This window comes from Schauerella aestuarii (assembly GCF_009866805.1).
GTDB classification, from domain to species: Bacteria; Pseudomonadota; Gammaproteobacteria; order Burkholderiales; family Burkholderiaceae_B; genus Schauerella; species Schauerella aestuarii.
Window position 1 is genome coordinate 1 of the sequence record NZ_SIZW01000041.1, and the last position, 54,522, is coordinate 54,522.

Genomic DNA, 54,522 nt, shown 5'->3' on the forward strand with positions numbered 1-54,522 from the left:
TCCCCAGTTCTACTTCCGCACGACGGACGTGACGGGCACGATCGAACTGCCGAAGGACAAGGAAATGGTTCTGCCGGGCGACAACGTGTCGATCACGGTCAAGCTGTTGGCTCCGATCGCCATGGAAGACGGTCTGCGCTTCGCCATTCGTGAAGGCGGTCGTACCGTCGGCGCCGGCGTCGTGGCGACCATCATCGCCTAAATCTGCATCATCCCGGAGAGCCGCGGCGCGTGCGGCGGCTTCTCCTTCGTTCTTTAGGAAACGTCATGAAAAACCAGAAGATCCGCATCCGCTTGAAGGCTTTTGACTACAAGCTGATCGATCAGTCGGCAGCTGAAATCGTCGATACCGCCAAGCGCACCGGCGCCGTGGTTCGTGGTCCCGTACCGCTGCCCACGCGCATCCGTCGCTACGACGTTCTGCGTTCGCCGCACGTCAACAAGACGTCGCGCGACCAGTTCGAAATCCGTACGCACCAGCGCTTGATGGACATCGTCGATCCTACGGACAAGACCGTTGACGCGTTGATGCGTCTGGACTTGCCCGCCGGCGTTGACGTCGAAATCGCCCTGCAGTAATCCAGGCGGCTTCGAACCCATAAAAACGCCCACGAGCAATCGTGGGCGTTTTTGTTTGGGGTGCCTGCGTACGGGGCTCAAGCCCGACCGCCTGAATGCCGGCCGGCATCCAGGCGGCCGGTTCGCGCTACCAGCGATAGCGTACGGTGGCCATCATGGTGCGCTCGCTCCCCCAGTAGCAGCCGATCGCGCTCAGGCAACTCGCCACGTAGCGGCGATCGAACAGGTTCGACACGTTGAACGCCGCGCTTGCGCCGCGCAGGCTATCCGAGAGGCGGCCCAGATCGTAATCGAGTGCCGCGTCCACCAGCGTCACCGGCTTCATGGCAAAGCGATTGTTCAGGTCGCCGTAGTTGCTGCCGCGATAGGTCGCGCCAACCCCTGCGCCCAAGCCGGCCAACGGGCCGCTTTGCAAGGCGTAGTGCGTCCAGAGCGCGGCCTGGTGGCGTGGCACGAACGCAAGTTGATTGCCCACTTGTCCTGCGCTGTCCGTGGCGTTCGTCTTGGTGATCTCGCTGTCGGTGAACGCGTACGAGGCGATCACACTCCATGCTTTCGAGAGCTGCGCCTTGCCTTCAAGCTCGAGGCCGCGCACCCGCACGCGTCCGGTCTGCACCGTGAAGTTCGTGCTCACCGGATCGGGCGCGCTCACGTTGTTCTGAACGATCTCGAAGCCTGAGAAACTGACGAAGCTTGCCTGTCCTTCAGGCTGATACTTGATGCCGGCTTCGATCTGTTCCCCGGTGGTGGGCTTGAGTGCCGCGCCGGTGCGGGTGGTGCCCGCCGTCGGTTGGAACGACGTCGAATAACTGACATAGGGCGCCAAGCCATTGTCATAGAGATAAGTGGCGCCCACCCGGCCAGTCAATCGGTTGTCGCGTATCTTGTTGTCGTCGTTCGCGCCGGCCGCTCGCCACGTATTCGTGTCGGTATCGGCCCAATCCTGGCGGGCGCCCAGCGTCAGACGCAGCCGGCCCAGGTCGATCTGGTCCTGAAGATAAACACCCAGCTGGTCGCGCGACTGGTTGATGCGCAAACCGTCGGGTGGCACCTGAATGTTCAGGTTGCCGTATACCGGGCGATACACGTCGAACAATGCGAAGCCCGTACCAGCCGGATTGCGCAGGATGTTCAACTGGCTCTCCGTGAATCGCGACGTCTCGTGCAGATAGTCGGTGCCCACGAGCACGGTGTGCTTCGAGCCGCCCAGGTCGAAGCGCGCGGTGGCCTGGTTGTCGATCTGAAAGGTGCGCGCATCTTCGGGGAAGGCCCACGCGTAACGTACGGCCTGTGTGGGTGTGGCCATCTGACCGATCTGCACGCGGCGCGAATCGGTATCCACATGCGTGTAACGCGCGGTCTGCTTTACGCTCCAGGTATCGTTGAAGCGATGGTCGACGGTATAGCCGAACATCGTCGTTTCGTTCTTGAAGCGATCGTAATCCGGGTCGCCCACGAAGCGATCGCGCGGGATGTAGCCTGCGGCTGTGGGGATCATGGTGCCCGCGTAGGGCAGCACAGGCCCGCCGCCGCCGCCTTTTGAATCGATCTTCTGATACTGCGCTGAGATATTGATGCTGGTGTTGGCCGATGGCTGCCACGTGAAGCTCGGCGCGATGAAGGCGCGGTCGTCGTCCACATGTTGGAATTGCGTGTTGCCCGTCCGTCCGACGCCCGTGAGCCGATAGAGAAACTTGCCTTCTTCGTCGGCCGGGCCCGAGAAATCGAAGCCCGTCTGCACCTGATCGAACGACCCATAGCTCGCGAAGACCTCATTGGTGCGATCCGCTGTGGGCCGCTTGCTGGTCATGTTGACCAACCCGCCCGGTGTGGTCTGCCCAAAAAGGCCCGACGAAGGACCTTTCAGGATCTCGACCCGTTCCAGACCATACGTCTCGATGCGAGGTTGGGAATAGCCGCGTGCGCCAAAGGGCAGCAGCAGGCCATCGAGGTAACGTGCCGGACGAAAGCCTCGCACGGTAAGCCAGTCATAGCGCACGTCGTTGTCGCCGTACTGCGCGATCACGCCCGGCGTATAGCGCACCGCTTGCACGAGCGACGTCGCGCCTCGCTGATCCATTTCATTGCGGGTGATCACGTTGATCGTTTGGGGCGTCTCGATCAGTGCGCTATCGGTTTTGGAACCTGAACGCGAGCGTGTGGCGGCAAACATATCGCCGGCTGTGTCGCCGCCGGCCGTGATGTCGCCGCGCACCACAATCGGCGCCAACTGCATGGTGCTGCCGGCTGCGGCTTGGGCGGCGGCATCGAGCGGAAATAAAACGGGCAGGGCGCACGCCAGGGCGAGCGCTGCGGCGAGTGGGGCGGGAGCAAACGGCGCCACGGTAAACCTCGTCTAGGGTGGGGTAAATGAACGATAATCATTATCGTGGCCGATCATCCCAGACACATCCTGTCGCGGCTTGCGGAATTCCGCCCGAAATTGTCGAATTACCGGTTTTGCAACGCCCGATGCTTCGGGGAAGGAAGTGCCCAGATGCCGCAGCCGATCATGCACGACGCTTCCTCGCGCTATGGGTCGCCGAGACGCGCCCACGAATGGTGGCGCGACACGCTGCCCACCGTGCCTGTCACCCGCGACTGGAATGCGGTGATCGCCTGCCTGGAGCAGGTCGATCGCGGCGTGAGTCTCGCGGTGCTCGACGGCACGCCGCGCAACGCCGTGCACTTGCCTGCGCCGGGCGCAGCCGTGTTCGGGATCCAGGTTTGGCTGACGGCCGGCGCCGAGGTACAGGTCGACCGGGCAAGCGTCTGCTTGCCGGTCGCCGGCGACGTGTTGCTCTTCAATTACGCCGCAGGCACCGCCAGCCGCACGCGCATTCCGGGTGGCCGTCCGGTAAGCCTGGTCGATATTCGTTTCAGTGAATCGGCGCTTGCCAGGCACGGCGCGCAGGCCCTGTGTGAGATGCTGCGCGATCGATGCGCTGCCTCACTTAGCCGCCCGGACAACGGCGCATTCGTGGCGTGCATGCCGGCGCCGCCAGCGTTGATGGCCCTGGCGCGAACGATGGCGGCCTGTCCTCAGAACAGCCAACTGGCGCGCCGCCTGTGGTGGCAAGCGCGCGCACTCGAAACGCTGTCGGTGACGGCTGAGCTGCTCAACGGCGCTGCACCGCAGGCGGTCATGGGCGACGCCCATCAGGCGGCCCTGCGGGCAGAGCGCGTGCTGTTGCAGCGCTTCAGCGAGGACTGGACCGCCGAACGATTGGCCCGCATGTTGCATATGAGCGAGAAGCGTCTTCAGCATGCCTTTCGCGAGATCGTGGGCATGACCGTGAGTGCGCGCCTGCGCGCCATCCGGCTCGATGCGGCAGCCACGATGCTGGCCGACGGGCGCCGCGTCACGGACGTGGCAGCCGATGTGGGTTATGCAAGCTTGAGCCACTTCAGCCAGAGCTTCCGTGCGCAGTTCGGCCGCTCACCGCAGCAATGGCGCGGCACCGATTCGGGTGTGCCTGCAGCCTAGCTGTGTCGCCGCCGCAACACACTTGGGTGCGCTAAGTGTTTGTATTGCCAAGATATTGCTGCTATAGTTTTAGGCTTGCCATTTTTGGCAGGGTTGCGCATAGCTATCGGGCACCATGCACCATTTGGAGCAGGCTGATTCGGAAGCGCGTTATGCGTCGTTCTGCAGGCATTTAACCCAAGACGAAAACCATTACTTTCGTCTGAAATTAGCCCCGACCAATCGCAGTCGGGAATGGAGAAAACGATGTCGAATCCGACACCCACGCCTGCCGCCCATCGGCTGGGTCTGGTGGGTCGCAAGGTCGGCATGACCCGCATTTTTACCGAGGATGGTGAATCCATTCCGGTTACCGTGCTGGACGTGTCCAACAACCGTGTGACTCAAGTCAAGTCCCCTGAAACCGACGGCTATGCTGCGGTTCAAGTGGCCTACGGCACCCGTCGCGCCTCGCGTGTAGTGAAGCCGCAAACCGGCCACTATGCCAAGGCTGGCGTTGAAGCCGGTAGCATCCTCAAAGAATTCCGCCTCGATCCCACCCGCGCCGCCGAATTTTCGGCTGGTAGCGTGATTGCCGTGGAAAGCGTGTTCGAAGCCGGCCAACAGGTCGACGTCACGGGCACCACCATCGGTAAGGGCTTCGCCGGTACCATCAAACGCCACCACTTCGGTTCGCAACGCGCGTCGCACGGTAACAGCCGTTCGCACCGTGTGCCGGGCTCGATCGGTCAAGCGCAAGATCCCGGTCGCGTGTTCCCCGGTAAGCGCATGTCCGGTCACCTCGGTGACGCGACCCGCACCGTGCAAAACCTCGACGTGGTTCGCGTCGATGTCGAGCGCGGTCTGCTGATGGTCAAAGGCGCGGTCCCGGGTCATGCCGGCGCCGATATCATTGTGCGTCCGGCCGTCAAAATGACGGCCAAGAAGGGAGCATAAGCCATGGATCTGAAGCTCCTGAATGCTCAAGGTCAATCCGACGCTACGTTCAGCGCGCCCGACACCGTGTTCGGCCGTGACTACAACGAAGCCCTGATTCACCAAATCGTCGTGGCCTACCAGGCCAACGCGCGCAGCGGCAACCGTGCACAGAAAGACCGTGCGGAAGTCAAGCACTCCACGAAGAAGCCGTGGCGTCAAAAGGGTACGGGCCGCGCTCGTGCCGGTATGACGTCCTCGCCGATCTGGCGTGGGGGTGGTCGCACGTTCCCGAACTCGCCCGACGAGAATTTCAGCCAGAAGGTCAACAAGAAGATGTACCGCGCCGGGATCCGTTCGATCTTGTCGCAGCTGGCCCGTGAAGGCCGCATCTCCGTCGTTGAAACGTTCTCGCTCGATACGCCCAAGACCAAAGACGCCGCCGTCAAGCTGCGTGACATGGGTCTGGAATCGGTGTTGATCATCACCGATGCGGTCGACGAAAACGTCTACCTGGCTACCCGCAACCTGCCGCACGTCGCTGTGGTTGAAACGCGTTACGCCGATCCGCTGTCGCTGATCCACTACAAGAAAGTGGTTATCACCAAGTCGGCCATCGCTCAATTCGAGGAGATGCTGGGATGAATGCAGAACGTTTGTTGCAAGTCATTCTGGCTCCGATCGTGACCGAAAAGGCCACGTTCGTCGCCGAAAAGTACCAGCAAGTCGCTTTCCGCGTCGTGGACACCGCGACCAAGCCGGAAATCAAGGCTGCCGTCGAACTGCTGTTCAAAGTGCAGGTCGAGTCCGTGCAGGTCCTCAACCGCAAAGGCAAAGTCAAGCGCTTTGGCCGATTCATGGGTAAGCGCCGCAGTGAGCGCAAGGCCTATGTGTCGCTCAAGGAAGGCCAGGAAATCGACTTTGCGGAGGTGATGTAAATGGCCCTCGTAAAAGTTAAACCGACCTCGGCCGGCCGCCGCAGCATGGTTAAGGTGGTAAGCCCTAACCTGCACAAGGGTGAGCCGTTCGCTCCGTTGCTCGAAAAGCAAATTCGTGGTTCTGGCCGTAACAACAACGGTCACATCACGGTTCGCCACCGTGGCGGCGGTCACAAGCAGCACTACCGCGTCATCGATTTCCGTCGCAACAAGGACGGTATCCCGGCGAAGGTAGAGCGTCTTGAATACGACCCCAACCGCACCGCGCACATTGCACTCCTGTGCTACGCGGACGGCGAACGTCGCTACATCATCGCTCCTCGTGGTCTGGAAGTCGGCGTTACGCTGCTTTCGGGCGTCGAAGCCCCGATCCGCGCCGGCAACACGTTGCCGATCCGCAATATCCCGGTTGGCTCGACGATCCATTGCATCGAAATGCTCCCGGGCAAGGGTGCTCAGATGGCCCGTTCGGCTGGTGCTTCCGCTGTGCTGCTGGCGCGTGAGGGCGTTTACGCTCAAGTGCGTCTGCGCTCCGGCGAAGTCCGTCGCGTGCACATCGAATGCCGTGCCACGATCGGTGAAGTCGGCAATGAAGAACACAGCCTGCGCCAAATCGGCAAGGCCGGTGCAATGCGTTGGCGCGGTGTCCGCCCGACGGTTCGTGGCGTTGCCATGAACCCGGTCGATCACCCGCACGGTGGTGGCGAAGGCCGCACCGGTGAAGCACGCGAGCCGGTCAGCCCTTGGGGTACTCCGTCGAAGGGTTTCAAGACTCGACGCAACAAGCGGACGAACAATATGATCGTCCAACGGCGCAAGCGCAAGTAAGGGGCGAACATCATGTCACGTTCGATCAAGAAAGGCCCGTTTGTCGACGCGCATCTGATCAAGAAGGTCGATGCAGCCGTCGTGGGCAAAGACAAGAAGCCGATCAAGACCTGGTCGCGCCGGTCCACCATCCTGCCCGATTTCATCGGGCTGACTATCGCTGTGCACAACGGCCGTCAGCACGTTCCCGTTTATATCAACGAGAACATGGTCGGTCACAAGCTCGGCGAATTCGCGCTGACCCGTACGTTCAAGGGTCACGCCGCGGACAAGAAGTCGAAGAGGTAAGCGATGGAAACTCAAGCCATTATCCGTGGGGTGCACATCTCTGCGCAAAAGACCCGACTCGTTGCGGATTTGATCCGTGGTAAGTCGGTTGCGCAAGCACTGAACATCCTCACCTTTTCCCCCAAGAAGGCGGCCGTCATCCTGAAGAAGGCTGTCGAATCCGCTATCGCCAACGCCGAGCACAACGACGGCGCCGATATCGATGAGCTGAAGGTCACCACGATCTATGTGGACAAGGCTCAATCGATGAAGCGCTTCTCGGCGCGCGCCAAGGGCCGCGGTAACCGTATCGAGAAGCAGACTTGCCACATTGTGGTCAAAGTCGGCGCGTAAGGAGCAACGATGGGTCAGAAAATTCACCCGATTGGGTTCCGTCTCGCGGTATCCCGTAACTGGTCGTCCAAGTGGTTTGCGGACGACAAGGCCTTCCCCGGCATGTTGGCGCAAGACATCCGTGTTCGCGAGTATCTGAAGAAGAAGCTCAAGAGCGCGTCGGTCGGCCGCGTGATCATCGAGCGTCCCGCCAAGAACGCCCGCATCACCATTTACTCGGCTCGTCCGGGCGTGGTGATCGGCAAGCGTGGCGAAGACATCGAGAACCTGAAGAGCGATCTGCAGCGTTTGATGGGCGTGCCCGTGCACGTCAACATCGAGGAAATCCGCAAGCCGGAAACCGACGCTCAACTGATTGCCGATTCGATCTCGCAACAGCTCGAAAAGCGCATCATGTTCCGTCGTGCGATGAAACGCGCGATGCAAAACGCGATGCGTCTGGGTGCCCAAGGCATCAAGATCATGAGCGCCGGTCGTCTGAACGGTATCGAAATCGCTCGCACCGAGTGGTATCGCGAAGGCCGTGTGCCGTTGCACACCCTGCGCGCCAATATCGACTACGGTACGTCCGAAGCCCACACCACGTATGGTGTGATCGGTATCAAGGTCTGGGTCTACAAGGGCGACATGCTCCCGAACGGCGAAATGCCGCCGGAAGTGGTTACTCCCCGTGAAGATGACCGCCGTCCCCGCCGCGCTCCGCGCGGTGACCGTCCGGAAGGCGCTCGCGCCGGCCGTCCGGGTGCGGGTCCTGGTGGTCGTGGACGCGGTCCGCGCAAGGCTGATGGCGCTGCGACGCCGACGCCCGAAGGAGAATAAAGATGCTGCAACCGTCACGCAGAAAATATCGTAAAGAGCAAAAAGGCCGTAACACCGGTCTGGCTACTCGCGGAACGGACGTTTCGTTCGGCGATTTCGGCTTGAAGTCGACCGATCGCGGTCGTCTGACGGCGCGCCAGATCGAAGCCGCTCGTCGTGCCATTAACCGTCACATGAAGCGTCAAGGTAAAACCTGGATTCGTATTTTCCCGGATAAGCCTATTTCGCAAAAACCTGCCGAAGTCCGGATGGGTAACGGTAAGGGCAACCCCGAGTATTGGGTCGCTGAAATTCAACCGGGCAAAGTGCTGTATGAGCTGGGTGGTGTAAGCGAAGAAATCGCGCGTGAAGCCTTCCGCTTGGCCGCTGCAAAGCTGCCGCTCCGGACCACGTTCGTCGCGCGTCATATCGGTGCTTAAGGAGTACTAAATGAAAGCCAGCGAACTCCGTTCGAAAGACGCCGCCGAGCTCGGCAAAGAGCTCGAAAGTCTGTTGCGTGCGCAATTTGGTCTGCGTATGCAGCGGGCCACTCAACAGCTTGCCAACCACAGCCAGCTTGGCAAAGTGCGCCGCGACATCGCGCGCGTACGCACCTTGCTGACCGAGAAGGCAGGGAAATAATCATGAGTGAAACTCAAGAAGTCGCAGTCCCCAAGAAGAACCAGCGTACGCTGGTCGGCAAAATCGTCAGCAACAAGATGGATAAAACCGTCGTGGTGCAGGTCGAAAGCCGAGTGAAGCATCCGATCTACGGTAAGGTCATCACGCGCCGCAATAAGTACAAGGCGCATGACGAAACGAACCAGTACAACGAAGGCGACACTGTCGAAATCGCTGAAGGCCGTCCTATCTCCCGTTCGAAGTCGTGGAGTGTGGTGCGCTTGATCGAGGCTGTACGCGTCATCTAAGTCGGGCTTGCCGGTAGCGCTGAAGCGCTATTGGCAACACGAAAAAAAAGGGCTGGGAGAATCGCTTCTCCCGGCCCTTTTTCTATGCGGCGCGATAGCCGCTATTCAGATCAGATGTGCGTGATGAACTTGGTCACCAGGTAGCCGTCGAAGGTCTCGGTGCCGCCTTCGCTGCCGATGCCGCTATCCTTGATGCCGCCGAACGGCGTTTCTGCCAGTGCGCTGCCGAAGTGGTTGATGTTGACCATGCCCGCTTCCAGGCCGTTGGACACTTTCGTGGCGGTCTGCAGCGAGTTGGTGAACACGTACGACGACAACCCGAACGGCAGGCTGTTGGCACGCTTCAATACTTCTTCGGTGTCCTTGAATCGTACGATCGGCGCGATCGGGCCGAACGGCTCTTCCGTCATCAACATCGAATCTTCCGGCAGATCGGTCACGATCGTCGGGGCAAAGAAGTAACCCGGTCCGGCGATGGGCTCGCCGCCCGTCACGATCTTGCCGCCGCGCTTCTTGGCGTCTTCCACGAATTTGCTCATCGCGGGCACCCGGCGTTGGTGCGCGAGCGGTCCCATCTCGATGCCGTCTTCCAGGCCGTTGCCCACCTTCACGCCCTTCGTGACTTCAGTGAACTTGGCGAGGAACTCTTCATACGCCTTCTCTTGCACATAGAAGCGCGTGGGCGACACGCACACCTGGCCGGCATTGCGCAGTTTGAACTTGGCGAGCATCTTGGCCGCGCGATCGATATCGGCGTCGTCGAATACCAGCACAGGCGAGTGACCGCCCAATTCCATCGTGGCGCGTTTCATGTGCTGGCCGGCGAGCGCTGCCAATTGCTTGCCGACGGGTACCGAGCCGGTAAACGAGATCTTGCGCACGATCGGCGAGCGGATCAGGTAATCCGAGATGACCGGGGGATCGCCCCACACCACGTTCAGCACGCCTTTCGGCAGGCCGGCCTCGTGAAACATGCGCGCGATGGCCATCACGGCGCTGGGCGAATCTTCGGGGCCTTTCAGGATCACGGTGCAACCGGCGCCGATGGCGGCGGCCACCTTCCGAATCGCCTGGTTGTACGGAAAGTTCCAGGGCGTGAACGCGGCGCAGACACCGATCGGTTCGCGCACGACGATCTGACGCACGTCCGGATTGCGGGGCGTGATCACGCGGCCGTAGATGCGACGGCACTCTTCGGCATGCCAATCGGCGTGCTCGGAGCACGACACCACCTCACCAACGGCCTCGGCCAAGGGCTTGCCCTGGTCGAGCGTCATGTTGCGGCCGATGTCCTTGGCCTGGTCGCGCGAGAGCTGTCCCACCTTGCGCAACACGGCGGCGCGATCCATCGGCGACGACACTTTCCAGGATTGAAACGCACGTTCGGCAGCGGCCAATGCACGATCCAGATCCTTCTGCGTTGCGTGTGGCAACTGGCCGAGCACATCACCCGTTGCCGGGTTCACAACGTCTTGCGTCTTGCGGCCTTCGCCGGAAACGAATTCTCCATCGATATAAAGCGCCAATGTTTCGTACATGCGACAACCTTTAGAAAGCGGTGAAAGGGAAATAGCGGGTGATGCGTATCGGGGCAGAGCCTGAGGGCAGGGACCAGCGCGTCATGCCGGCGCCGTCGGGATGCAGCCGTACAGTCTAACGAAAAAACAACGCACTAGTGAGCCCGCCGACATAAGTGCTTGCGTCAGTTTCGGTACCGCGTTATGATCAACGGCTTTCCCGCATTCCCAATTGCGCGGTCGTAGATCACAAGCGAGAGGCACCGAGTGCTTCGCGCCAGGTCCAAGCCAGCAAGAAGAGTGTGGGAGGAAACACCCGCAGGATTTCAACCCAGGGTCGGCTTCACTAGCTAGCCTTACGGGACCAAAACTGGCGGGAGAGGCGTGATTCCGGGTTCGGGATGCGTTTCTCCGGTTAAGTTGGAATAGGAAAAATCATGATCCAAATGCAGACCACGCTGGACGTGGCCGACAACACTGGTGCGCGTCATGTGATGTGCATCAAGGTGCTCGGCGGTTCCAAGCGCCGTTATGCCGGTATCGGCGACATCATCAAGGTGACGGTCAAAGACGCCGCGCCCCGCGGACGCGTCAAGAAAGGCGAAATTTATAACGCTGTGGTGGTTCGTACCGCCAAGGGCGTGCGCCGGAAAGACGGTTCGCTTATCAAGTTCGGTGGCAACGCCGCTGTTTTGCTCAATGCCAAGCTGGAGCCCATCGGCACCCGCATCTTCGGACCCGTTACGCGCGAATTGCGTACCGAAAAGTTCATGAAGATCGTGTCGTTGGCCCCGGAAGTGCTGTAAGGAGCCTTCGATGAACAATATCCGTAAAGGCGACGAAGTCATCGTCCTGACCGGCCGCGATAAAACGCGCCGTGGCGTCGTCTTGGCTTGCCTGGACGCCGACCATGTACTGGTCGAAGGCATCAATACCGTCAAGAAGCACACGAAGCCTAACCCGATGGCCAACAATCCTGGTGGCATCATCGAGAAGACCATGCCGATCCACATCTCGAATGTGGCGCTCTTCAACCCCGCGACCGGCAAAGCCGACCGCGTTGGCGTGAAAGAAGTCGATGGCCGCAAGGTGCGTGTGTTTCGTTCCAACGGTGCCGAAGTCGGCGCCAAGGCGTAAGGGGCGAACAACATGGCTCGTTTGCAAGAAATCTACCGCGACAAAATCTCCGGCGAACTTACGACCCAGTTTGGTTATAAGAGCGCCATGGAAGTGCCGCGCATCCTGAAGATCACCCTCAACATGGGTGTCTCGGAAGCGGTCTCCGACAAGAAAGTCATCGAACACGCTGTGTCGGATCTGACGAAGATCGCCGGCCAACGTCCCGTGATCACGAAGACGCGTAAAGCTATCGCCGGCTTCAAGATCCGTGAAGACTATCCGATCGGTTGCATGGTCACGTTGCGTGGTCGCCGCATGTACGAATTCCTGGACCGTCTGGTCGCTGTCGCGCTGCCGCGCGTTCGCGACTTCCGCGGTATCTCGGGTCGTGCGTTCGACGGCCGTGGCAACTACAACATCGGGGTGAAAGAGCAGATCATTTTCCCCGAGATCGAATACGACAAAATCGACGTGATTCGTGGGATGAACATCAGCATCACCACTACCGCGAAGACTGACGAAGAAGCCAAGGCGCTGTTGACGGCCTTCAGCTTCCCGTTCCGCAACTAAGGGGCGATGACGTGGCAAAACTTTCACTGATCAATCGCGACATCAAGCGTACCAAGCTGGTCGAGAAATACGCACCGAAGCGCGCAGCGCTGAAGGCGATCGTCGACGACCAATCCAAGACCGACGAAGAGCGTTACCAGGCTCGGCTGAAGATTCAGCAATTGCCCCGCAACGCGAACCCGACTCGCCAACGTAACCGTTGCGCGGTGACCGGTCGTCCCCGCGGCGTGTACAGCAAGTTCGGTCTGACGCGTCACAAACTGCGTGAAATGGCGATGCGCGGAGAAATCCCGGGTATCACCAAGGCCAGCTGGTAGGAGAACGAATATGAGCATGAGCGATCCGATCGCCGATATGCTGACGCGCATCCGCAATGCGCAGCAGGTTGACAAAGTCACGGTTAGCATGCCCTCCTCGAAGCTGAAGGCAGCCATCGCTGCCGTGCTGAAAGACGAGGGTTATATCGACAGTTTCGAAGTGAAGGGTTCGCAAGCGAAGCCTGAGCTCGAAATTACCCTGAAGTATTACGCCGGCCGTCCGGTTATCGAGCGCATCGACCGCGTCTCGCGCCCCGGCTTGCGTGTGTACAAGGGCCGTAGCAACATTCCTCAAGTCATGAACGGCTTGGGCGTGGCTATCGTCTCGACCTCGCGCGGCGTCATGACCGACCGCAAAGCACGCGCCGACGGCGTGGGCGGCGAAGTTTTGTGCTACGTGGCCTAAGGAGAGATTCTAATGTCACGTATCGCTAAATATCCGGTCGAACTGCCGAAGGGTGTCGAAGCCCAAATCGCGCAGGACCAAATCACAGTCAAGGGCCCGTTGGGCACCTTGAACCAGTCGCTGAACGGTTTCGTCGACATCAAGCAGGACGGCACGTCGTTGTCGTTCAAAGCTGCCGACGATTCGCGCGAAGCCAAAGCCATGTCGGGTACCGTGCGCGCGCTTGTCGCCAACATGGTCACCGGCGTAAGCAAGGGTTTCGAGCGCAAGCTGAACCTGGTCGGCGTGGGTTACCGCGCTCAGATCCAAGGCGACGCGGTTAAATTGCAACTGGGTTTCTCCCACGACGTGCTTCATAAGTTGCCCGCTGGTGTCAAGGCCGAGTGCCCGACCCAGACCGAGATCGTTATCAAGGGCTCGAACAAGCAAGTCGTCGGTCAAGTGGCTGCCGAGATCCGTGCATATCGCGAACCTGAACCCTACAAGGGCAAAGGCGTGCGGTATTCGGATGAGCGCGTGGTCATCAAAGAGACCAAGAAGAAATAACCGCTCAGGCAAGGACGAATCATGGACAAGAAAATTTCCCGTTTGCGTCGTGCGGTACCGACTCGCCGGAAGATCACCGAGCTGCGCGTACATCGCCTCTCGATCTTCCGCTCGAACCAGCACATCTACGCAAACATCATTGCGCCGGAAGGCGATCGCGTGCTCGTCAGCGCTTCGACGTTGGAAGCGGAAGTGCGTCAGCAGTTGGCCGACAAGACGGGTCGTGGCGGCAATGCCGCTGCCGCCAGCTTGGTGGGCAAGCGCGTCGCCGAGAAGGCCAAGGCTGCCGGTATCGAACTGGTTGCCTTCGACCGCTCGGGCTTTCGTTACCATGGCCGCGTGAAAGCGCTGGCCGATGCCGCGCGTGAAGCCGGCCTGAAGTTCTAAGCGAGGAGTTGTCAAATGGCTAAGATGCAAGGCAGGAATGCCCCGGAGCAACCCGATGACGGCCTTCGCGAAAAAATGATCGCGGTCAACCGCGTGAGCAAAGTCGTCAAGGGTGGTCGCACCATGAGCTTTGCCGCGCTGACCGTGGTAGGCGATGGCGATGGCCGTATCGGCATGGGTAAGGGCAAGGCCCGCGAAGTACCCGTGGCAGTACAGAAGGCAATGGAACAGGCCCGCAACGGTCTGTTCAAGGTTGCCCTCAAGAACGGCACGCTGCATCACACGGTGGTGGGTAAGCACGGTGCATCCACCGTTCTGATCTCGCCCGCAGCTGAAGGTACTGGCGTTATCGCCGGCGGCCCGATGCGCGCGATTTTCGAAGTGATGGGTGTGCGTAACGTGGTTGCCAAGAGCCTGGGCTCGAGCAACCCCTACAACATGGTGCGTGCGACGCTTAACGGCCTGCGCGCGTCCCTGACTCCGGCTGATGTGGCTGCCAAGCGCGGCAAATCGGTCGAAGAAATCCTGGGGTAAATCATGGCTCAGAAGCAGATTAAGGTTACGCTCGTGCGTTCGACCATCGGCACCAAGCAAGCTCACCGCGACACCGTTCGTGGTCTGGGTCTGCGTCGTGTCAATAGCTCGAAAGTGCTGATCGATACGCCCGAAGTGCGTGGAATGATCAACAAGGTTGATTATCTCGTCGCCGTTTCGGACGCCTAAGGAATTACGATGTCGGAAATTCAACTTAACAAGATCGCGCCGGCTGTTGGTGCGAAGCATGCTAAGCGCCGTGTCGGCCGTGGTATCGGTTCGGGTCTGGGTAAAACCGCCGGCCGTGGTCACAAGGGTCAGAAATCGCGTTCGGGCGGCTTCCACAAAGTTGGCTTCGAAGGCGGTCAAATGCCGCTGCAGCGTCGTTTGCCCAAGCGTGGTTTCACCCCGCTGGGTCAACACCTGTACGCCGAAGTCCGCTTGTCGGACCTGCAATCCCTGCCCATCGACGAGATCGACGTGCAAGCGCTCAAGCAAGCCAACATCGTTGGTCAGCAAGTTCGCTACGCCAAAGTGATCAAGTCGGGTGAACTGTCGCGCAAGGTCGTGCTCAAAGGCATTACCGCAACCGCGGGCGCCAAGGCAGCGATCGAAGCCGCTGGCGGCTCGCTCGACTGATCAGTGAGGTGATAGGTGGCTAACGCACAGGCACTGGGTAAGACAGGTCCGCGTTACGGCGATTTGAAACGCCGTTTCGTGTTCTTGATCCTCGCCTTGGTCGTGTACCGTCTGGGTACGCATATCCCCGTTCCGGGCATCAATCCGGACGCGCTGGCGGAGCTTTTCCGTCAGAACGAGGGCGGTATTCTGGGCCTGTTCAACATGTTCTCGGGTGGCGCACTGTCGCGCTTTTCGATTTTCGCCCTCGGGATCATGCCGTATATCTCGGCCTCCATCATCATGCAGTTGATGTCGGTGGTGGTGCCGTCTCTGGAAGCACTCAAGAAAGAGGGTGAGGCCGGCAGACGCAAGATCACGCAATACACGCGCTACGGCACGGTATTGCTGGCCTTGGTGCAGGCCGTCGGGATTTCGGTAGCGTTGGAATCGCAGCCTGGCCTGGTCATCGACCCGGGCCTGCTGTTCCGATTCACCACGATCGTGACCTTGGTCACCGGCACCATGTTCGTCATGTGGCTGGGTGAACAGATCACTGAGCGGGGTCTCGGCAACGGTATTTCGATTCTGATTTTCGCCGGTATCGTGGCGGGCTTGCCCTCTGCCCTGGCGGGACTTCTGGATCTGGTGCGCACCAATGCGATGTCGCCGGTATCGGCCTTGTTCATCGTCGCCCTCGTCGTGCTCGTGACCGCTTTCGTCGTCTTCGTCGAACGTGGCCAGCGCAAGATTACGGTGAACTATGCCAAGCGTCAGGTCGGCAACAAGATCTACGGTGGTCAAAGCTCGCATTTGCCGCTCAAACTGAACATGGCTGGGGTGATTCCGCCGATCTTTGCATCGTCGATCATTCTGTTCCCTGCCACGATCACGAGCTGGTTCTCGAGCAGCGAAAACATGCGTTGGTTGGGTGATCTGGCGGCCGCTTTGGCGCCCCGTCAGCCGCTCTACATCACGCTGTATTCCGCAGCCATCATTTTCTTCTGCTTTTTCTATACCGCGCTGGTGTTCAACAGCCGGGAAACTGCAGATAACCTGAAGAAAAGCGGTGCCTTCATCCCCGGCATTCGTCCTGGTGAGCAAACGTCGCGCTATATCGACAAGATATTGATGCGTCTGACGCTGGCCGGTGCGTTGTACATCACGCTGGTGTGTTTGATGCCCGAGTTTCTGGTGATGCGCTGGAACGTGCCGTTCTATTTTGGCGGAACGTCCCTGCTGATCATTGTGGTGGTAACGATGGACTTCATGGCGCAGGTTCAGGCCTACATGATGTCCCACCAGTACGATTCGTTGCTCAAGAAGGCGAACTTCAAGGGCTCGAACATGCCGATGCGTTAAAGCGAAAAGATGGCAAAGGACGACGTCATTCAGATGCAGGGCGAGGTGGTAGAAAACCTCCCCAACGCGACATTCCGCGTCAAACTGGAAAATGGTCATATAGTGTTGGGCCATATTTCCGGCAAGATGCGCATGCACTACATCCGGATTCTGCCGGGTGACAAGGTCACAGTGGAACTCACCCCCTATGACCTGTCTCGCGCCAGAATCGTGTTCCGCTCGAAATAGCGGACCGATAACGGAATACTAGGAGTTCAACCATGAAAGTAATGGCTTCAGTCAAGCGGATCTGCCGCAACTGCAAAGTTATCAAGCGTCACGGCGTTGTGCGTGTTATCTGCACCGACCCGCGTCACAAGCAGCGTCAGGGCTAATTCGGATTTCCTCCGTTTGCCGACCACGCATAGAAGAATCATTTAAGGAACACAGTCATGGCCCGTATTGCCGGCATTAACATTCCGCCGCAACAACACGCCGAGATCGGTTTGACCGCTATTTTTGGTATCGGTCGAACGCGCGCCCGCAAGATTTGCGAAGCCGCTGGTGTACCTCTGACCAAGAAAGTCAAGGACCTCAACGACGCCGAGCTCGAGCGCATCCGTGAACACGTTGGCGTGTTTACCGTCGAAGGCGACCTCCGCCGCGAAGTGCAACTGTCGATCAAGCGTTTGATCGATCTGGGCACCTACCGCGGCATGCGTCACAAGCGTGGTCTGCCGCTTCGCGGCCAGCGCACGCGCACCAACGCGCGCACCCGTAAGGGTCCGCGTCGCGCTGCTGCGTCCCTGAAGAAATAATCGAGGAAATAGATTATGGCGAAAGCTTCGCAAAGCGGCGCATCGCGCGTACGCAAAAAGGTCAAGAAGAGCGTTTCGGACGGTATTGCTCACGTCCACGCCTCCTTCAACAACACCATCATCACCATCACGGATCGCCAAGGCAATGCTTTGTCGTGGGCGACTTCGGGTGGCGCGGGCTTTAAGGGTTCGCGTAAATCGACGCCGTTCGCGGCACAGGTCGCTGCCGAAACGGCTGGCCGTGTGGCTCTCGAGTACGGCATCAAGACGCTGGAAGTGCGCATCAAGGGCCCCGGTCCTGGTCGCGAATCTTCGGTGCGCGCGCTCAACGCGCTGGGCATCAAGATTTCTAGCATTGCAGACATCACGCCGGTTCCGCATAACGGCTGCCGTCCGCCTAAGCGTCGTCGTATCTAAGGGGAAGCCTCGTGGCACGTTATACTGGACCCAAATGCAAACTCTCGCGTCGCGAGGGTACCGATCTTTTCCTGAAGAGCGCCCGCCGTTCGCTGGATTCCAAGTGCAAGCTTGATTCCAAGCCCGGTCAGCACGGGCGCACTTCCGGTGCACGTACGTCAGACTACGGTCTGCAATTGCGCGAAAAGCAAAAGCTCAAGCGCATGTACGGTGTGTTGGAAAAGCAATTCCGCAAGTACTTCGCGGAAGCCGAACGCCGCCGTGGCAACACGGGCGAAACGTTGATTCAGCTGCTCGAATCGCGTCTCGACAACGTGGTGTATCGCATGGGCTTCGGCTCGACCCGCGCTGAAGCGCGTCAGCTCGTCAGCCACCGCGCTATCGAACTGAATGGTCACACCGCCGACATCCCGTCGATGCTGATCAAGGCTGGCGATCAAATCTCGATCCGCGACAAGTCGAAGGCGCAAGCGCGTATTCGTGAAGCGCTGGATCTGGCTTCGGGCATCGGTATCCCCCAGTGGGTGGATGTCGACACCAGCAAGATGGCCGGTACGTTCAAGCAAGTCCCCGACCGCGCTGACGTCGCTCGCGACATCAACGAGTCGATGGTTGTCGAACTGTACTCGCGCAACTAATAGACGCATCAACCAGGGCTTCGGCCTTGGTTGTCGCTTCTGCAGTACTGCCGCAACCAGCCCGTTTGCCGCGTTCAGCGTCAAGCGGGCTTTGCGGTATATATCGGGCAGTTCATTTCCACTGCCTTTTGTTTATCCCATCAGCCTTATCGGTGTAACGAGCCGAGGGTATTGAAAGAGGAAGTTCCTACATGTCCACCCAAGGTTTTCTGAAGCCGCGCTCCATTGAAGTCGAGCCGGTCGGCACGCATCACGCCAAGATCATCATGGAACCCTTCGAACGTGGCTATGGCCACACGCTGGGTAACGCTTTGCGCCGCATTCTGCTGTCGTCGATGACGGGCTATGCCCCGACGGAAGTGCAAATGACGGGCGTTGTACACGAATACTCGACCATCCCGGGCGTTCGCGAAGATGTCGTCGACGTCTTGCTGAACCTGAAGGGCGTGGTTTTCAAACTGCATAACCGCGACGATGTGACGCTGGTCCTGCGCAAGAACGGCGAAGGCGCCGTCCGCGCCAGTGATATCGAACTGCCGCACGACGTGGAAATCGTCAACCCGGATCACGTGCTGTGCAACCTGACGGAAGCCGGCAAGGTCGAAATCCAGATCAAGGTCGAGAAGGGCCGCGGCTACGTGCCGGGTAACGTTCGCGCGCTGACGGAAGACCGTACGCACACGATCGGCCGTATCGTGCTGGACGCGTCGTTCAGCCCCGTGCGCCGCGTGAGCTACTCGGTCGAAAGCGCTCGCGTCGAGCAACGTACCGATCTGGACAAGCTGGTGTTGGACATCGAAACCAACGGCGTGATTTCGCCCGAGGAAGCGGTGCGTCAATCGGCTCGTATCCTGATGGATCAGATTTCGGTGTTCGCTGCGCTTGAAGGCGCCGGCGATTCGTACGAAGCACCGGTTCGCGGCACGCCGCAGATCGATCCCGTGCTGCTGCGTCCGGTTGACGATCTGGAATTGACGGTGCGTTCGGCCAACTGCCTGAAGGCCGAAAACATCTACTACATCGGCGATCTGATTCAGCGCACCGAAAACGAACTGCTCAAGACCCCGAACCTGGGCCGCAAGTCGCTCAACGAAATCAAGGAAGTCCTGGCTGCACGTGGCCTGACCCTCGGTATGAAGTTGGAAAACTGGCCTCCCCTCGGTCTCGAGCGCCCGTAAGGCTTCACGCGGGCAGTTTTTGCAGTACCATCCCGATCCCGGAAGTGCAGTTAACCCCAACTGCGCTTTCGTTTTACCCACCGGACCGCGGCTGATTCACCTCAGTCGATAGAAGAACCGGAAACCTCGAGCGGCAACGCTCTCTTAGATTCAAAGGCACTATCATGCGTCACCGTAATGGTTTGCGTAAGCTCAACCGCACCAGCAGTCACCGTCTTGCCATGTTCCGCAACATGGCTGTTTCGCTCATCATGCACGAAGCAATCAAGACCACGCTGCCCAAGGCCAAGTCGCTGCGCAGCGTCGTAGAACCCCTCATCACGCTGGGTAAAGAGCCCACGCTCGCGAACAAGCGACTGGCTTTTGCCCGTCTGCGCGATCGCGATGCCGTGGTCAAGCTGTTTGCCGAGATCGGCCCGCGTTACGCTGCCCGCAACGGCGGCTACACCCGTGTGCTGAAGATGGGTTTCCGTCAAGGCGATAACGCTCCCATGGCATTCATGGAGTTGGTCGACCGTCCGGAAGTCGACGATGCAGAAGCTGACGGCGCCGCCGAGTAAATCGGCAGTGCGATAAGCGGCAAAAGCGAGTCTTCGGACTCGCTTTTGCTTTTTGGGCGTACCGTAAGTAACCTCATGGCCTACCTGGTTGAAGCAGGGAACGCGCGCCCGATCGAAACGTCATGACCCAAGCCGACGCGCCCGCTCGGTGCAGGCAGCGGAAGATGTGTCGTGCCTTTTAAGGATGGATGATGAGCACTGCCGCGATGTTGAATGACGACGATGTGTTGGTCGTTTTATCCAATGCGCCGGATATCATGCTGGCCAAACGCATGGCGCATATTCTGGTTGAAGACGGTTTGGCCGCGTGCGTGAACCTCGGGGCCCCATCGCTGTCAATCTATAGCTGGCAAGGTGAGATCGAAGGTGCGGAAGAGATTCCGTTGACGATCAAGACCACCGCAGGCCGCCAGCAGGCGGTTATCGAGGCGCTGTCGCATTTGCACCCCTATGAGGTGCCCGAGATCGTCGTGGTGCCTGCGATCGGCGGCAGTGCGGCGTATATCGATTGGGTGCGCCGGCAAACGACGCACCCCGGGCCGCAAGTGCCCGGGCAACATTGAGAGGATGCATGTCGAGTCGGGTTCAACGTTTGTCCGTGCCGCCGGTTTTGTCGCGCCTCGGCGCGGGCAGGGTGCGCCTTTCGGTGACGTCGCTCATGGCGATGCTGGTGCTGACAGTGCTGGCTTTGTTCGCCGCGATGTCTGGCGCGCGGGCGGAAGACGGTTATCTGGATCCTGAGCAGGCGTTTGTCTTCAGTGCCGACATGGTCGATCCCAATACGGTCGAGGTGCGCTTTGCGATTGCGCCTGGCTATTACATGTATCGCGACCGCTTGCACGTGAGCGTGGTGCCGCCCGGCGATGCCGAGCTCGGCGCGCCGCAGTTTCCCGAGGGCATCGTCAAGTACGACCCGACCTTCGAACAGAACATGACGGTGTATCACGACCGTCTGCCCGTGCGCATTCCGATTGAACGCGGGACTGGACCGATCACGCTCAACGTCAATAGTCAGGGCTGTGCCGATGCAGGGCTTTGTTATCCGCCGATGGATAACCGCGTGGCCGTGACGCCTGTGGCCGGTGGGTACGAGATCGACGCGGCATCGCGTGCGCAGTTTGAGAAGAACCTGCGCGCGGCGCCTTCGCAAGCGTCCGGCGGCGCAGGCCTGGGCAGCTTGTTGAGCGCCGGCGATATCGGCTTGGCCGATGCAATCGGTGGACTGGGCATTTGGCAGACAGCGGGCGTGTTCTTCCTGCTTGGCCTCTTGCTCGCGCTTACCCCTTGTGTGCTGCCGATGATTCCCATTGTTTCGGCGATCGTGGTTGGCGCGAGCGGGCGCGCAGCAGACGCCGGCGTGGCAGCGCCAAGCCGCGTGCGCGGGTTCGGTTTGGCGGCGGCGTATGTCGTGGGCATGTCGGTGGTGTACACCGCCTTGGGTGTCGCGGCGGGATTGAGCGGTGTCGGGCTGGCGGCGTGGTTGCAGACGCCCTGGGTGCTGACGCTGTTTGCTGTCTTGCTGGCCTTGCTGGCATTGGCGATGTTCGGCGCCTTTACCTTTCAGATGCCGGGCGGCGCTCAGGCGCGCCTGTCCGCCTTGGCTGCGAAGGTGCCGGGTGGCCGTGTGACCAGTGCGGTCGTGATGGGCGCGATTTCGGCCTTGATCGTGGGCCCCTGCGTGGCGGCACCCTTGGCGGGTGCATTGCTGTACATCTCGCAGACCGGCGATGTGATGTTGGGTGGCGCAGCACTTTTCGCCATGGCGTGGGGCATGGGCGTGCCGCTGCTCGTGGTGGGTGCGGCGTCGCAGGCCTGGCTGCCGCGCGTGGGGCAATGGATGAACGACGTAAGTCGTCTGTTCGGCCTGCTGCTGCTGGCGACGGCCTGGTGGATGGTGCAGCCCATCGTGCCCACCTGGATCATGATGCTGGGTTGGGCGTTGCTGGCATTGGTGAGCGCAGTCATGTTGCGGGCATTTGACGCGCTGCCGCCGCAAGCGGGCACGGCGCGGATGTTCGGGAAAGGACTGGGGTTGTTGTTTGCGTTGGCCGGCATGGCACTGGTCGTCGGCGTGGCGAGCGGTGGTCGGGACGTGCTGCGGCCCCTGGCGCAGTTTGCGCAAGGGAGCGCATGGGACGGGGCGAGCGACGTCGCTTACGCGCCTGTGAACGCAGGGACGAGCGTCAACGCCGGCACAGGCACGAGCACTGGCACCGGCACTGGCACTGGCACTGGCACTGGCACCGGCGCTGGCGCCGGTACTGCTTCAGGCACTGGTGGACTGCAGGCGCTCGGTCTTCCCGGAAAAACGGCCGGCGCGCTGCCGCCGGGCGCATCGCTCGCGGCGTCGGGGCTGCCCAAACAGGGACCTGTCGCTCAACCGGGTAAAACCGCCTTTACGCGGGTGAAGACCTCGGCGGATCTCGATGCGGTTCTCGCACGGGCCGATCGGCCCGTCATGCTCGATTTCTATGCCGACTGGTGCGTGTCTTGCCACGAGATGGAACGGTTTACGTTTGGCGATCCTGCCGTCGCCGCACGCTTGCGCGGGTTTCATCTGGTGCAGGCCGATGTGACGGCCAATGACCCCGACGATCGCGCCTTGCTCAAGCGGTTCAAGCTTTTTGGGCCGCCCGGCATCATGTTTTTCGATCCCAAAGGCGAGTATCTGGTGGACGCCCGCGTGATCGGCTTCCAGGACGCCAAGCGCTTTGCAGCCGTGCTCGACCGGGTCGCCAATCGCTGAACGTCGATCTTTGCTCGGACGGCGTTGAGCACAAATCACTGACCGCCACCCGCCGACGGATGAACAGCGATCCTCCACCATCCCCCATCGATCACCCGCCACCGCCGAGACCTACCGCCAGCCGGCAATAACCGATCGTCGGTCAATGACCGCTCGCCGCCGGTCCAATTCGATCCCGCTCAACATGTCACGCGCGCACCGTCTCCTCGAACTTATTCAGTTGCTGCGCAATCATCGCTATGCCGTGCCTGGAGCCACGTTGGCCGATCAGCTTGGCATCAGCGTGCGTACGCTCTATCGAGATATCGCCACCTTGCAGGCGCAGGGTGCCGATATCGAAGGCGAACCGGGTCTGGGCTATGTGCTCAGACCGGGATTCATGTTGCCGCCGCTCATGTTTTCGGCTGAGGAAATCGAGGCAATCGTTTTGGGATCGCGCTGGGTTGCCGAGCGTGGCGATCCGCGCATTGCCGAGGCCGCGCGGCAAGCGCTGAGCAAAATCGCAGCAGTGTTGCCTTCGGAGGTGCGCGAGGATCTGGAGACGTCGGCCCTGCTCGTGGGGCCGTCCAGCGAGAATGCCTTCGACGCTGTGGACGTCGCCGCCATCCGGCGAGCCATTCGTACCGAGCGCAAGATCACGATCGGTTATCGCGACTCGAAGGGCGTGGTGTCCGCACGTACGATCTGGCCGTTCGCGATGGGCTATTTCGATCATGTGCGCATCGTCATGGCATGGTGCGAGAGCCGTGATGACTTCAGGCATTTTCGTGCGGATCGAATCCATACGATGGCAGTCGAGGAAAGCCGCTATCCACGCCGCAGGCAAGCGTTGTTGAAGGCTTGGCGTGCCGTGCAGCAGGTCCAGCGCTAGCGCGGCTATCTTGGCAACCTGCCTGCCAGGTCGCTGTGCGTATCGCGCACTGTGCACTGCACGCCGCCTGAACACTACTGACAGAATCTGGTCGTCCACGTCCCTAGGATGAGAAGTGTTGAAGCTGCATGTGCCGCTTCGTTTTCAACCTCTCGGAGACGCTCCATGACCGATCCCACACTCATCATTCTTTACGTCGATCAGCCCGAAGATAGCGGCCGCTTTTATGCCAACCTGCTCGGGCGGGCGCCTGTCGAAAGCTCTGCTACCTTCGTGCTTTTCAAGCTCGATTCGGGCGTGAAGCTGGGGCTGTGGTCGCGGCACACGGTTGAGCCTGCAGCAAGTGCCGCCGGCGGTGGCGGGGAACTGGCCATTCTGCTCGATCGGCACGACGCCGTTGATGCGACGTATGCAGACTGGACGCAGCGCGGCCTGAAGATGCTTCAGCAACCTGCCGATCTCGATTTCGGACGCACGTTCGTCGCGCTCGATCCCGATGGCCATCGATTGCGCGTGTATGCCATGAGCGACGCGTAACCGCCCTGGGCTTGGCCGCCGGCGCTCACCCCTGATTGAGCCCCATATTGGTCTTGAGCAATTCGTAGATGTAGCGCGTGACAGGATTGATGATGTCGGGCCGCATCCACAGGAAGTAGGGCACGTCGGGTAGATCCGGCAGCCCATCGGCCTCGCCGAGCACCCGCATGTCGGGCCCAAGCAGCTCGATGCTGCGCGCCGTGACGCCCAGGCCGGCGCGCACGGCGGCTTTGATGCCGATCAGATTGGGTGCCAGATAGTTGATGTGCCACGGCGTGCGCGATTGCTCCAGGGCCGTCAGCGCCAGGCGCCGGAAGATGCTGGGCTCGTCAGCGAGGATCAATGGCACCGGAACCGTGGGGTCATGAACGTAGGACGCAGAGCAGAGCCACACGGTGGGCGAGGTGCGCAATACGACGCCTTCGAAGGCCTGTTCGAACCGCGTGGATATCGTGAGATCCAGTTCGCCCGCGCGTAGCGCATCCATCAGGAACGGGCTGCGCTCGGCGCGGATCTCGAGTTTGACGCGCGGTGTCGAGCGCGCAATGTGCGTGAGCAGCGTGGGAAGAATGGTGTCGGCCACATCCAGCGGGGCGCCGACTCGCAACACACCTTCCAACTGAATATCCTGCAGCGCGCGCAGCGCTTCGTCATTGATGGCCAGCATGTGCTGTGCATAGTCCACGAGGCGCGTGCCGTGACTCGAAAGCCGCTTGTTTCGCCCGTGTTTCTCAAAGAGCGGCCGGTCGAAAACGGCCTCCAGACGCTGCATCTGTTGGGTGATGGCCGACTGGGTTTTGTGCAGCTTCACTGCAGCCTCCGAGAACGTGCCGGTGCGAGCGACCACGACGAATGTACGCAGCAAATCGAGGTCCAGATTGCGCATCGGGTTAACCCTTTCTATTAGCGATGCTTATGTTTAGTTCGGGCAATTTAAATTGTCATGCCAGTTTCATCTGTCTAAAGTAGCCGAAATTACTGGCATCCAACTCGGAGATTGACGATGAGCACGGCGCATCCCCACCAGGAAGAAATCTCGACCGCGATCGAAAGCATTAGGGAAACGATACAAACGGATGGTCTGAATCGCGAAAGCCTCGATCACGTGCTGAAGCATCTGATCGGCTTGGCGGGGCATAAGGAATGGTGGGGTGCCGATCGGTATCCAGGGCCCGACGGCGACGATCGCCAAGCCCGTTACATGATCAGCGAAGATGCCGACAACGGCTATGCGCTTTACCTGAACGTCATGCGTCGTGGCAACAAGATCGTGCCGCACAATCACACGACCTGGGCCTGTATCGCCGCTGTGGAAGGCGTCGAGAAAAACTACGTTTACGACCGCATCGACGATGGCGCTATCGAAGGACGTGGCGAGTTGAAGCAGGCAGACATCGTCGTGGTCGAACCCGGTACCGGTATAGCCTTGATGCCGGAAGATATTCACGCGGTGCAGATTGAGGACGAAGAAATCCGCCATCTGCACATGTATGGCCGTGCCCTTGAAACGCTCGATCGCCGCATCGGATTCGATCTGGACGCGGGCACCTGCCGCATCATGCCGATCGGCGTGAAAACGCGGCGTTGAACGACATGGCTGACACGCTCAAACCCGCCACGCGCCTGCTGCGCGCCGGCCGTCCCCATCGTGGATGGGTGAATACGCCCGTCAGCCGCGCCAGTACGTACGTGTTCGACAGCGTGCAGCATTGGCGCGATACGCGGTCGCGGCGCGAACAGGAGCGATTGCTGTCCTATGGCGCCCGCGGCACCGACAGCACGCACGCACTCGAAGATGCACTGGTGGAACTGGAAGGCGGATACCGCGCCAAGCTTTATCCCACCGGACAGGCTGCGATTGCAGTGCTGTTGCTGGCATATCTCAAGACGGGCGATCATGTGTTGATCACGGATGCGGTATACGAACCGGTGCGCCGATTTTGCGCCCAGCATCTGACGCGGCTCGGTATCGAATACACCTTTTATCTGCCGGATGGCAGCGATATCGAAGCCAAGGTGCAGCCGAACACGCGACTGCTTTACGCTGAAAGTCCGGGCTCGCTTGTGTATGAGATGCTGGACCTGCCTAAATGGGCCGACTGGGCGCATGCCCGCGATTGTCTGGTGGCCGTGGACAACACGTGGGGGGCGGGCTTGCTGTATCGCCCGTTGGCGTTAGGTGCCGATATTTCGGTGCAGGCCGCGACGAAGTATCTTGGCGGACATGCAGACGTGGTGATGGGTGCAATCGTCACCACACAACGGTCCTGGGAGCCGCTGGAGCGCGCAAGCGTGGACTTTGGCCAGACCGTCGGCGCCGACGACGCTTTTCTCGTGTTGCGCGGCATCCGGTCGTTGCCCTTGCGTATGGCGGGTCATGAACGCAATGCACTGCATGTGGCGACCTGGCTTCAGCAGCGGCCGGAGGTGGCGCGTGTGCTTTGTCCCGCACTGACGGGAGATCCCAGCCACAGCTTGTGGCAGCGCGACTGCACTGGCACGAATGGTTTGTTGTCGATCGAGTTCGCCTCCGGTATCACCACTGCCGATGTGGAGGCGATGATCGACGCTTTCGCCCTCTTCGGTCTGGGGGCCTCTTGGGGCGGCTTCGAAAGCCTTGTCGTTCCGATCAATATGAATAACGCGCGCTCGGTCTCCGACTGGTCCGGTCGCGGCGCGTTGTTGCGTCTTCATATCGGACTGGAAGACCCGTCCGACCTCACCGCCGATCTGGAGCAAGCCATGATGCATCTCAAGCACCGCGCGGCAGCATAGCCGCCTGATGCGCCGGACGTCTCGCTGCGCCTAGGACCTCCTGCGCATCCGGCGTCCCGCACTCCCCGTTCACGCGTACGAAAGGCCTGCGTCGGCAGGCGGCCTCGTCACGCCCGTCCATTTCCTTTTCGATGACTCAAGCATGAATCCTCCCCCCCGTTCCATCTCGTCCACATCGTCGCCAGCGGCCAAAACGGTGTCGTCTGATCGGCTCAAGCAGTGGTTGCACGATGGCGATGAAATCGCCTTGCTCGATGTGCGCGAGCATGGCCTCTATGGCGAATCGCATCTGTTCTACGGTGTGAATGCGCCGTATAGCCGGTTGGAGATCGAGGTGCCGCGTCTGGTGCCCAATCGTGCAACGCGTGTCGTGGCCTACGACCAGGGCGACGGGGATGACGTGGCCATGCGCTCGGCGCAGCAACTGATGGCCCTGGGCTATCGGAATGTGAGCGTGCTGGCGGGCGGCATTCAAGCTTGGCGGGATGCCGGGATGGCGTGTTTTGCAGGGGTGAATGTGCCAAGCAAAACCTTTGGCGAACTGGCCGAAGAGGTCTATCACACGCCGCGCATCAGCGCGACTGATCTGGCGGCCAAGCTGGCACGCAAAGAGAACATGGTGATTCTCGATGGCCGGCCTTTCGCCGAGTTCAGGAAGATGAACATTCCGCAGGCGGTGTGCTGCCCCAACGGTGAGTTGCCGTTGCGCATCAATGCCCTTGCCGCCGATCCGAATACAACGATCGTGGTCAATTGTGCGGGACGCACGCGCAGCATCATCGGTGCGCAGACATTGATCAATCTGGGTATTCCCAATCCGGTGTTCGCATTGGAGAACGGTACGCAGGGGTGGTACCTCGCCGATCTCGAGCTGGAACACGGTGCGGACCGCCGCTATCCCGACGCGCTGGATCCCGATCTCATCCGCGTTCAGCGTGAGCGTGCCGAACGGATGGCAGAGCGCTTCGGGGTGCCCACCATTACGTCCGGGCAGATCGAGACCTGGCTCGGGGATACCACCCGCACCACCATGCTGTGCGACGTGCGTACACCCGAAGAGTTTCGCGCCGGCAGTCTGCCTGGCGCCCAGCATACGCCCGGGGGGCAATTGATTCAGGCGACCGACCAGTATGTAGGCGTGCGGGGTGCGCGGCTGGTGCTTTTCGATAGCGACGATGCACGCGCGCTTGCCGTAGCGAGTTGGTTGCGGCAAATGGGCTGGGATGCTTGCGTGTTGGCAGGTGGCCTGCAAGCAAACCTTCGCACGCCGTCGTTCGCGGAGCCGCCCGCTGCACGGTCGCCGCTCAGCGATGCCGCGTTGCCCGTCCTCACGCCCGAAGCGTTGGCCCGGGCGCGCGCCACCGGCGCAGTGGTCGTGGATGTGCGACCCAGCATGACCTTTCGCACCGCCCACATCGACGGCGCCGTCTGGTCGATCCGGCCGCGACTGGCGCAACTCGCGCTCGCTGAAAGCGATGACATCGTGCTGGTCGGTGACGAGGCCGCCGTTCTGCGTCTGGCTGCGCACGAATTGATCGGAAGCGGTCTGAGCAACGTCAGCATCAGCATCGGCTCGCCGGAGATGTGGCAGAACGCCGGACTGCCGATCGTTGCCGATGCGAACACGCCGCCGGATGCGGCGTGCATCGATTTTCTCTTTTTCGTTCACGACCGCCACAACGGCAACAAGGCGGCGGCACGTCAGTACCTCGCATGGGAAACGGATCTCGTCCATCAGATCGACGAGCAGGAGCGTGCCGTGTTCCGTTTTCCGCAGTAAGCCATACGGCGTGCAGGGCCACGCCGTGGCATCTGAATCGTTGCGTTCACCCCGAAGATCTCCAACAATCAAGAGGAAAGAAGATGATCTCTGTTCAACGGAAAGTGTTGCTCGTCAGCGTGTTTGCGCTGAGCGGCCTGGCGGCATCGCCCGCCGCCATGGCCGATCGGCTGGCCGATATCAAGGCGCGCGGTACGCTCATCTGCGGGACGCAGAACGCCAGCGCGCCGTATGCGTTTCAGGATTCCGCCACACGCAGTTTCGTGGGCTATGACGTCGACATGTGCGCGGCTCTGGCCCGTGGCCTTGGCGTGAAGCTGGAGCACAAGCCGCTCTCCACTGAGGCGCGCATTCCGGAGCTGAAGATGGATCGCGTCGATGTGGTGGCGGGGGCGATGGCTTATCTGCCCGAGCGCGCCGAACAGGTCGACTTCAGTGCGCAGTATCTGCAAGGTGCCATCAAAGTGCTGGTGAAGAAAAGCGCGGGCATCAAGACACTGGCCGATCTTGGCGGCCGCAAGGTGTGCGCCTCCAAAGGCTCGAGTTCGGCGGCGATCGCAAGCCGGGTGCTCGCGAAGTCGCAGGTACTCACTTTCCAGGATGTGTCGTCCTGCTATCTGGGCCTGCAGAACGACAAGGTCGAAGGCTTTACCGCGGGTGAACTCGTGCTCAAGCGTTTCGAGATCGATTCGGCCAAGTCCGGCGAGGCGACGGTATTGCTCGATGAGCCCACCTACGTCGAACACATCGGCCTCGTCGTCAACAAAGGCAATCCAGCGCTGCTGGCTGCGTTGAACAAAGTGCTGGTCGACATCGATCGATCGGGCGAACTCGACCGCACATACAACAAATGGTTGGGTGCCGATTCGATTTACAAGCTCACCCGCACGTTCAAGGTCGAGCCCGTCACCGCGCAATAACACTGCAAGGAGGGGCGTGCGTGCACGCCCGCCAAACATGGCATTTGATTTTGCGTTTCTCGCGTCGGGCAATTACGGCGCCCTCATTCTGGGCGGCGTACTCACGACGCTGCGGTTGTTCGCATCGAGCTGGGTATTGGGATTCATCGTGGCGCTCGTGCTGGTCGGGTTGCGCGGCGTCCCGTTGCGGCCGTTTCAGTGGGTGATTTCGCTCTTCATCGAATACCACCGCAACGTGCCCACGGTGGTGCAGATCATGGTCTGGTACTTCGGCATGCCGCAGATTCTGCCGCGCGAGGTGCGTCTCTGGCTCAACCATGGCGATACCGAGTTTCTGTTTGCGTTGATCGCCCTGTCGTTGAACGTCAGCGCATTCATGGCTCAGGACATTCTGTCGGGCGTGCGCGCGATACCCGCCACGCAAGTTGAAGCGGCACGATCGGTGGGGCTGGGCGCCTTTGCGGCTTTGCGCTACGTGATTTTGCCGCAGGCGATTCGCGTGGCCGTGCCGCCCCTGGTGAACCGGTCGTTGATCCTGTTCAAGGACACCAGCCTGGCGATGGTAATCGGCGTGGGCGAACTGACCTATCAGGTGCGGGCGATCGAGAACCTCACCTTCCGTTCGTTTGAAGTGTTTGCCGTGGCGACCGGTATCTATCTCGCTGCCGCATTGATGCTGATGGCTGCTGGCGCCACCTTCGCCAAGCGCTTTCCAGCCGACTTCAGGAGTTGATGATGCTCGATATTCTGCATCAGTATGGCGTGATGTTCTTGATCGGCTCCTGGCCCAACGGCCCGATCGGCGGCTTTGCGGCGACGTTGATTCTGGCAGGGTTGGGCTTGGCGTTGTCGTTTCCGATCGCAGTGATCCTGGGGCTGGCTCGCCTGAGCCCGATCAAACCGCTGAGATGGGCAGCAAGCGCCTGGGTGATCGCTTTTCGCGGCGTGCCGTTGGTGATGATCATCTTCTGGGCGTATTTCGTGGTGCCGTTATTGACGGGCACCACGGTGCCGGCGTTTCTGACGGCGTTGTGCGCCATCGTGGCGTACGAGTCGGCTTTCCTGGCCGAGATCGTGCGTGCCGGCATCCAAGGCCTGCCTGGTGGGCAGACCGAAGCGGCGCGGGCCTCCGGATTGTCGTATGCGCAAACGATGCGGCATGTGGTGCTGCCGCAGGCTTTGACCAATATGTTGCCGTCGCTCGTCAATCAGTTCGTGTCCACGATCAAGGCGACGTCGATCGTGTATGTGATCGGCGTCAACGAAGTGACGTTTGCGGCGCAGCAGGTCAACAGCATTGAACTCACGCATGCGCTGCAAACCTATCTGATTCTTGCGGGCTTTTATTTCGCGGCCTGCTATGCCCTATCGCAGTTGGCGCAGGGACTTGAACGACGTTTGGCAAAGCGGCGTCTCGGCTTGGCATGAACGGGCGCGGCGCCATGCGGCCGCTCGACACGAGGAGAATACGACATGCTTGAATTTTCGAATGTAGACAAGTGGTACGGCGAATATCGCGCACTCGATGGCATCAACGCGAAGGTGGCGGCAGGGGAAGTCGTGGTGGTATGCGGACCATCGGGCTCGGGCAAGTCGACCATGATTCGCACCGTCAACCGACTTGAACCCATCCAGGGAGGCGTGATCCGCGTGGCGGGCCGGGACGTGCATGATCGAGGATGCGACATCAATGCGCTACGGGCACGCATCGGCTTCGTCTTTCAGCAGTTCAACCTCTTTCCGCATTTGTCCGTGCGCGAAAACGTGATGCTCTCGCCGGTGAAAGTGGGCGGCATGCGTCCTGATGAGGCCGAAGCGTTGACGCGCGAACTGTTGGAGAAAGTGGGCCTTGCACACAAGATCGATGCGATGCCGGCCAATCTGTCGGGCGGCCAGCAGCAGCGGGTGGCCATTGCACGTGCGTTGGCGCAGCGCCCGCCCATCCTGCTGTTCGACGAGCCGACCAGCGCACTGGATCCTGAGATGGTCGGCGAAGTGCTGACGGTGATGAAAGAACTTGCCCGCGATGGCATGACGATGTTGGTCGTGACGCACGAAATGGGCTTCGCCCGCGACGTGGCGGACCGCATCTGGTTCATGGATCAGGGCCGCATTCTGGAAGATACGACGCCGCAGGCCTTCTTCACCGCACCGGCCCATCCCAGGGCGCAACGGTTTTTGAGCGATGTGTTGCGTACTGAGGATGTGCCGGAATCGATGGTGCCTGGAGCGCAGATCGCCCAGGCGGATCATGCGGCGACATGTGCCGCTTGATCGTGTGTACTGCACAGCATTAAGGGCGCTGGCCACCGCCCGCGCAGCGGCAGGCAGGATCAAGCGCCGTACGGGGCGTGCGGCCGCGCCTGTGCCTTAACGCTGCGCCTTCAGCAACCGCGCCGCGTCCATGGCGAAGTACGTGAGGATGCCGTCGGCACCGGCGCGTTTGAACGCCAGCAAGGCTTCCATCATGACCTTGTCGTGATCGAGCCAGCCGTTGGCGGCAGCGGCCTTGAGCATGGCGTATTCGCCGCTCACCTGGTACACGAAGGTGGGTGCGCGGAAGGTATCCTTTACGCGGCGCACCACGTCCAGATACGGCATGCCGGGCTTGACCATGACCATGTCGGCGCCTTCCCGCAGATCGCCGGCCACTTCGCGCAGCGCCTCGTCCAGATTGGACGGGTCCATCTGGTAGGCCATCTTGTTCGACTTGCCCAGATTGGTGGCCGAGCCCACCGCGTCGCGGAAGGGGCCGTAAAAAGCGCTCGCATACTTGGCCGAGTAGGCCATGATGCGGGTGTGGATCAGATCTGCACCTTCGAGCGCCTGACGGATGGCGCCGATGCGGCCGTCCATCATGTCGCTGGGGGCGACGATGTCGACCCCGGCCTGCGCCTGCACGATGGCTTGCTGCACGAGCAGCTCGACCGTGGGTTCGTTGATCACGTAGCCCTGATCGTCGATCACGCCGTCCTGGCCGTGGCTGGTGTACGGGTCGAGCGCCACATCGGTCAGCACGCCCAGTTCGGGAAAGCGCTTTTTCAGTTCGGCCACCACGCGCGGGATCAAGCCGTCGGGGCGGGTCGCGGCGATGCCGTCGGGCGTTTTGATGGCCGGATCGATCACCGGAAACAAGGCCATCACGGGGATGCCGAGCGCCACGCACTCTTCAGCCACCGGCAGCAGCGTATCGAGCGAATAGCGCACGACGCCGGGCAGCGATCCCACGGCTTGCTGGATGCCCTTGCCCTCGGTGACGAAGACGGGATAGATGAAATCGTCCGTACAGACCTGGTTTTCGCGCACCAGACGGCGCGTGAAGTCGTCACGGCGCAGCCGGCGGGGGCGCGCGTTGGGGAAATCGGCGGAAATGAGATGCGGATTCATGGTACGACCTGTGGAGAAATCCAGTTTTCGATGCCGACGGCGGCCTCTTCCAGTCCAATGCGATTGGTGGCGGAGAAGGGGACGACGTGCATGGCGCCGATGTCGGCCAGTTCTTTCTTGACCTTGAAGACGGCGAGCTGACGCTGGCCGTAAGGCAGTTTGTCGGCCTTGGTCAGCAGCGTGAGCACCGGCCGCTTGGTGGGGGCGATCCAGTCGGCCAGGCGGCGATCGAGGTCGGTCACGCCACGGCGGATGTCCACCAGCAGCACGATGCCGGCCAGCGATGTGCGGTCGCGCAGATAGCCGCCGAGAATATCACCCCATTTGTCGCGTTCGCGCTTGGCAATCGATGCATAGCCGTACCCGGGCAGGTCGACCAGATAGCCGAGATGCGCTTCGGGATCGAGCGGATCGGGCAGGCCGAACATATTGATCAGGCGCGTGCGGCCGGGCGTTTTACTGGAAAAGGCCAGGCGGCGCTGATTGGTCAGCACGTTGATGGCGCTGGATTTGCCGCAGTTCGATCGGCCAACGAAGCACACCTCCGGCGCGCCGGGAGGGGGAAGCTGGTCGAGTTGGGCTGCCGATATGGCAAAGGATGCGCGAAATAGAAGGGACACTAGGGGGCCAATACAAAGGGAGTGCAGTCCCTATTGTATAATCGAGCGTTTGTTAATGGGTCTTCCCGTATTGTGAAATCAATGCGCAAGGCTCAACCAAGGTACCGGTTACAGGTATTTGTTGTGCGCACGGCGATTTTTCGGCGCCGCTAGAAAGGGTTCCCGGCGCGCGGCACACCGATCGGCACGTGCAACCAGTGCGCGCCAATGTGGAGTGGGCTGCCAACGGGTGGAGACAACAGGCGCGCAAAGCGCCGAACGGCGCGAAGCTGCATGCTTCGCAAAGTCATCGATCCGAAGGTCGAGGTTTTTCATGATGCGTGTGCTGTCCCGGATGGTGGTGGTGAGCGGTTTGATGCTCTGTGCGTCCTTCTCCCCAACAAGTTTCGCGGCCGACGTGGCCCCGCCTGCCAAACCCGACGCGACCAAGGGGGGCCAGCTCTACGATCAAGGCGACGCGGCACGCGGCATCATCGCCTGTGCCTCCTGTCATGGGGCCGGCGGCAACAGCACGATCCCGGCCAATCCCAGCCTTGCAGGCATGCCGCACGAATATCTCGCCAAGCAGTTGCGCGACTTCAAGCTGCCCGAAGGCGCGAAGGTGCCGCCCCGCAGCGGCCCGGACGGCAATCCCACCATCATGACGGCCAATGTGGCGGCGCTCACGCCCGAGGATATGAACAATATCGCGCTGCATCTGGCGCAGCAGCCCATCAAGGAAAAGGCCACCGCCGGCTACAAGGATCTCGTCGACCAAGGTCGCAAGATCTGGCGCGGCGGGTTGCCCGACCGTGGCGTGCCCGCATGTGCGTCCTGTCACGGCGCTTCCGGCGAAGGTATCCCGGGACAGTATCCGCGTCTGTCCGGCCAGTTCCCCACCTATATCGAAGAGCAACTCAAGCTGTTCAGCGCGGGCTACCGCAACAACAGCGTTCCCATGCACGAGATCGCCAATCGCATGTCCGCAACCGATATCAAGGCGGTTTCCGATTACGCGGCTGGCCTGCGTTAATTCACACGACGGCCGAAACCTTTTTAGGCACCGGCGGTCAATGCGAGGGGGGAGCCCATTGCGCGCGTCCCCCCTTTTTTCATGACGGTAAACCCCATCTCTTCTCCAGCCCCTAAGCGGCATGTCGCGTCCGACTTTTTCGAGCTGCTCGGCTCGATGCGGTTCGCAGTCAGTCTGTTGATGTTTATCGCCGTGGCCAGCATTCTGGGCACGGTGCTGATGCAAAACCGGCCATCGAACAATTACATCGATCAATTCGGTCCGTTCTGGTTCGAAGTGTTCGACAAGTTTTCGATCTGGCATGTGTACAACAGCTGGTGGTTCCTGCTGATCATGGGCTTTCTGGTCGTGTCGACATCGATCTGTCTCACGCGCAACGGCCCCAAGATGATTCGCGACATGCGGTCGTTTCGCGAGCATGTGCGGGCGTCGAGCCTGCGGGCGTTTCCCCACCGCGTTGCCATCGAAGCTGCGGGTTCGGTGGAAGACACCGCCACGCAGATGCAGACGTTGCTCAAACGCCAGGGCTATGCGGTACGCGAGAAGCGCGACGGCGACACACTGCTGCTGTCGGCCAAAAAAGGCAGCGGCAACCGGCTGGGCTACATTTTCGCGCACGCAGCGATGGTCATCATCTGCGTGGGCGGTCTGCTCGACAGCGAGTTGCCGGTACGGCTGCAGGTGTGGCTGGGCGGCAAGCAGCCGATCGTGGAGAACATGCTGATCTCGGAGGTGCCGGCCAGCGGTCGCCTGGCGATGGGCAATCCCAGTTTCCGCTCCAGCGTGCTGGTGTCCGAGGGCAGCCAGGCGAGCAGTGCCGTGGTGATGGTGGACGATGGGGCCCTGGTGCAACCGCTGCCGTTCACGCTGCGCCTGAAAAAATTCATCATCGACTACTACTCGACCGGCATGCCCAGCCGCTTCGCCAGCGAAGTGCAGGTCACCGATCCCGATACCGGCAAGACGTTCGATCAAACCATCGAGGTCAACGAGCCCCTGCGCTTCAAGGGCGTGACGGTGTATCAATCGAGCTTCGACGATGGCGGCAGCACGGTGAAGCTCACCGGCTATCCCTTGGTCGGTACCGGTAATACGCCCTTTACCGTAGACAGTGCCGTGGGCAAGTCGGCCGCCGTGGATGCGGTCACCACCGCAGGTAAGCGCTCGCTCAACGTTGATGTGACGGCGCTGCGCCCGATCAATGTCGAGGATATGTCGGGGGGCGTCCCAGCGACCGCGCCGCCAACCTTCGGCGAGCACGTGGCCGCCGTCACGGGTAGTGCGGCCGGCAAGAAAAACGAGAATCTGCGCAATGTGGGGCCAAGCATCCAGTACCGGTTGATCGACGATGCGGGCCAGGCGCACGAGTTCCAGAACTACATGCTGCCGGTGATGCTCGACGGCACGGCTGTGTTTCTGGCCGGGGTGCGCAACACGCCCAACGAGAATTTCCGCTATCTGCGCATTCCCGCCGACGACGACAATTCGGTGGCCGAATTCATGCGGCTGCGCAGTGCGCTGGCCGATCCGGCCATGCGCCGCGCGGCAGCCGAGCGCTTCGCGGCCGACAATGCGCCGGCCGGTGCGGATCGCGCGCCCCTGATCACGGCGGCGGAGCGGGCGCTCAATACCTTCGCGGATGGTGGCCTGCAAGGTATAGCCGCCTTTTTGCAAACCAATACGCCGCCGGACGAACTCCCTCGCGCGGCCGACATCGTGATCCGCTTGCTGGGGTCGAGCATCGGCGAGTTGCGTGCGCTCACCCGCGAACGCGCCGGGTTGCCCGCCGTGGCCGGTGCAGGGCCGGACGCCGAGCGCGCTTCAGCCTGGTCGCGCATGGCGGTGGCGGCGTTGTCGGACCTGACGATGTATCCGTCGCCGGTGTTTTTCGGGCTGACGGATTTCAATCACGTGCAGGCCAGCGTCTTCCAGGTCAGCCGCACGCCCGGCAAGAACACGGTGTATCTGGGCTGCCTGTTGCTGATTTTGGGTGTATTTTCGATGTTTTATATTCGCGACCGGCGCGTCTGGGTGTTTCTTACCCCGGGCGAACCGGGTCATGGCGCGCAGGTTCAAGCCGCCATGACATCGCAGAAGCGCACCTTGGACTTCAATCGCGAGTTCGAGCGCTTCAAGCAGGCGGTACTGCGCCTGTCGAGGTCATGAGGTTGCCATGTCTGTATCCGTAAGTACTTCCGAAATCGATCCGCTCTGGCAGGAAGGCATGTCCGAAACGGGCGATGCGCGCATCCAGCGCGGGCGCCCCGACTGGACCGACGCCCTGTTCTTCGTGGTGTTGGCGGCGGGTGCCGGCTTTGCACTCACGCGTTTCACCGACGCGATGGATTACTACGAGAAGATCATTCTCTGTGGCGCCGTGCCTTTCGTGGCATGGCTGGGCTGGTTGTGGCGGCCGATGCGCCGGCTGATGATCGCGGTGGCCATCTCCAGCCTGTTTGCAATCTGGCTCTATCAAGGCGATCTCGCGCGTGCCGAGCAGGTGTTCTTCCTTAAATACCTGTTCTCGTCGCAATCGGCGATCTTGTGGATGTGCGCGCTGTTCATGATCGCGATGGTCTGCTATTGGATCGGCTTCATCAGCCAGACAGCGGCGTGGCTCGGCACGGCGCTTACCTGGGGCGCGGTATTCGCAGGCGTGACCGGCCTGCTGGTGCGCTGGCGCGAGGGGCATTTGCTGGGGCCGGACCTGGGCCACATCCCGGTGAGCAATCTGTATGAAGTGTTCGTGCTGTTCGCGATCATCACCGCTTTGTTCTATCTGTATTACGAGCGCCGCTACGCCACGCGAGCGCTGGGCGGCTTCGTGCTGCTGGTGGTGAACTCCGCTGTGGTGTTCCTGCTGTGGTATTCGTTCACGCGCGACGCGGGGCAGATCCAGCCGCTGGTGCCGGCGCTCAAGAGCTGGTGGATGAAGTTGCACGTGCCGGCCAATTTCATCGGCTATGGCACGTTCTCGTTGGCCGCGATGGTGGGCTTTGCCTACCTGATCAAGCAGCACGGGCAAACGCGGTCGTGGGCCAAGCTCGTGCCGTTGTTCGTGCTGGGCGTGCTGCTCTGTGCCGAGCCGATGGTGTTTCGCACCGAAGGTCTGTCGGCGACCTGGATGGTGTATTTCGGCGTGGGCGTGGTGATCGTCGGCAGCATTCTGCTGGCGCGTGCGCGTATTGCCGCAGCGCTGCCCAGCCTGGAAGTGCTGGACGACATCATGTATCGCGCGATCGCGATCGGCTTTGCGTTCTTCACCGTGGCCACCGTGCTGGGCGCGTTGTGGGCCGCCGATGCGTGGGGCGCCTACTGGCAGTGGGATCCCAAGGAAACCTGGGCGTTGATCGTGTGGCTGAACTACGCCGCATGGCTGCACATGCGCTTGATCAAGGGCCTGCGCGGCACCATGGCAGCCTATTGGTCGCTGGTGGGGTTGCTCATCACCGGGTTCGCGTTTCTGGGCGTGAACATGTTCCTGTCAGGCCTGCATTCCTACGGACAGTTGTAGCCGCGGCGTGAGTGGCGCGCGGCAGGCTGAGCGCCGCGCGTTGCTGCCCACGAGGCCGACGCTTCTTTTACCGCGCCACTACCCGTTCGATCGTGGCGCGCACGTCTTCCAGCGACAGCGGTTTCTTTAGCATCACGGCATGTTCGCCCAATGACGCCCGCGTGGCGTCGAGATCGGCGATGCCGGTCATGAAAATCAACGGCAGGCCCGGACGGATTTCGTCGATGACGCGGCCCAACGTGACGCCGCTGAACCCTTTGAGGGCAACGTCGCTGATGACCACATCCGGAAGATTGTGCTCGATCGCGCGCAGGGCCTCGAACCCGCTTTCCACGCCGTGCACGGCGTAGCCGTCGTCGACGAGCAGCTCGCACAGGTTGTTGCGCACATGTTCGTCGTCGTCGACCAGCAGGATCTTGATCGCGGCGGGCGCGCGCAACGCGGCACTGGCGTGTGCATCCGGTTGGTAGGCCGCGCGATCCTCGGTCGCCGCCTCGGGTGCAGTGGGCACGGTTTTCAGAAATAGCCGCACGGTGGTGCCCGCACCCAGCGTGCTGTCGATGCGTGCCGCGCCGTCGGACTTGCGCGCGAACCCTTGCACTTGCGCCAAGCCCAGGCCGGTGCCTTTGCCGTTGTCCTTGGTGGTGTAGAAGGGTTCGAACACGCGGTTGGCGACCTGGGGCGCCATGCCGGGGCCGTTGTCGGCAATCGATATTTCCACGTAGGTACCGGGCGCCAGTTCGTCGTCGCCGTCGATCTCGATCACGCGCGTGCCGATGGCGATGCGGCCATGATTGTTCATCGCATCGCGTGCATTGACGATGATGTTGAGCACTGCCGCTTCGAACTGCGTGCGGTCGCACAGTACCGTGGCGGCAGGCGCCGTGAGATCGAACTGCAGATCGACGGCCGGCCCGATCGCGCTCGCCAGAAACTCACGCATGCTGTCCAGATGCGGTGTGACGCGAATGGGGGCGACGGCCGGCGCTTCGTCGCGCGATAGCGTGAGCAGCTGGGCGATCAAATCGCTGCCGCGCGTGACGGTTTTCAGGCCGCCTTGCGCCAGGCGTTTGACCTGTTCTGGATTATCGGCCTTGCGGCGGATCAGTTCGAAGCCGGCGTGCAAGGCTTGCAGCAGATTATTGAAGTCGTGCGTGATGCCGCTCGTCACGTGGCCCACGGCAGCCACGCGCTGCCCATGGCGAAAGCCGCGGTAGGTTTGATCGTCGTCGCCCAGGGCCGATACCACGCGTGCCTTGAGTTGGCGGTTTTCGTCGTCACGTTCGCGCACGAATTCGCGCAACTCGATGAGCGATGCGGTTTGCCGGGCCAGCGCCTGCAGAGCGGCGATCTGTTGGGCATCGATGGTGCGCGCCACGGTGTCGATCACACAGACGGTGCCCAGTGCCTCGCCGCGCACCGTCACGATGGGGGCGCCGGCATAAAACCGGATGTGCGGGGGACCCAGCACCAGCGGGCTCTGCGAGAAGCGGGGGTCTACCGACGTGTCTTCAACCACCAGCACATCGTCGGGCGTGAGGATGGCGTGGGCGCAGAACGCGAAGTCGCGATGCGTTTCCCGCACGTCCAGGCCGATGCAGGCCTTGAACCACTGCCGTTCGCGATCGACCAGCGATACCAGGGCAATCGGCGCGTTGCACAACGACGCGGCAAGCGTCACCACGTCGTCGAACGCCTTTTCGGCGGGCGTATCCAGAATGGCAAGGTCGGTGAGTGCAGCCACGCGACGATCGTCGTCGGGCGGGAGGGCAGCGGGCTGGTGAACCATGTGCAGTGCAATCCTTTCGGGGGTAAAGCGCGCATCCCGTCAGCAAATGATGGAATGTGCAAGATGGAGCGCAGTGCGTGCGAAGACATTCAACGTACAGGATACGTGCACCGCATGGTGGCCACATCTTCAACGAAGGTCGCCGCCAGAGGGCCGTTCCGTAGTGTCTCTCAGCAATGATCGGGCCGCAATTCGTCCTTTCGTCTCATCCGTGTTTTTTCTTGACGGGCCGGATTGGGCGGGTCTACTATCGATACTAGTTTGTACGGACAAAGTATTAAAGCAATCAAACTAACGAGACAGGTTCGAGACTGTTGTGGTGCGTGGCTGACGGCTCCGGCCGTCTGTATTGCCACATACCGCTACCGCCGTGACGGCGGTCATCCAGTTCGACGACTTCACACGCTCAAGGAGAATTCATGATTACCGCTGTTCAGATCGCTCCCAACCGCTATCGTGCCGTGTACGGGCGTTACTTCGAAGACTTCAACGTGGGCGACGTGTACGAACATCGCCCGGGGCGCACGATTACCGATGCCGACAACATTCAGTTCTCGTTGTTGACCATGAACTATCACCCCATGCATTGCGATGCCGCCTACGCCTCGAAGAGCGAGTTCGGCAAATTGCTGGTGAGCAGCGGGCTGACGGTGGCCGTGGTGTTGGGCTTGACGGTCAACGATGTGAGCGCGCAGGCCGTGGCCAACCTGGGCTGGAAAGACATTACGCTGACCCATCCCGTATTCGCCGGCGACACGTTGTATGCCGAGTCGGAGGTGCTCGACAAACGCGAATCCAAGTCGCGCCCCAAGCAGGGGATCGTGACCGTACGCAGCAGCGCCACCAATCAGGACGGCGCGAAGATCATGACTTTCGAGAGGACGTTCCTGGTATCCAAGCGCGGTCACGGCGTGGGCGACTGACCCCGCCAATGAGGAGACAAAAAAATGAATAAAAAAATGATCGGCGCCGCCATGACGGCGCTCACCCTCGGTTTGGGCGCGATTGCGCCCGCGATGGCCGCCGACTATCCGTCCAAACCGTTGCGTATCGTGGTGGGCTTTCCGCCGGGCCAGGCGACGGACATCATTGCGCGGTTGGTGGCCAAAAAGCTCGAAGAAGGCCTGAAGCAGCCGGTGGTGGTCGAGAACAAGCCGGGCGCCGGCGGCATCATCGGCACCGAGCAAGTGATCCGGGCCGAGCCCGATGGCTATACGCTGCTGGTGAGTTCGAGCGGGCCGCTCGCGATCAATCCCAGTCTGTACAAGAACATCTCCTACGATCCGCTGCGCGACCTGGCATCGATCTCCGAGATTGCCGTGGTGCCGTTGTTCCTGGCGGTGACGAACAACTCAAAAGCAAAAACCGCGGCCGATCTGGTGAAGATGGCGAAGGCCCAACCGGGCAAGCTCAACTATGCCTCCGGTGGCAGCGGCGTGACCAGCCATCTGACGATGGAGTTGTTCAAGCACGCGCAGCAATTCGATATGCAGCACGTGCCTTACAAGGGCAGCCCTGCCGCCGTCACCGATCTGATCGGCGGGCAGGTGGAAGCGATGATCGACACGGGCCCTGCGCTCATCGGCAACGCGCAAAGCGGCAAGTTGCGGCTCCTGGCAGTGGCCAGCGAGAAGCGCAATGCGGCCGTACCCGATGTGCCGACGATGGCCGAGGCCGGCATGGGCAATTTCGTGGCGCCGGCGTGGATCAGCATCATGGCCCCCGCCAAAACGCCGAAGCCCGTGATCGACAAGCTCTACGCCACGCTGCAGAAGGTGTGGGCCGAGCCCGATGTGACCAAGACCCTGAATGCGCTGGGGGCGGAACCCATCCTGAAGACGCCCGACGAAACGCGCGCATACGTGCAGGCCGAAATTACCAAATGGGCAGAGGCCGTGAAACTGTCCGGAGCGAGAGTGGATTGATATGACACACGCAGATACCGCACTGACTGAACACCTTCCTGGCTTGTCCGCCGATCTGGCGGCCTACGCCGCCAACTTCAAACTGGCAGACGTGCCGGTCGACGTGCAGTCGCGCGCCGCACACCTGATGCTCGATGCGTTGGGTATCGGACTGGCCTCCACAGGCTACGACTATGCACATCGCACGTTGGCCGCCATGAAAGAGCTGGCGGGCGGCGCGATGGCACATGATCCCGCCGGCGTGCCGGTGATCGGTATGGCGGTCAACCTGCCCATGCGCGATGCCGCCATCGTCAACGCCGTCATGATCCACGGCCTGGACTACGACGACACGCACCCCAGCGGGGTGATCCACGCCACGGCATCGGTGTTGCCGGCTGCATTGAGCGTCGGCGCGGCACGCGACGCCAGCGGCGCAGACGTATTGGCGGCCTATATTCTGGGCGCGGAGATCGCCATCCGCATTGCATCGGCCGCGCGTGGCGGATTCCATCAGGTGGGCTTTCATCCCACCGGGCTCATCGGCGCGTTCGGTTGCACATTCGCCGCCGGCCATCTGATGAAGCTCAACGCGGATCAACTGCGCGATGCCCAGGGCATCGTGCTCTCGATGGCGTCGGGCAGCCTCGAGTTTCTGCAAGATGGCGCATGGACCAAACGGCTCCATCCGGGTTGGGCCGCGCATGCAGGCATTACCGCAGCCACGTTGGCCAAGCATGGTTTCGTGGGGACGCGTGCGGCCTATGAGGGCCGGTTCGGCTTGTATGCGAGTCACCTGGGCGAACTGAATGCCAAGACCGATCTGTCGTTGGTGACGGCGGGCTTGGGTGAGGTGTGGGAAACGCTCAACGTGGCGGTCAAGCCGATTCCGGCGTGTCACTTCGTGCATGCGTGCGCGGATGCGTCGGGCGCCTTGCACGCGGAGATCGGCGAGACCGAGATCGTACGCGTGGTGGCGAAGGTGCCCGAAGGCACGATGAAAATCGTGTGCGAGCCGGACGACAAGAAGAAGCGGCCTGCCAATGCTTATGAAGCCCAGTTCAGCATCCCGTATGCGGTGGCGACGGGACTGTTGAAAGGGCGCTTTTCGCTCGATGCACTTGAAGAAACCGCCTACACCGACGCGGCCACGTTGGCGTTGGCACGCCGGGTGACGTGCGAAGCCGACCCGCAAGCGGAGTTTCCGCGTTTCTATTCGGGCGATGTCACCGTGGAACTGGCGGATGGCCGTACGTTGCATCATCGCGAGCACATCAATCGCGGCGCGCCCGGCCGGCCCATTACCGACGACGACGTGCGTATCAAGTTTCACGAAAACGCGGCACGCGCCGTGTCGCGCGACCGTGCGCAGGCGATCGAGCGCGCGGTACTCGGCATTGCGACCGGCGGCACGCGCGATCTGATGCGACTTCTGGGCGAACGCGCCCAATAGCACAGCCATTGGACGCCGCCCGGACACACACCCAGGAGGTGCCGCCGAACCAAGGACGCGATCGGCGCACTTCATCACGAATCATCGAATCGACGGAACCCTCATGAACGCACCCATGCACGATCAGGAACAGGAAACACTGATACTCGATATGCTCGACCGCTTTTTGAAGGTCGAGGTATTGCCGCACGTCCATCATCTCGAGCACGACGATATCTATCCGCATGAGATCGTGGAGAAGATGAAAGAGATGGGCTTGTTCGGCTGCATGATCGATCCCGAGTACGGCGGGTTGGGGCTTTCTACGCTCACCTACGCCAAGATTATCGAACGCATGTCGCGCGTGTGGATGTCGATCTCCGGCATCATCAATTCGCACGTGATCATGGCGATGGCCGTGCAGCGCTTCGGCACCGATGCGCAAAAAGAATACTTTCTTCCCCGCTTCGCAACGGGCGAGCTGCGCGGCGGCATTGGTTTGACGGAGCCGGATTGCGGCACCGACCTGCAAGCCATCCGCACAGTGGCCAAGCGCGACGGCGATCATTACGTGGTCAACGGCACCAAGATGTGGATCACCAATAGCCAGGAAGGCAACATCATCGCCTTGCTCGTGAAAACGGACACCACCGCCCAACCGCGTCACAAGGGCATGAGTCTGCTGCTGGCCGAAAAAGGCCCCGGCTTCATCGTGAGCAAAAAGCTTGAGAAGCTTGGCTACAAGGGCATCGATACGTGTGCGCTGGCCTTTGAGGATTACAAGGTGCCGGTCGATCGTTTGATCGGCGGCGTGGAAGGGCGCGGCCTGCAGCAGGTGCTGGGCGGACTCGAATTGGGCCGCATCAATGTGGCCGCACGCGGTCTGGGCGTGGCGCAGGCTGCGCTGGACGAAGCGCTGGCGTATTCCCAAACGCGCAAAACCTTCGGCAAGCCGATTTGCGAGCATCAAGCCATTCAGCTCAAGCTGGGCGAGATGGCTACGCGCACGCAAGCATCGAGATTGTTGACGTATGCCGCCGCCGAAGCGTTCGATCGCGGTGAACGCGTCGATATGGAAGCCGGCATGGCGAAGTACTTCGCCACCGAAGCGGCGATGGAGAACGCGCACGAAGCGATGCGTATTTTTGGCGGCTATGGCTACTCGAAGGAATACAACGTCGAGCGTCTGTACCGCGACGCGCCGCTGCTCACCATCGGTGAGGGCACGAACGAACTGCAACGCATCATCATCGCCAAGCAAATGATCGAGAGGAACCGCGTATGAATGCCCCCCAATCGCAGGCCGTCACGCTGCCGTTGCCCCTGGCCGGTGTGCGCATCATCGCCATCGAGCAATACGGCGCCGGGCCGTTCGGCACGCAGCATCTGGCAGATCTCGGTGCAGAGGTCATCAAGATCGAAAACCCGGGCGATGGCGGGGACGTGGGCCGTGTGGTGGGCCCGCATTATTTCGGTCCCGGCGACAGCCATTTCTATCAATCATTCAACCGCAACAAGAAGAGCCTGACGCTCAATCTCAAGTCGCCCGAGGCGCGCGAGGTGTTGCGGCGCCTGGCGGCCGATGCCGACGTGGTATTCAACAACCTGCGCGGCGATTTGCCGGCCAAGCTTGGCCTGACCTATGCCGATCTGAAGGATGTGAATCCGCAACTGGTATGTGGGCACTTGTCGGCTTACGGGCGCGAAGGTTCGCGGGCGGCGTGGCCGGGCTACGACTATCTGATGCAGGCCGAGGCGGGCTATCTCTCGGTGACGGGCGAGGCCGACGGTCCGCCATCGCGCATGGGCTTGTCGATGATCGACTTCATGACCGGCACGACCGCCGCGATGGGGTTGCTTGCCGGCGTGATCGGTGCGCGAGCCACCGGCATCGGACGTGATGTGGACGTGAGTCTCTTCGACGTGGCCCTGCATAATCTGACCTATGTGGCCACGTGGTATCTGAACAAAGGCGTGGAGATCGGACGTGAAAAACGGTCGAGCCATCCGTCGCTCACGCCGAGTCAGTTGTACCGCACGAAGGATGGCTGGATTTTCCTGATGTGCAACAAGGAAAAATTCTGGCCGGTGCTGTGCGAAGCGATCGGCAAGCCCGAGTGGGCGCAGGGCGGCGATTATGTGGACTTCAAGGCGCGCCTGGCGCATCGCGATCAGCTCACCGAAGATCTGGATGCCGTGTTGTCGTCCGACACCACCGAAATCTGGATGAAGCGCTTCGCGGGCCGGGTGCCGGCGTCGCCCGTGTACACCGTGGCCGAGGCGTTGGACAATCCTTTCGTGGCCGAACGGGAAAACGTGCTCACATTGCAGCATCCCGGTGGGCCGATCAAGACGGTGGCGTCGCCCGTGCGGGCTGGGGGCTGGCCCGATCGGCCCGCGCCAACGCTCGGTGAGCACAGCGAGGAGATTCTGGCCGAGGCGGGTTACGATGCAGAAGCCATTGCGGCACTGCGCGCCAGCTCGGCCATCTGAGCACCGGCGCCGCCGCGACAGCACTTCCGTCAAGACAACGACCGCGGCGACGCGACGCTATGGCCACACGCCTTACCTCTCCTATTTCCAACGGGCGCACGCCGGGCCTCACCGGCGCGCAACCGCGCTACCTGCAACTGGCGCAAACGCTGTACAACGAGATCGAATCGGGCAAGTACCCCATCGGGGCACTGGTGCCCACCGAGTTCGATCTGTGCGAGCAGTTTGGCGTGAGCCGTTTTACTGCGCGCGAGGCCGTCAAGCGGCTCGTGCAACTGGGCATGGTGGTGCGGCAGCCGGGCGTGGGGACGCGCGTGTGCGCCCGTACCGCCAACGCCAGCTATAACCAGAACATCACGGGTGTGGCCGACCTGTATCAGTACGCCACCGACACCACCTTGTCGATCGATCGCCGCGAGACGGTGGAGATCGAACCCGCCCAGGCCGAGATGCTCGAGGGCTCGCGCGGCGAGACGTGGCTGCACATGCACGGTCGCCGGTTCACGAGCGGTCAGGCGTTGCCGATCTGTGTGACCGAGCTGTGGCTGCATCCGGCATTTCGGTCGATCAAGGGACTGACCGGCCGGCTCGATCGCGCCGTGCATGCCATCGTCGAAGAACAATTCGGCGAGTCGATCGGTTCGGTCGAGCAGGAGATTCGCGCGGTGCTGCTGGATCGCGACGCCGCGACCAGCCTGGACGCGCCGTTGCACAGCGCTGGTCTGAAGGTGGTGCGCCGCTATCGCAACCGGCGCGGCCAGTTGATCGAGCACACCACCAGCGTGCATCCGGCCGACCGCTTTCATTACACCACCACGTTCCAGCGCGACTGGCAGATGGCCGGCGCCGAAGCGGCGGCCGAACCGGCTGCGCGCAAGGCTGCAAAATGACACGCGAACCTTCGGGCTGGATCGTTCTCGTCGCTACGACGCTGGTGCAATCGCTCGTGGCCATGGCATTACTGACGTTGCCCGTGATTGCTCCGGTGGTGGCGTTGGCCATGGGGGTGTCGCCCGCCTACGTCGGCATGTATGTGGCGATCGTCTACGCCGGCGCCATGCTGGCGAGCCTGGTGGCGGGCGGCGCCGTGCGGCGCTACGGCGCCATTCGTCTCAGCCAGCTCGGGCTGGTGATGTGCGCCATCGGTTTGCTGCTGTGTACGTTGCCGTATGTGCCAACCATGGTGCTGGGCGCCGCGCTGATTGGTTTTGGGTACGGGCCCATCACGCCCGCCAGTTCGCACCTGCTGATCCGCAATACGCCTGCGCATCGCATGTCGCTGGTGTTTTCGATCAAGCAGACCGGTGTGCCGCTGGGCGGCATGCTGGCCGGCGCGATCGTGCCGGGGCTGCAGGTGCTGATCGGTTGGCAATGGGCATTCGCCGCTGTCGCGCTGGCCTCGCTGGCGTGTGCCGCCGCCGTGCAACCGCTCTGCCGCAGTCTGGATAGCGATCGCGACCCTGCGCATCCCGTGTCGTTCGGACGGGGGTTCTGGGGCCCGATCCGGCTGGTGTTGAGCCGCCGCAGTCTGGCGGTGCTCGCGGCGTGTTCGTTCCTGTTGTCCATCATTCAACTGTCGCTCACCACGTATGTGGTGACGTTCCTGCACGAGGATCTGCTGATCAATCTCGTCACCGCCGGCTTCATTCTTGCCGTGTCGCAATTGGCAGGGGTTACCGGCCGCTTGGTGTGGGGATATATCTCGGACCGATTCCTGGGTGCGCCTCGCATGCTTGCCGTGCTGGCCGCGCTCGTCGCCTTGAGTGGCCTGGCCACCGCATTCATGGTGCCTGGCACGTCGACGGTATTGCTGCTGATCGTGCTGTCCGTGTTCGGCGCCAGCGCAATCGGCTGGAACGGCGTGTATCTGGCCGAGGTCGCGCGCCAGGCGCCGCCGGGGCAGACCAGCGTGGCCACGGGCGGCGCGCTGGCATTCACGTTTTTGGGTGTGGTGGTGGGGCCACCGATATTCGGCGCGATCGCCAGCGCCGCCGGCAGTTATGGTTTGGCCTATGCCGCGCTGATCGTGCCGGCCGCGCTCTGTTTCGCGCTGACGCTGGGTTTCCAGAAGGCGTTTGTGCCAGTGCCTGCCTCACCCTCGGGCGCCGCCGGCGAATAGATCGGCGAATGGATCGGCGAATGGATTTTTGCGTCCCGAACAACTTGGCTCGAACGAGCACCTCCCGCTCGTCGCAATCGATGAATAACAAGGAGACTGCATGACCCCCCGTAGCTACCTCTTCGTACCCGGCGATCGTCCGGAACGTTTCGACAAGGCCGCGGCCGCCGGTGCGCACGCTATCATTCTCGATCTGGAAGACGCCGTGGCGCCAGATCGCAAGGATGCGGCGCGCGACGCCGTGGCGGCGTGGCTGGAGGCGCGGAGCGCGGCAGCAGGGCGTGCGCAAGCGTCGGGTGCCACTGATGACGGCAGCGGTGATGCCGACCTGTCGGACGTGGCCGGCCCTCAGATTCTCGTTCGCATCAACACCGAAGACACCCCCTGGTTCGCGCGCGACTGCGCGATCGTGGGTAGCGCGGCGGTGCATGCCGTGATGATGCCGAAGTCGCAGGAGACGGACGTGCTCAAGGAGTTGGCATCGCATCTGCGCGCCGATCAGTCGATCGTGCCGTTGATCGAAACCGTCAAGGGTTGGGATATCGCGCGCGCGCTGGCCAGTCAGGCGAAGGTGCAGCGGTTGGCGTTCGGATCGGTCGACTTCAATGCCGATGCCGGCACGAGCGGCGATGGCGATGCGCTCGATCTGGTGCGCAGCCAACTGGTGATGGCCTCACGCCTGGCCGGCGTGCTGCCTCCGGTGGACGGCGTGTCGTTGGCGCTGGATGATCTCGATGGGTTGACGGCCGACGTGCGCCGTGCGCGCCGCTTCGGCTTTGGCGGCAAGTTGTGCGTGCACCCCAAGCAGGTCGCCGGCATCAACGCGGGGTTTGCGCCCAGCGCCGAAGAGGTGGCATGGGCGCGGCGCGTGCACGACGCGGTGGCGGCCCAGGGGCTGGGCGCGATTGCGGTCGACGGCAAGTTGGTCGACCGCCCCGTCTACGTGCTGGCGCAGACGATTCTGGCCAACGCGCCCGCCGGCTTCTGATCGCGGCTCAGCCTGCGGTCGAACCGCGGGTCAGTCGGGCAGTACCGACTCGCCTGCGGTCAACATCTCCAGCGTTTCACGCTTGCGCACCACATGCGATTGCTCGCCGTCGACCATGATCTCGGCGGGCCGCACGCGGCTGTTGTAATTACCGGCCATGACCATGCCGTAGGCGCCAGCTGATTCGACCGCCAGCACATCGCCTTGCGCGAGCACGAGCGGGCGCTGCTTGGCCAGCCAGTCGCCGGATTCGCAGATCGGACCCACGATGTCGTAAATCTGCACCGCGCCCAGGCGCGGTTTGACCGGTACCACGCCGTGCCAGGCCTGATAGAGCGCAGGGCGCAGCAGGTCGTTCATGGCGGCATCGACGATGGCGAAATTGCGCGCCTCGGCATGCTTCAGAAATTGCACCGTGGTGAGCAGAATGCCGGCGTTGCCGACCAGTGAACGGCCCGGTTCCATCACGATCTGCAGGTGCCCATAGCCGCGTGCATCGAGGCGATCGAACACCTGATCCAGAAGCGTTTTGGGCGAGGGCGGCGTTTCGTCGGTATAGCGAATACCCAGACCGCCGCCGATGTCCAGGTGATGGATCTCAATGCCGTCGCGCTTAAGGCCGTCGACCAGATCGAGCAGCTTGTCGAGGGCATCCAGGTAGGGGCTGATATCGATCAGCTGCGAGCCGATGTGGCAATCGACACCCACGATGTCGATATTGGCCAGGGACTTCGCCAGGCGATACACCTCGGGGGCGTCTTCGATCGCGATGCCGAACTTATTCTCTTTCAGGCCGGTCGAGATGTAGGGGTGCGTTTGCGCGTCCACATCGGGGTTCACGCGCAGCGATACCGGCGCGCGCTTGCCTTCGGCCTCGGCCACCAGCGACAGCAATCGCAATTCGGCTTCGGATTCGACGTTGAAGCTTTTCACCCCAGCCTTGAGCGCCGTCTGCATTTCCCACGCTTGCTTGCCCACGCCCGAAAACACGATCTTGGCGGGGTCGGCGCCCACGGCCAGCACGCGTTGCAATTCACCGCCCGACACGATATCGAAACCTGCCCCCAGACGCGCGAACTCCTTCAGCACTGCAAGATTGGAGTTGGCTTTCATGCCGTAGCAGACCACCACGTCACGGCCGTTCACGGCATCGCTGTAGCGGCCGTAGGCCTCGGCCAGGGCCGCGCGGGAGTACACATAGAGCGGTGTGCCGTGCTCGGCCACCAAACGGTCCAGTGCGACGCCCTCGGCGTGCAACGTGCCGTCCTGAAGATGAAAATGCGGTTGTCCGGCTAGCGCCGGATGGGAAGTCTGCGTCATGAGAAGGGTAGCGCGCAAGGCGCGTAAAGCGTTATTGGGACGTGCTGCTGGCGTTCGAGCCGGACGACGTGCCGCCGGGCGCCTGCGTGGAAATACCGGTGGTCGACGAGTTGCCGGAAGAGGACGACGACGTCGGCAATTCCTGGGTTTCGGTCGGCGAGGTAATCGGCGAAGGCGGTTTGGGCTGGGTTTGCGTGGGCGTCGTTTGAACCGGCGCAGGTTGCCCATTGGGCGCCGGCGGGAAATAGAGCGGGCCCTTGTAGCCGCACGCTGCCACGACCGCCGTCAGGACGGCAGTCGCTACAATGCGGGAAACCAGGCGGCTATAAGCCAAATGGAACACAGAGAACTCCAAAAGCGTGCAGGTTGGGATTATGAACGATACCGAATTTCTTGCGTTGACCGAAAAAGTGCTCGATACGATCGAGAGCCAGGCCGACGATTGGGCGGCCACCCACGATATCGACATCGAGGCCACACGCAACGGCAACGTGTTGACGCTGGTGTTCGATGACGAGATCCACATCGTCGTCAACAGCCAGGCGGCCATGCAGGAAATCTGGGTCGCGGCGCGCAGCGGGGGCTTTCACTACCGTTTCGAAGGCCAGCATTGGCACGATACCCGCGGTGGCCCCAATCTGGACGATGCCCTGTCGCAAATCTGTTCCGATGCGGCGGGCGTGCCCATCGTCGTCAAGGTCGACGTGTAAGCGTCACCTGCAACGCCGGCTCGCAAGCCGGCGTTTTTGCGGGGGCCCGACGGCGTCACGTGTTGCGTGGCGCTGCGGCGCGGTGTACCGGCGCTTGGCCGGTACGTGCTTAGAACTGCAGGTTCTGGCTCATTTGCGAGTCGCCGCGCATCGTCGGGGCGACCGTCACGCCACCCCGCGGACTCTGCGACTCACCCAGCGTGCTCAGGAAATCGCCGAGCGAGTCGTTGACCGGCAAGCCCAGTCGCGCCACGGCCTGGCCGGGCGGGAACTCGGCGAAATACAACTCGCCGCCGTCCACGAGCAGGCCTTCCGGGCGCGGGCGGCGCGTTTCTTCGGGCACGCCCTTGAGGGCGTCCTGCATGTACTCGAGCCAGATCGGCAACGCAACGCCACCACCGGTTTCGCGTGAGCCCAGCGATTTAGGTTGGTCGTAGCCGAGCCAGGCGGTGGCGACCAGTGCCGGGGTATAGCCCGAGAACCAGGCGTCCACCGATTCGTTGGTGGTGCCGGTCTTGCCGGCCAGATCGTTGCGCTTGAGGATGGCGCGTGCCCGGGCGGCCGTGCCGGAGGTCGCCACGCCGCGCAGCATGTCGTCCATCACATAGGCGGTGCGGGCATCGATCGCGCGCGCCGAGGCGTCGCCGGCGACCACGGGTTTCGACTGCATCAGCACCTTGCCCGAACTGTCGGTCACGCGATCGATCAGATAGGGCGTGATGCGATAGCCGCCGTTGGCGAACACGGCATAGGCGCCGGCCAATTGCAGCGGCGTGACGGCGCCGGCGCCCAACGCCATCGGCAATACCGGTGGCTGACGCGACTTGTCGAAACCGAAGCGGGTCAGGTAATCCTGGGCGTACTGCGGGCCGATGGCCTGCATGATGCGGATCGTGACCATGTTCTTGGACTTGTAGAGGCCTTGTCGCATGGTGAGCATCGGCTCGTACTGATTGCCGTAGTTCTTGGGGCTCCAGGCCTTGGAGCCGGTTTGCGCGGCCGTCAGCGAAAACGGCTGGTCGGAGATCTGCGTGGCGGGTGTCAGGCCGCGCTCGAGCGAAGCCGCGTAGATGAACGGCTTGATGTTCGAACCCGGCTGGCGCCACGCCTGCGTCACGCGGTTGAAGTTGCCGCGATAGAAGTCGAAGCCGCCCACCAGCGAACGGATCGCGCCGTCTTGCGGCGTGAGCGACACGAAGGCCGCCTGCACCGACGGCATGTTGATGACTTCCCAGCCTTCGCCCACTTGATGCAGGTACACCACCGAACCGCGCTTGATGCGCATTTCCGGTTTGACCTTGTCACCCAGCGCGCGCGCAACGATGCCCAGAATCTTCTTGTCGGTAATGGACACGATCTCCCGCGAACTGCGCGCCACTTTGATCTCATTGGGCGAAGCGGAAAGCACGACGCCGGTCAGCAGATCGCCGCTGTCCGGGAATTTTTCGAAGACGCCATCCAGGAAATCATCCAGGGCTTGCGGGTCCTTTTCGACGCCGGCGGGCATTTCGAGCTGTTCTTCCGGGCCCGGATACGGCGCGCGACGGGTGTAGTCGATCACGCCATCGCGCAGGGCACGATAGGCCGATTCCTGATCTTTCGACTGCACGGTGGTGTAGATATTGATGCCGCGCGAGTACACATTGTCTTGATAGACGTTGTAGAGCAGTTGACGGGCCAGTTCGGCCACATACTCGCCATGCACAGCGTAACCGCCGGCGGGCGTGCCTTCCGCGGACTTGATCACGATCGGTTGCGCCATCGCGGTCTTGTATTCGGGCTCGGTCAGGTAACCCAGCGATTGCATCCGCCCCAATACGTAGCGCTGGCGCAACTCGGCGCGCGGACGATTCGAAATGGGGTTGAAGCGCGATGGCGCTTTCGGGATACCGGCGAGCATCGCGGCTTCCGCGGGCGTCACTTCAGCGAGCGGCTTGCCAAAATACGTACGGGCAGCGGCGGCGAAACCATAGGCGCGATGGCCCAGATAGATCTGATTCATGTACAGCTCGAGAATCTGATCCTTGCCCAGGCTGGCCTCGATCTTGAACGTTAAGAGAAGTTCGTAGAATTTGCGCGAATATGTCTTCTCGGAAGAAAGATAGAAGTTACGCGCCACCTGCATCGTGATCGTGCTGGCGCCTTGCGTTTTCGACATATTGACCAGATTGGTCACGCCGGCGCGCACCACGCCCTGCCAATCGATACCGCCATGTTGGTAGAAACGGTCGTCTTCTGCCGCCAACACCGCCGATTTCATTACGTCGGGGATTTCGTTGAAGCGCAACACGTTGCGGCGCTCTTCCCCAAACTCGCCGATCAGTACGCGATCTGCCGTGAAAATGCGCAGGGGCACGCGGGGGCGGTAATCGGTCATCGCGTGCAAGTCGGGCAGATTGGGCCACGCCAATGCCAACGCCATCCCTCCCAGCAATACGCCGCACAGGGCGAATCCGCCTAGCAGCACGGCGGATTTCACGATGAATCGTAGAAAGGCCGAGCCGTGTTTGGCAGGAGGGGACTTCTTGGAGGGGGTGTTCTTGGTCTGGCTCATTGCGGCGATTTTACGGGCAACTCGGTAAAGGACTGGGCATGACGAACGGCATTGTGTGAACGAATCGGTGACTGTGGTGCCCAGGCAACTGCTCGCAATGGGATAATGCACTCATGAACGCGATCGCCAACTCCTGCCCCGATCCGGAAGCGCCTCCCGAGGCGCAGGCCGAGCCTTGCGTGCCGCTGGACGGCGACGCGCTCCTGTCCAAGCCGGCCGAGCCCTTGCCGCACGACCTGCCCATCATCCTTGTCGGCATGATGGGGGCAGGCAAAACGACCATCGGCCGCGGCTTGGCGCGGGCGGTCGGCCGCGAATTTGTCGATCTGGATCATGAGCTCGAAGCGCGCTGCGGAGTCCGCGTGCCCATTATTTTTGAAATCGAGGGCGAGGCAGGTTTTCGCCGTCGCGAAGCGACTGTGTTATCGGAGTGTACCCAACGGCGCAATATTATTCTTGCGACCGGTGGGGGCGCCGTGCTGAATCCGGATAATCGGCGCCTGCTCCACGAGCGCGGCATTGTGCTTTATTTGCGCGCCAGCGTCGATGAACTTTATCGCCGCACCTGCCGCGACAAGAATCGTCCGCTCCTGGCTACGGCCGATCCGCGCGCCACGTTGCGCGATCTGCTCGGCCTGCGCGACCCGCTTTACCGCGAGGTGGCGCATCTTATCGTCGAAACCGGTTGCACCCCGGTGTCGAGTCTGGTCAAGTCCCTGGTGCCCAAATTGTTGAGTTACGAGAAGCCCACATGAACGTCGTCGACGTCGACACCCCCGGGGGTCAGTACCCCATTCGCATCGCCGCCGGCCGGATCGATCGCCTGGCCGAGTCCATTCCGGCCGATGCCACGGCAATTGCCGTGGTCACCAACCCCGTCGTCGGTGCACTTTATGGCGAGCGCGTCGCGCAGGCGCTGGCCGCGACGGGCAAGCGGGTTGTGCACATCGAGTTGCCTGACGGCGAAGCGCACAAGGATTGGCAAACGCT

65 protein-coding genes (1 of these 65 only partly in view) are annotated in these 54,522 nt (G+C 61.6%); 56 read left to right on the forward strand and 9 right to left on the reverse strand.

Annotation, left to right across the window (positions count from 1 at the left end):
- Positions 1-202 (forward strand): EF-Tu C-terminal domain-related protein (locus tag EYW45_RS10885; RefSeq protein ID WP_202444523.1); only part of this gene is annotated, 202 nt, incomplete at its 5' end.
- Between the two features lie 65 nt (positions 203-267).
- Positions 268-579: a 30S ribosomal protein S10 gene (rpsJ, locus tag EYW45_RS10890; protein ID WP_003806903.1), complete on the forward strand. Its 312-nt coding sequence runs from the start codon at positions 268-270 to the stop codon at positions 577-579.
- Positions 580-706: 127 nt separating this feature from the next.
- On the opposite strand, the gene EYW45_RS10895 is transcribed toward rpsJ, so the two are convergent.
- Complete coding sequence (locus EYW45_RS10895; protein WP_161135442.1) at positions 707-2,923, reverse strand: TonB-dependent siderophore receptor; 2,217 nt, start codon at positions 2,921-2,923, stop codon at positions 707-709.
- A 168-nt stretch (positions 2,924-3,091) separates the two neighbouring features.
- Here EYW45_RS10895 and EYW45_RS10900 point away from each other — a divergent pair, with 168 nt between their 5' ends.
- The 11 genes from EYW45_RS10900 to rpsQ all read left to right on the forward strand — a co-directional run bounded on the left by EYW45_RS10900 (position 3,092) and on the right by rpsQ (position 9,095).
- A complete protein-coding gene (locus EYW45_RS10900) occupies positions 3,092-4,066 on the forward strand; it encodes a helix-turn-helix transcriptional regulator (RefSeq protein WP_161135443.1) in 975 nt (324 codons plus the stop codon).
- 246 nt (positions 4,067-4,312) lie between these two features.
- The gene (gene rplC, locus EYW45_RS10905; protein WP_161135444.1) at positions 4,313-5,002 is read left to right on the forward strand and encodes a 50S ribosomal protein L3; all 690 of its coding nucleotides are present in this window, start codon (positions 4,313-4,315) and stop codon (positions 5,000-5,002) included.
- A 3-nt stretch (positions 5,003-5,005) separates the two neighbouring features.
- On the forward strand, positions 5,006-5,626 hold the full coding sequence (gene rplD / locus EYW45_RS10910; RefSeq protein ID WP_161135445.1) for a 50S ribosomal protein L4: 621 nt from the start codon (positions 5,006-5,008) through the stop codon (positions 5,624-5,626).
- On the forward strand, positions 5,623-5,919 hold the full coding sequence (rplW, locus tag EYW45_RS10915) for a 50S ribosomal protein L23 (protein ID WP_161135446.1): 297 nt from the start codon (positions 5,623-5,625) through the stop codon (positions 5,917-5,919). Before rplD ends, rplW begins: the two co-directional genes overlap by 4 nt.
- Entirely contained in the window at positions 5,920-6,747 is an 828-nt protein-coding gene (rplB, locus tag EYW45_RS10920) for a 50S ribosomal protein L2 (RefSeq protein WP_161135447.1), read from the forward strand.
- A 12-nt stretch (positions 6,748-6,759) separates the two neighbouring features.
- Positions 6,760-7,035 (forward strand): 30S ribosomal protein S19, encoded by a 276-nt coding sequence (gene rpsS / locus EYW45_RS10925; protein WP_161135448.1) that lies wholly within the window; start codon positions 6,760-6,762, stop codon positions 7,033-7,035.
- Positions 7,036-7,038: 3 nt separating this feature from the next.
- Entirely contained in the window at positions 7,039-7,368 is a 330-nt protein-coding gene (rplV, locus tag EYW45_RS10930; protein WP_161135449.1) for a 50S ribosomal protein L22, read from the forward strand.
- 9 nt (positions 7,369-7,377) lie between these two features.
- Positions 7,378-8,187, forward strand: coding sequence for a 30S ribosomal protein S3 (gene rpsC / locus EYW45_RS10935; RefSeq protein WP_161135450.1), 810 nt, complete (start codon positions 7,378-7,380; stop codon positions 8,185-8,187).
- 2 nt (positions 8,188-8,189) lie between these two features.
- On the forward strand, positions 8,190-8,606 hold the full coding sequence (rplP, locus tag EYW45_RS10940; RefSeq protein WP_161135451.1) for a 50S ribosomal protein L16: 417 nt from the start codon (positions 8,190-8,192) through the stop codon (positions 8,604-8,606).
- Positions 8,607-8,616: 10 nt separating this feature from the next.
- Positions 8,617-8,808, forward strand: a complete 192-nt coding sequence (rpmC, locus tag EYW45_RS10945; RefSeq protein ID WP_161135452.1) for a 50S ribosomal protein L29 — start codon at positions 8,617-8,619, stop codon at positions 8,806-8,808.
- Between the two features lie 2 nt (positions 8,809-8,810).
- Entirely contained in the window at positions 8,811-9,095 is a 285-nt protein-coding gene (gene rpsQ / locus EYW45_RS10950) for a 30S ribosomal protein S17 (RefSeq protein WP_161135453.1), read from the forward strand.
- Between the two features lie 110 nt (positions 9,096-9,205).
- Here the strand turns inward: rpsQ and EYW45_RS10955 are convergent, their stop codons facing one another.
- Positions 9,206-10,633, reverse strand: coding sequence for an NAD-dependent succinate-semialdehyde dehydrogenase (locus tag EYW45_RS10955; RefSeq protein ID WP_161135454.1), 1,428 nt, complete (start codon positions 10,631-10,633; stop codon positions 9,206-9,208).
- A 416-nt stretch (positions 10,634-11,049) separates the two neighbouring features.
- On the opposite strand from EYW45_RS10955, the gene rplN reads away from it, so the two are divergent.
- From rplN to EYW45_RS11070, 22 genes are all read left to right on the forward strand, one after another.
- Positions 11,050-11,418 (forward strand): 50S ribosomal protein L14, encoded by a 369-nt coding sequence (gene rplN, locus EYW45_RS10960; protein WP_161135455.1) that lies wholly within the window; start codon positions 11,050-11,052, stop codon positions 11,416-11,418.
- A gap of 10 nt (positions 11,419-11,428) precedes the next feature.
- Positions 11,429-11,749 (forward strand): 50S ribosomal protein L24, encoded by a 321-nt coding sequence (gene rplX / locus EYW45_RS10965; protein WP_161135456.1) that lies wholly within the window; start codon positions 11,429-11,431, stop codon positions 11,747-11,749.
- A 12-nt stretch (positions 11,750-11,761) separates the two neighbouring features.
- Positions 11,762-12,301 carry a 50S ribosomal protein L5 gene (gene rplE / locus EYW45_RS10970; protein ID WP_161135457.1) on the forward strand — a complete coding sequence of 180 codons (540 nt, stop codon included), beginning with the start codon at positions 11,762-11,764 and terminating at the stop codon, positions 12,299-12,301.
- Positions 12,302-12,312: 11 nt separating this feature from the next.
- A complete protein-coding gene (gene rpsN, locus EYW45_RS10975; RefSeq protein WP_161135458.1) occupies positions 12,313-12,618 on the forward strand; it encodes a 30S ribosomal protein S14 in 306 nt (101 codons plus the stop codon).
- Positions 12,619-12,628: 10 nt separating this feature from the next.
- Positions 12,629-13,024 (forward strand): 30S ribosomal protein S8, encoded by a 396-nt coding sequence (rpsH, locus tag EYW45_RS10980; protein WP_161135459.1) that lies wholly within the window; start codon positions 12,629-12,631, stop codon positions 13,022-13,024.
- Between the two features lie 12 nt (positions 13,025-13,036).
- A complete protein-coding gene (rplF, locus tag EYW45_RS10985; protein ID WP_161135460.1) occupies positions 13,037-13,570 on the forward strand; it encodes a 50S ribosomal protein L6 in 534 nt (177 codons plus the stop codon).
- A gap of 21 nt (positions 13,571-13,591) precedes the next feature.
- Positions 13,592-13,957, forward strand: a complete 366-nt coding sequence (gene rplR / locus EYW45_RS10990) for a 50S ribosomal protein L18 (protein ID WP_161135461.1) — start codon at positions 13,592-13,594, stop codon at positions 13,955-13,957.
- A 15-nt stretch (positions 13,958-13,972) separates the two neighbouring features.
- Positions 13,973-14,491, forward strand: coding sequence for a 30S ribosomal protein S5 (rpsE, locus tag EYW45_RS10995; RefSeq protein WP_161135462.1), 519 nt, complete (start codon positions 13,973-13,975; stop codon positions 14,489-14,491).
- Between the two features lie 3 nt (positions 14,492-14,494).
- Positions 14,495-14,680 (forward strand): 50S ribosomal protein L30, encoded by a 186-nt coding sequence (gene rpmD / locus EYW45_RS11000; protein WP_161135463.1) that lies wholly within the window; start codon positions 14,495-14,497, stop codon positions 14,678-14,680.
- Between the two features lie 9 nt (positions 14,681-14,689).
- The gene (gene rplO, locus EYW45_RS11005; RefSeq protein ID WP_161135464.1) at positions 14,690-15,130 is read left to right on the forward strand and encodes a 50S ribosomal protein L15; all 441 of its coding nucleotides are present in this window, start codon (positions 14,690-14,692) and stop codon (positions 15,128-15,130) included.
- Positions 15,131-15,145: 15 nt separating this feature from the next.
- A complete protein-coding gene (gene secY / locus EYW45_RS11010; protein WP_161135465.1) occupies positions 15,146-16,471 on the forward strand; it encodes a preprotein translocase subunit SecY in 1,326 nt (441 codons plus the stop codon).
- Positions 16,472-16,480: 9 nt separating this feature from the next.
- Positions 16,481-16,699, forward strand: coding sequence for a translation initiation factor IF-1 (infA, locus tag EYW45_RS11015; RefSeq protein WP_161135466.1), 219 nt, complete (start codon positions 16,481-16,483; stop codon positions 16,697-16,699).
- Positions 16,700-16,731: 32 nt separating this feature from the next.
- Positions 16,732-16,845: a 50S ribosomal protein L36 gene (gene rpmJ, locus EYW45_RS11020; protein WP_003806928.1), complete on the forward strand. Its 114-nt coding sequence runs from the start codon at positions 16,732-16,734 to the stop codon at positions 16,843-16,845.
- 57 nt (positions 16,846-16,902) lie between these two features.
- On the forward strand, positions 16,903-17,268 hold the full coding sequence (rpsM, locus tag EYW45_RS11025; protein WP_161135467.1) for a 30S ribosomal protein S13: 366 nt from the start codon (positions 16,903-16,905) through the stop codon (positions 17,266-17,268).
- Positions 17,269-17,283: 15 nt separating this feature from the next.
- Entirely contained in the window at positions 17,284-17,685 is a 402-nt protein-coding gene (gene rpsK, locus EYW45_RS11030) for a 30S ribosomal protein S11 (protein WP_161135468.1), read from the forward strand.
- A gap of 11 nt (positions 17,686-17,696) precedes the next feature.
- The gene (rpsD, locus tag EYW45_RS11035; RefSeq protein WP_161135469.1) at positions 17,697-18,323 is read left to right on the forward strand and encodes a 30S ribosomal protein S4; all 627 of its coding nucleotides are present in this window, start codon (positions 17,697-17,699) and stop codon (positions 18,321-18,323) included.
- A gap of 191 nt (positions 18,324-18,514) precedes the next feature.
- The gene (locus tag EYW45_RS11040; protein WP_161135470.1) at positions 18,515-19,501 is read left to right on the forward strand and encodes a DNA-directed RNA polymerase subunit alpha; all 987 of its coding nucleotides are present in this window, start codon (positions 18,515-18,517) and stop codon (positions 19,499-19,501) included.
- 164 nt (positions 19,502-19,665) lie between these two features.
- Positions 19,666-20,061 (forward strand): 50S ribosomal protein L17, encoded by a 396-nt coding sequence (gene rplQ, locus EYW45_RS11045; RefSeq protein ID WP_161135471.1) that lies wholly within the window; start codon positions 19,666-19,668, stop codon positions 20,059-20,061.
- 206 nt (positions 20,062-20,267) lie between these two features.
- Positions 20,268-20,624: a divalent-cation tolerance protein CutA gene (gene cutA, locus EYW45_RS11050; RefSeq protein WP_161136204.1), complete on the forward strand. Its 357-nt coding sequence runs from the start codon at positions 20,268-20,270 to the stop codon at positions 20,622-20,624.
- Positions 20,625-20,719: 95 nt separating this feature from the next.
- On the forward strand, positions 20,720-22,807 hold the full coding sequence (gene dsbD / locus EYW45_RS11055; protein ID WP_235939043.1) for a protein-disulfide reductase DsbD: 2,088 nt from the start codon (positions 20,720-20,722) through the stop codon (positions 22,805-22,807).
- 184 nt (positions 22,808-22,991) lie between these two features.
- Entirely contained in the window at positions 22,992-23,678 is a 687-nt protein-coding gene (locus EYW45_RS11065; protein ID WP_161136206.1) for a helix-turn-helix transcriptional regulator, read from the forward strand.
- A 165-nt stretch (positions 23,679-23,843) separates the two neighbouring features.
- Positions 23,844-24,215, forward strand: a complete 372-nt coding sequence (locus tag EYW45_RS11070; protein ID WP_161135472.1) for a VOC family protein — start codon at positions 23,844-23,846, stop codon at positions 24,213-24,215.
- A 25-nt stretch (positions 24,216-24,240) separates the two neighbouring features.
- Here EYW45_RS11070 and EYW45_RS11075 read toward each other — a convergent pair whose 3' ends face one another.
- Complete coding sequence (locus EYW45_RS11075) at positions 24,241-25,101, reverse strand: LysR substrate-binding domain-containing protein (RefSeq protein WP_161135473.1); 861 nt, start codon at positions 25,099-25,101, stop codon at positions 24,241-24,243.
- A gap of 117 nt (positions 25,102-25,218) precedes the next feature.
- Between EYW45_RS11075 and EYW45_RS11080 the strand changes: the two genes are divergently transcribed.
- The 7 genes from EYW45_RS11080 to EYW45_RS11110 all read left to right on the forward strand — a co-directional run bounded on the left by EYW45_RS11080 (position 25,219) and on the right by EYW45_RS11110 (position 31,964).
- Positions 25,219-25,803, forward strand: coding sequence for a cysteine dioxygenase family protein (locus tag EYW45_RS11080; protein ID WP_161135474.1), 585 nt, complete (start codon positions 25,219-25,221; stop codon positions 25,801-25,803).
- Positions 25,804-25,808: 5 nt separating this feature from the next.
- Positions 25,809-26,990, forward strand: coding sequence for a cystathionine beta-lyase (gene metC, locus EYW45_RS11085; protein WP_161135475.1), 1,182 nt, complete (start codon positions 25,809-25,811; stop codon positions 26,988-26,990).
- Positions 26,991-27,132: 142 nt separating this feature from the next.
- Positions 27,133-28,770 carry a rhodanese-like domain-containing protein gene (locus tag EYW45_RS11090; protein WP_161135476.1) on the forward strand — a complete coding sequence of 546 codons (1,638 nt, stop codon included), beginning with the start codon at positions 27,133-27,135 and terminating at the stop codon, positions 28,768-28,770.
- 83 nt (positions 28,771-28,853) lie between these two features.
- A complete protein-coding gene (locus EYW45_RS11095; protein ID WP_161135477.1) occupies positions 28,854-29,690 on the forward strand; it encodes an ABC transporter substrate-binding protein in 837 nt (278 codons plus the stop codon).
- 37 nt (positions 29,691-29,727) lie between these two features.
- Positions 29,728-30,423, forward strand: a complete 696-nt coding sequence (locus EYW45_RS11100; protein WP_161135478.1) for an amino acid ABC transporter permease — start codon at positions 29,728-29,730, stop codon at positions 30,421-30,423.
- Between the two features lie 2 nt (positions 30,424-30,425).
- A complete protein-coding gene (locus EYW45_RS11105; protein ID WP_161136207.1) occupies positions 30,426-31,118 on the forward strand; it encodes an amino acid ABC transporter permease in 693 nt (230 codons plus the stop codon).
- Positions 31,119-31,163: 45 nt separating this feature from the next.
- On the forward strand, positions 31,164-31,964 hold the full coding sequence (locus EYW45_RS11110) for an amino acid ABC transporter ATP-binding protein (protein WP_161135479.1): 801 nt from the start codon (positions 31,164-31,166) through the stop codon (positions 31,962-31,964).
- A gap of 96 nt (positions 31,965-32,060) precedes the next feature.
- Here the strand turns inward: EYW45_RS11110 and hemB are convergent, their stop codons facing one another.
- The gene (gene hemB / locus EYW45_RS11115; RefSeq protein ID WP_161135480.1) at positions 32,061-33,077 is read right to left on the reverse strand and encodes a porphobilinogen synthase; all 1,017 of its coding nucleotides are present in this window, start codon (positions 33,075-33,077) and stop codon (positions 32,061-32,063) included.
- Complete coding sequence (gene yihA, locus EYW45_RS11120; protein WP_161135481.1) at positions 33,074-33,697, reverse strand: ribosome biogenesis GTP-binding protein YihA/YsxC; 624 nt, start codon at positions 33,695-33,697, stop codon at positions 33,074-33,076. Before yihA ends, hemB begins: the two co-directional genes overlap by 4 nt.
- Before the next feature lie 313 nt (positions 33,698-34,010).
- Between yihA and EYW45_RS11125 the strand changes: the two genes are divergently transcribed.
- From EYW45_RS11125 to ccsB, 3 genes are all read left to right on the forward strand, one after another.
- On the forward strand, positions 34,011-34,709 hold the full coding sequence (locus EYW45_RS11125) for a c-type cytochrome (RefSeq protein ID WP_202444687.1): 699 nt from the start codon (positions 34,011-34,013) through the stop codon (positions 34,707-34,709).
- A 156-nt stretch (positions 34,710-34,865) separates the two neighbouring features.
- The gene (locus tag EYW45_RS11130; protein WP_161135482.1) at positions 34,866-36,875 is read left to right on the forward strand and encodes a cytochrome c biogenesis protein ResB; all 2,010 of its coding nucleotides are present in this window, start codon (positions 34,866-34,868) and stop codon (positions 36,873-36,875) included.
- 7 nt (positions 36,876-36,882) lie between these two features.
- Positions 36,883-38,223 carry a c-type cytochrome biogenesis protein CcsB gene (ccsB, locus tag EYW45_RS11135; protein WP_161135483.1) on the forward strand — a complete coding sequence of 447 codons (1,341 nt, stop codon included), beginning with the start codon at positions 36,883-36,885 and terminating at the stop codon, positions 38,221-38,223.
- 67 nt (positions 38,224-38,290) lie between these two features.
- Here the strand turns inward: ccsB and EYW45_RS11140 are convergent, their stop codons facing one another.
- Positions 38,291-40,012, reverse strand: coding sequence for an ATP-binding protein (locus EYW45_RS11140; protein ID WP_161135484.1), 1,722 nt, complete (start codon positions 40,010-40,012; stop codon positions 38,291-38,293).
- A gap of 419 nt (positions 40,013-40,431) precedes the next feature.
- On the opposite strand from EYW45_RS11140, the gene EYW45_RS11145 reads away from it, so the two are divergent.
- From EYW45_RS11145 to EYW45_RS11180, 8 genes are all read left to right on the forward strand, one after another.
- On the forward strand, positions 40,432-40,935 hold the full coding sequence (locus tag EYW45_RS11145) for a MaoC family dehydratase (protein WP_161135485.1): 504 nt from the start codon (positions 40,432-40,434) through the stop codon (positions 40,933-40,935).
- A 24-nt stretch (positions 40,936-40,959) separates the two neighbouring features.
- Entirely contained in the window at positions 40,960-41,937 is a 978-nt protein-coding gene (locus EYW45_RS11150; RefSeq protein ID WP_161135486.1) for a Bug family tripartite tricarboxylate transporter substrate binding protein, read from the forward strand.
- Between the two features lies 1 nt (position 41,938).
- Positions 41,939-43,369: an MmgE/PrpD family protein gene (locus EYW45_RS11155; protein WP_161135487.1), complete on the forward strand. Its 1,431-nt coding sequence runs from the start codon at positions 41,939-41,941 to the stop codon at positions 43,367-43,369.
- Between the two features lie 103 nt (positions 43,370-43,472).
- Entirely contained in the window at positions 43,473-44,633 is a 1,161-nt protein-coding gene (locus EYW45_RS11160) for an acyl-CoA dehydrogenase family protein (RefSeq protein WP_161135488.1), read from the forward strand.
- Positions 44,630-45,841: a CaiB/BaiF CoA transferase family protein gene (locus EYW45_RS11165; RefSeq protein WP_161135489.1), complete on the forward strand. Its 1,212-nt coding sequence runs from the start codon at positions 44,630-44,632 to the stop codon at positions 45,839-45,841. The genes EYW45_RS11160 and EYW45_RS11165 overlap by 4 nt, the downstream gene beginning before the upstream one ends.
- A gap of 59 nt (positions 45,842-45,900) precedes the next feature.
- A complete protein-coding gene (locus EYW45_RS11170) occupies positions 45,901-46,731 on the forward strand; it encodes a GntR family transcriptional regulator (RefSeq protein WP_161135490.1) in 831 nt (276 codons plus the stop codon).
- Positions 46,728-47,960: an MFS transporter gene (locus tag EYW45_RS11175; RefSeq protein WP_161135491.1), complete on the forward strand. Its 1,233-nt coding sequence runs from the start codon at positions 46,728-46,730 to the stop codon at positions 47,958-47,960. The genes EYW45_RS11170 and EYW45_RS11175 overlap by 4 nt, the downstream gene beginning before the upstream one ends.
- Before the next feature lie 100 nt (positions 47,961-48,060).
- A complete protein-coding gene (locus EYW45_RS11180) occupies positions 48,061-48,948 on the forward strand; it encodes an HpcH/HpaI aldolase/citrate lyase family protein (RefSeq protein ID WP_161135492.1) in 888 nt (295 codons plus the stop codon).
- Positions 48,949-48,978: 30 nt separating this feature from the next.
- On the opposite strand, the gene lysA is transcribed toward EYW45_RS11180, so the two are convergent.
- A complete protein-coding gene (gene lysA / locus EYW45_RS11185; protein ID WP_161135493.1) occupies positions 48,979-50,268 on the reverse strand; it encodes a diaminopimelate decarboxylase in 1,290 nt (429 codons plus the stop codon).
- A gap of 31 nt (positions 50,269-50,299) precedes the next feature.
- Positions 50,300-50,611 carry an LPS translocon maturation chaperone LptM gene (gene lptM / locus EYW45_RS11190; protein WP_161135494.1) on the reverse strand — a complete coding sequence of 104 codons (312 nt, stop codon included), beginning with the start codon at positions 50,609-50,611 and terminating at the stop codon, positions 50,300-50,302.
- A 31-nt stretch (positions 50,612-50,642) separates the two neighbouring features.
- Between lptM and cyaY the strand changes: the two genes are divergently transcribed.
- Complete coding sequence (cyaY, locus tag EYW45_RS11195; protein ID WP_161135495.1) at positions 50,643-50,978, forward strand: iron donor protein CyaY; 336 nt, start codon at positions 50,643-50,645, stop codon at positions 50,976-50,978.
- A 109-nt stretch (positions 50,979-51,087) separates the two neighbouring features.
- Here the strand turns inward: cyaY and EYW45_RS11200 are convergent, their stop codons facing one another.
- Complete coding sequence (locus tag EYW45_RS11200; RefSeq protein ID WP_161135496.1) at positions 51,088-53,532, reverse strand: penicillin-binding protein 1A; 2,445 nt, start codon at positions 53,530-53,532, stop codon at positions 51,088-51,090.
- Positions 53,533-53,645: 113 nt separating this feature from the next.
- On the opposite strand from EYW45_RS11200, the gene EYW45_RS11205 reads away from it, so the two are divergent.
- Both EYW45_RS11205 and aroB read left to right on the forward strand, forming a co-directional pair.
- A complete protein-coding gene (locus EYW45_RS11205) occupies positions 53,646-54,287 on the forward strand; it encodes a shikimate kinase (protein WP_161135497.1) in 642 nt (213 codons plus the stop codon).
- Positions 54,284-54,522, forward strand: partial view of a 3-dehydroquinate synthase gene (gene aroB / locus EYW45_RS11210; protein WP_161135498.1) — the start only. 844 nt of this gene lie beyond the right edge of the window; 239 of the gene's 1,083 nt are visible here — the first part of the coding sequence; the start codon lies at positions 54,284-54,286; its stop codon lies off the right edge, out of view. Before EYW45_RS11205 ends, aroB begins: the two co-directional genes overlap by 4 nt.

Excerpts from the sequence above, each read along its gene's own strand:
- rplN (WP_161135455.1), top strand. The coding sequence starts at position 11,050 with ATGATCCAAATGCAGACCACGCTGGACGTGGCCGACAACACTGGTGCG.
- EYW45_RS11125 (WP_202444687.1), top strand. The coding sequence starts at position 34,011 with ATGATGCGTGTGCTGTCCCGGATGGTGGTGGTGAGCGGTTTGATGCTC.
- rplF (WP_161135460.1), top strand. The coding sequence starts at position 13,037 with ATGTCACGTATCGCTAAATATCCGGTCGAACTGCCGAAGGGTGTCGAA.
- cyaY (WP_161135495.1), top strand. The coding sequence starts at position 50,643 with ATGAACGATACCGAATTTCTTGCGTTGACCGAAAAAGTGCTCGATACG.
- rplW (WP_161135446.1), top strand. The coding sequence starts at position 5,623 with ATGAATGCAGAACGTTTGTTGCAAGTCATTCTGGCTCCGATCGTGACC.
- EYW45_RS11095 (WP_161135477.1), top strand. The coding sequence starts at position 28,854 with ATGATCTCTGTTCAACGGAAAGTGTTGCTCGTCAGCGTGTTTGCGCTG.
- EYW45_RS10900 (WP_161135443.1), top strand. The coding sequence starts at position 3,092 with ATGCACGACGCTTCCTCGCGCTATGGGTCGCCGAGACGCGCCCACGAA.
- EYW45_RS11140 (WP_161135484.1), bottom strand. The coding sequence starts at position 40,012 with ATGGTTCACCAGCCCGCTGCCCTCCCGCCCGACGACGATCGTCGCGTG.
- rpsH (WP_161135459.1), top strand. The coding sequence starts at position 12,629 with ATGAGCATGAGCGATCCGATCGCCGATATGCTGACGCGCATCCGCAAT.
- EYW45_RS11150 (WP_161135486.1), top strand. The coding sequence starts at position 40,960 with ATGAATAAAAAAATGATCGGCGCCGCCATGACGGCGCTCACCCTCGGT.
- EYW45_RS11160 (WP_161135488.1), top strand. The coding sequence starts at position 43,473 with ATGAACGCACCCATGCACGATCAGGAACAGGAAACACTGATACTCGAT.
- rplE (WP_161135457.1), top strand. The coding sequence starts at position 11,762 with ATGGCTCGTTTGCAAGAAATCTACCGCGACAAAATCTCCGGCGAACTT.
- rplO (WP_161135464.1), top strand. The coding sequence starts at position 14,690 with ATGTCGGAAATTCAACTTAACAAGATCGCGCCGGCTGTTGGTGCGAAG.
- EYW45_RS11165 (WP_161135489.1), top strand. The coding sequence starts at position 44,630 with ATGAATGCCCCCCAATCGCAGGCCGTCACGCTGCCGTTGCCCCTGGCC.
- EYW45_RS11145 (WP_161135485.1), top strand. The coding sequence starts at position 40,432 with ATGATTACCGCTGTTCAGATCGCTCCCAACCGCTATCGTGCCGTGTAC.
- rplV (WP_161135449.1), top strand. The coding sequence starts at position 7,039 with ATGGAAACTCAAGCCATTATCCGTGGGGTGCACATCTCTGCGCAAAAG.
- EYW45_RS11040 (WP_161135470.1), top strand. The coding sequence starts at position 18,515 with ATGTCCACCCAAGGTTTTCTGAAGCCGCGCTCCATTGAAGTCGAGCCG.
- rpsJ (WP_003806903.1), top strand. The coding sequence starts at position 268 with ATGAAAAACCAGAAGATCCGCATCCGCTTGAAGGCTTTTGACTACAAG.
- metC (WP_161135475.1), top strand. The coding sequence starts at position 25,809 with ATGGCTGACACGCTCAAACCCGCCACGCGCCTGCTGCGCGCCGGCCGT.
- rpmJ (WP_003806928.1), top strand. The coding sequence starts at position 16,732 with ATGAAAGTAATGGCTTCAGTCAAGCGGATCTGCCGCAACTGCAAAGTT.
- EYW45_RS11175 (WP_161135491.1), top strand. The coding sequence starts at position 46,728 with ATGACACGCGAACCTTCGGGCTGGATCGTTCTCGTCGCTACGACGCTG.
- rplB (WP_161135447.1), top strand. The coding sequence starts at position 5,920 with ATGGCCCTCGTAAAAGTTAAACCGACCTCGGCCGGCCGCCGCAGCATG.
- rpsK (WP_161135468.1), top strand. The coding sequence starts at position 17,284 with ATGGCGAAAGCTTCGCAAAGCGGCGCATCGCGCGTACGCAAAAAGGTC.
- EYW45_RS11200 (WP_161135496.1), bottom strand. The coding sequence starts at position 53,532 with ATGAGCCAGACCAAGAACACCCCCTCCAAGAAGTCCCCTCCTGCCAAA.
- EYW45_RS11110 (WP_161135479.1), top strand. The coding sequence starts at position 31,164 with ATGCTTGAATTTTCGAATGTAGACAAGTGGTACGGCGAATATCGCGCA.
- EYW45_RS11070 (WP_161135472.1), top strand. The coding sequence starts at position 23,844 with ATGACCGATCCCACACTCATCATTCTTTACGTCGATCAGCCCGAAGAT.
- rpmC (WP_161135452.1), top strand. The coding sequence starts at position 8,617 with ATGAAAGCCAGCGAACTCCGTTCGAAAGACGCCGCCGAGCTCGGCAAA.
- rpsQ (WP_161135453.1), top strand. The coding sequence starts at position 8,811 with ATGAGTGAAACTCAAGAAGTCGCAGTCCCCAAGAAGAACCAGCGTACG.
- ccsB (WP_161135483.1), top strand. The coding sequence starts at position 36,883 with ATGTCTGTATCCGTAAGTACTTCCGAAATCGATCCGCTCTGGCAGGAA.
- rplQ (WP_161135471.1), top strand. The coding sequence starts at position 19,666 with ATGCGTCACCGTAATGGTTTGCGTAAGCTCAACCGCACCAGCAGTCAC.
- rpsM (WP_161135467.1), top strand. The coding sequence starts at position 16,903 with ATGGCCCGTATTGCCGGCATTAACATTCCGCCGCAACAACACGCCGAG.
- lysA (WP_161135493.1), bottom strand. The coding sequence starts at position 50,268 with ATGACGCAGACTTCCCATCCGGCGCTAGCCGGACAACCGCATTTTCAT.
- rplC (WP_161135444.1), top strand. The coding sequence starts at position 4,313 with ATGTCGAATCCGACACCCACGCCTGCCGCCCATCGGCTGGGTCTGGTG.
- rpsE (WP_161135462.1), top strand. The coding sequence starts at position 13,973 with ATGGCTAAGATGCAAGGCAGGAATGCCCCGGAGCAACCCGATGACGGC.
- EYW45_RS11080 (WP_161135474.1), top strand. The coding sequence starts at position 25,219 with ATGAGCACGGCGCATCCCCACCAGGAAGAAATCTCGACCGCGATCGAA.
- EYW45_RS11090 (WP_161135476.1), top strand. The coding sequence starts at position 27,133 with ATGAATCCTCCCCCCCGTTCCATCTCGTCCACATCGTCGCCAGCGGCC.
- EYW45_RS11180 (WP_161135492.1), top strand. The coding sequence starts at position 48,061 with ATGACCCCCCGTAGCTACCTCTTCGTACCCGGCGATCGTCCGGAACGT.
- dsbD (WP_235939043.1), top strand. The coding sequence starts at position 20,720 with ATGGCGATGCTGGTGCTGACAGTGCTGGCTTTGTTCGCCGCGATGTCT.
- EYW45_RS10955 (WP_161135454.1), bottom strand. The coding sequence starts at position 10,633 with ATGTACGAAACATTGGCGCTTTATATCGATGGAGAATTCGTTTCCGGC.
- cutA (WP_161136204.1), top strand. The coding sequence starts at position 20,268 with ATGTTGAATGACGACGATGTGTTGGTCGTTTTATCCAATGCGCCGGAT.
- EYW45_RS11155 (WP_161135487.1), top strand. The coding sequence starts at position 41,939 with ATGACACACGCAGATACCGCACTGACTGAACACCTTCCTGGCTTGTCC.
- rpsS (WP_161135448.1), top strand. The coding sequence starts at position 6,760 with ATGTCACGTTCGATCAAGAAAGGCCCGTTTGTCGACGCGCATCTGATC.
- EYW45_RS11100 (WP_161135478.1), top strand. The coding sequence starts at position 29,728 with ATGGCATTTGATTTTGCGTTTCTCGCGTCGGGCAATTACGGCGCCCTC.
- EYW45_RS11105 (WP_161136207.1), top strand. The coding sequence starts at position 30,426 with ATGCTCGATATTCTGCATCAGTATGGCGTGATGTTCTTGATCGGCTCC.
- hemB (WP_161135480.1), bottom strand. The coding sequence starts at position 33,077 with ATGAATCCGCATCTCATTTCCGCCGATTTCCCCAACGCGCGCCCCCGC.
- rpmD (WP_161135463.1), top strand. The coding sequence starts at position 14,495 with ATGGCTCAGAAGCAGATTAAGGTTACGCTCGTGCGTTCGACCATCGGC.
- EYW45_RS11130 (WP_161135482.1), top strand. The coding sequence starts at position 34,866 with ATGCGGTTCGCAGTCAGTCTGTTGATGTTTATCGCCGTGGCCAGCATT.
- EYW45_RS11205 (WP_161135497.1), top strand. The coding sequence starts at position 53,646 with ATGAACGCGATCGCCAACTCCTGCCCCGATCCGGAAGCGCCTCCCGAG.
- rplP (WP_161135451.1), top strand. The coding sequence starts at position 8,190 with ATGCTGCAACCGTCACGCAGAAAATATCGTAAAGAGCAAAAAGGCCGT.
- rplD (WP_161135445.1), top strand. The coding sequence starts at position 5,006 with ATGGATCTGAAGCTCCTGAATGCTCAAGGTCAATCCGACGCTACGTTC.
- EYW45_RS11065 (WP_161136206.1), top strand. The coding sequence starts at position 22,992 with ATGTCACGCGCGCACCGTCTCCTCGAACTTATTCAGTTGCTGCGCAAT.
- EYW45_RS11075 (WP_161135473.1), bottom strand. The coding sequence starts at position 25,101 with ATGCGCAATCTGGACCTCGATTTGCTGCGTACATTCGTCGTGGTCGCT.
- rplX (WP_161135456.1), top strand. The coding sequence starts at position 11,429 with ATGAACAATATCCGTAAAGGCGACGAAGTCATCGTCCTGACCGGCCGC.
- EYW45_RS11170 (WP_161135490.1), top strand. The coding sequence starts at position 45,901 with ATGGCCACACGCCTTACCTCTCCTATTTCCAACGGGCGCACGCCGGGC.
- infA (WP_161135466.1), top strand. The coding sequence starts at position 16,481 with ATGGCAAAGGACGACGTCATTCAGATGCAGGGCGAGGTGGTAGAAAAC.
- rplR (WP_161135461.1), top strand. The coding sequence starts at position 13,592 with ATGGACAAGAAAATTTCCCGTTTGCGTCGTGCGGTACCGACTCGCCGG.
- rpsC (WP_161135450.1), top strand. The coding sequence starts at position 7,378 with ATGGGTCAGAAAATTCACCCGATTGGGTTCCGTCTCGCGGTATCCCGT.